54 protein-coding genes (2 of these 54 running past the window's edge) are annotated in these 56,369 nt (G+C 65.4%); 10 read left to right on the top strand and 44 right to left on the bottom strand.

Annotation, left to right across the window (positions count from 1 at the left end; translation table 11 throughout):
• The 10 genes from alaS to ACEQZY_RS19290 all read right to left on the bottom strand — a co-directional run.
• Window positions 1-1,848, bottom strand: partial view of an alanine--tRNA ligase gene (gene alaS, locus ACEQZY_RS19335; RefSeq protein ID WP_370156553.1) — the 5' portion only. Its footprint begins 798 nt before the window's first position; only the first 1,848 of its 2,646 coding nucleotides appear in the window; it begins with the start codon at window positions 1,846-1,848; the stop codon falls past the left edge of the window.
• Between the two features lie 458 nt (window positions 1,849-2,306).
• Window positions 2,307-2,936 carry a class I SAM-dependent methyltransferase gene (locus ACEQZY_RS19330; RefSeq protein ID WP_341703442.1) on the bottom strand — a complete coding sequence of 210 codons (630 nt, stop codon included), beginning with the start codon at window positions 2,934-2,936 and terminating at the stop codon, window positions 2,307-2,309.
• Between the two features lie 201 nt (window positions 2,937-3,137).
• Complete coding sequence (recA, locus tag ACEQZY_RS19325; RefSeq protein WP_341703441.1) at window positions 3,138-4,211, bottom strand: recombinase RecA; 1,074 nt, start codon at window positions 4,209-4,211, stop codon at window positions 3,138-3,140.
• Window positions 4,212-4,568: 357 nt separating this feature from the next.
• Window positions 4,569-6,866, bottom strand: coding sequence for a PAS domain-containing protein (locus ACEQZY_RS19320; RefSeq protein ID WP_370156551.1), 2,298 nt, complete (start codon window positions 6,864-6,866; stop codon window positions 4,569-4,571).
• 3 nt (window positions 6,867-6,869) lie between these two features.
• Window positions 6,870-8,003 (bottom strand): flagellar biosynthesis protein FlhB, encoded by a 1,134-nt coding sequence (gene flhB / locus ACEQZY_RS19315; RefSeq protein WP_370156550.1) that lies wholly within the window; start codon window positions 8,001-8,003, stop codon window positions 6,870-6,872.
• Window positions 8,004-8,015: 12 nt separating this feature from the next.
• Complete coding sequence (locus tag ACEQZY_RS19310) at window positions 8,016-8,780, bottom strand: flagellar biosynthetic protein FliR (RefSeq protein ID WP_341704978.1); 765 nt, start codon at window positions 8,778-8,780, stop codon at window positions 8,016-8,018.
• 11 nt (window positions 8,781-8,791) lie between these two features.
• Complete coding sequence (gene fliQ / locus ACEQZY_RS19305; RefSeq protein WP_341704976.1) at window positions 8,792-9,058, bottom strand: flagellar biosynthesis protein FliQ; 267 nt, start codon at window positions 9,056-9,058, stop codon at window positions 8,792-8,794.
• A 96-nt stretch (window positions 9,059-9,154) separates the two neighbouring features.
• Window positions 9,155-9,457, bottom strand: a complete 303-nt coding sequence (gene fliE / locus ACEQZY_RS19300; protein ID WP_341704975.1) for a flagellar hook-basal body complex protein FliE — start codon at window positions 9,455-9,457, stop codon at window positions 9,155-9,157.
• A 21-nt stretch (window positions 9,458-9,478) separates the two neighbouring features.
• Window positions 9,479-9,889 (bottom strand): flagellar basal body rod protein FlgC, encoded by a 411-nt coding sequence (flgC, locus tag ACEQZY_RS19295; RefSeq protein ID WP_341704974.1) that lies wholly within the window; start codon window positions 9,887-9,889, stop codon window positions 9,479-9,481.
• Between the two features lie 26 nt (window positions 9,890-9,915).
• Window positions 9,916-10,332, bottom strand: coding sequence for a flagellar basal body protein (locus ACEQZY_RS19290; RefSeq protein WP_341704973.1), 417 nt, complete (start codon window positions 10,330-10,332; stop codon window positions 9,916-9,918).
• Window positions 10,333-10,482: 150 nt separating this feature from the next.
• Between ACEQZY_RS19290 and ACEQZY_RS19285 the strand changes: the two genes are divergently transcribed.
• From ACEQZY_RS19285 to fliP, 3 genes are all read left to right on the top strand, one after another.
• Window positions 10,483-10,788 (top strand): EscU/YscU/HrcU family type III secretion system export apparatus switch protein, encoded by a 306-nt coding sequence (locus tag ACEQZY_RS19285; RefSeq protein WP_341704972.1) that lies wholly within the window; start codon window positions 10,483-10,485, stop codon window positions 10,786-10,788.
• 72 nt (window positions 10,789-10,860) lie between these two features.
• Window positions 10,861-11,211: a hypothetical protein gene (locus ACEQZY_RS19280; RefSeq protein WP_341704971.1), complete on the top strand. Its 351-nt coding sequence runs from the start codon at window positions 10,861-10,863 to the stop codon at window positions 11,209-11,211.
• 2 nt (window positions 11,212-11,213) lie between these two features.
• The gene (gene fliP, locus ACEQZY_RS19275; protein ID WP_341704980.1) at window positions 11,214-11,978 is read left to right on the top strand and encodes a flagellar type III secretion system pore protein FliP; all 765 of its coding nucleotides are present in this window, start codon (window positions 11,214-11,216) and stop codon (window positions 11,976-11,978) included.
• A 40-nt stretch (window positions 11,979-12,018) separates the two neighbouring features.
• On the opposite strand, the gene ACEQZY_RS19270 is transcribed toward fliP, so the two are convergent.
• The 7 genes from ACEQZY_RS19270 to ACEQZY_RS19240 all read right to left on the bottom strand — a co-directional run bounded on the left by ACEQZY_RS19270 (window position 12,019) and on the right by ACEQZY_RS19240 (window position 20,611).
• On the bottom strand, window positions 12,019-15,477 hold the full coding sequence (locus ACEQZY_RS19270) for a tetratricopeptide repeat protein (RefSeq protein ID WP_370156548.1): 3,459 nt from the start codon (window positions 15,475-15,477) through the stop codon (window positions 12,019-12,021).
• A gap of 123 nt (window positions 15,478-15,600) precedes the next feature.
• Entirely contained in the window at window positions 15,601-15,996 is a 396-nt protein-coding gene (locus tag ACEQZY_RS19265; RefSeq protein ID WP_370156547.1) for a response regulator, read from the bottom strand.
• A 12-nt stretch (window positions 15,997-16,008) separates the two neighbouring features.
• A complete protein-coding gene (locus ACEQZY_RS19260) occupies window positions 16,009-17,445 on the bottom strand; it encodes a DUF1217 domain-containing protein (RefSeq protein ID WP_370156545.1) in 1,437 nt (478 codons plus the stop codon).
• Between the two features lie 177 nt (window positions 17,446-17,622).
• The gene (locus ACEQZY_RS19255; RefSeq protein ID WP_370156544.1) at window positions 17,623-18,570 is read right to left on the bottom strand and encodes a MotE family protein; all 948 of its coding nucleotides are present in this window, start codon (window positions 18,568-18,570) and stop codon (window positions 17,623-17,625) included.
• Window positions 18,567-19,058: a DUF6468 domain-containing protein gene (locus tag ACEQZY_RS19250; protein WP_370156542.1), complete on the bottom strand. Its 492-nt coding sequence runs from the start codon at window positions 19,056-19,058 to the stop codon at window positions 18,567-18,569. Before ACEQZY_RS19250 ends, ACEQZY_RS19255 begins: the two co-directional genes overlap by 4 nt.
• Entirely contained in the window at window positions 19,058-20,092 is a 1,035-nt protein-coding gene (gene fliM / locus ACEQZY_RS19245) for a flagellar motor switch protein FliM (protein WP_341701915.1), read from the bottom strand. Before fliM ends, ACEQZY_RS19250 begins: the two co-directional genes overlap by 1 nt.
• 15 nt (window positions 20,093-20,107) lie before the next feature.
• A complete protein-coding gene (locus ACEQZY_RS19240; RefSeq protein WP_341701914.1) occupies window positions 20,108-20,611 on the bottom strand; it encodes a flagellar basal body-associated FliL family protein in 504 nt (167 codons plus the stop codon).
• Window positions 20,612-20,845: 234 nt separating this feature from the next.
• Here ACEQZY_RS19240 and flgF point away from each other — a divergent pair, with 234 nt between their 5' ends.
• Genes flgF through flgH form a run of 4 tightly spaced genes read left to right on the top strand, consistent with a single transcriptional unit; the run spans window position 20,846 to window position 23,967 of the window.
• Window positions 20,846-21,568 (top strand): flagellar basal-body rod protein FlgF, encoded by a 723-nt coding sequence (flgF, locus tag ACEQZY_RS19235; RefSeq protein ID WP_341701913.1) that lies wholly within the window; start codon window positions 20,846-20,848, stop codon window positions 21,566-21,568.
• A 23-nt stretch (window positions 21,569-21,591) separates the two neighbouring features.
• On the top strand, window positions 21,592-22,377 hold the full coding sequence (gene flgG, locus ACEQZY_RS19230) for a flagellar basal-body rod protein FlgG (protein WP_341701912.1): 786 nt from the start codon (window positions 21,592-21,594) through the stop codon (window positions 22,375-22,377).
• Between the two features lie 29 nt (window positions 22,378-22,406).
• Window positions 22,407-23,186: a flagellar basal body P-ring formation chaperone FlgA gene (gene flgA, locus ACEQZY_RS19225; RefSeq protein WP_341701911.1), complete on the top strand. Its 780-nt coding sequence runs from the start codon at window positions 22,407-22,409 to the stop codon at window positions 23,184-23,186.
• A 28-nt stretch (window positions 23,187-23,214) separates the two neighbouring features.
• Window positions 23,215-23,967, top strand: coding sequence for a flagellar basal body L-ring protein FlgH (flgH, locus tag ACEQZY_RS19220; RefSeq protein ID WP_370156539.1), 753 nt, complete (start codon window positions 23,215-23,217; stop codon window positions 23,965-23,967).
• 158 nt (window positions 23,968-24,125) lie between these two features.
• Here the strand turns inward: flgH and dksA are convergent, their stop codons facing one another.
• Together dksA and ACEQZY_RS19210 are read right to left on the bottom strand one after the other, a co-directional pair.
• Window positions 24,126-24,545, bottom strand: a complete 420-nt coding sequence (gene dksA / locus ACEQZY_RS19215) for an RNA polymerase-binding protein DksA (RefSeq protein WP_341701909.1) — start codon at window positions 24,543-24,545, stop codon at window positions 24,126-24,128.
• Window positions 24,546-24,691: 146 nt separating this feature from the next.
• Window positions 24,692-25,123 carry a flagellar assembly protein FliX gene (locus tag ACEQZY_RS19210; protein ID WP_341701908.1) on the bottom strand — a complete coding sequence of 144 codons (432 nt, stop codon included), beginning with the start codon at window positions 25,121-25,123 and terminating at the stop codon, window positions 24,692-24,694.
• A 194-nt stretch (window positions 25,124-25,317) separates the two neighbouring features.
• Here ACEQZY_RS19210 and ACEQZY_RS19205 point away from each other — a divergent pair, with 194 nt between their 5' ends.
• Genes ACEQZY_RS19205 through ACEQZY_RS19195 form a run of 3 tightly spaced genes read left to right on the top strand, consistent with a single transcriptional unit; the run spans window position 25,318 to window position 27,525 of the window.
• Window positions 25,318-26,646 carry a flagellar basal body P-ring protein FlgI gene (locus tag ACEQZY_RS19205; RefSeq protein ID WP_341701907.1) on the top strand — a complete coding sequence of 443 codons (1,329 nt, stop codon included), beginning with the start codon at window positions 25,318-25,320 and terminating at the stop codon, window positions 26,644-26,646.
• Between the two features lie 7 nt (window positions 26,647-26,653).
• Window positions 26,654-26,992, top strand: a complete 339-nt coding sequence (locus ACEQZY_RS19200; RefSeq protein WP_341701906.1) for a rod-binding protein — start codon at window positions 26,654-26,656, stop codon at window positions 26,990-26,992.
• Window positions 26,989-27,525 (top strand): hypothetical protein, encoded by a 537-nt coding sequence (locus tag ACEQZY_RS19195; protein ID WP_341701905.1) that lies wholly within the window; start codon window positions 26,989-26,991, stop codon window positions 27,523-27,525. Before ACEQZY_RS19200 ends, ACEQZY_RS19195 begins: the two co-directional genes overlap by 4 nt.
• A 60-nt stretch (window positions 27,526-27,585) precedes the next feature.
• Here the strand turns inward: ACEQZY_RS19195 and ACEQZY_RS19190 are convergent, their stop codons facing one another.
• The 25 genes from ACEQZY_RS19190 to ACEQZY_RS19070 form a co-directional block, all read right to left on the bottom strand.
• The gene (locus ACEQZY_RS19190) at window positions 27,586-28,059 is read right to left on the bottom strand and encodes a PRC-barrel domain-containing protein (protein ID WP_341701904.1); all 474 of its coding nucleotides are present in this window, start codon (window positions 28,057-28,059) and stop codon (window positions 27,586-27,588) included.
• 123 nt (window positions 28,060-28,182) lie between these two features.
• Entirely contained in the window at window positions 28,183-28,632 is a 450-nt protein-coding gene (locus ACEQZY_RS19185; protein WP_341701903.1) for a VOC family protein, read from the bottom strand.
• Between the two features lie 2 nt (window positions 28,633-28,634).
• Complete coding sequence (locus ACEQZY_RS19180) at window positions 28,635-29,660, bottom strand: isopenicillin N synthase family dioxygenase (RefSeq protein WP_370156537.1); 1,026 nt, start codon at window positions 29,658-29,660, stop codon at window positions 28,635-28,637.
• A 78-nt stretch (window positions 29,661-29,738) separates the two neighbouring features.
• The gene (gene cysG, locus ACEQZY_RS19175) at window positions 29,739-31,172 is read right to left on the bottom strand and encodes a siroheme synthase CysG (protein ID WP_341701901.1); all 1,434 of its coding nucleotides are present in this window, start codon (window positions 31,170-31,172) and stop codon (window positions 29,739-29,741) included.
• Entirely contained in the window at window positions 31,162-33,834 is a 2,673-nt protein-coding gene (locus tag ACEQZY_RS19170) for a molybdopterin-dependent oxidoreductase (RefSeq protein WP_370156535.1), read from the bottom strand. Before ACEQZY_RS19170 ends, cysG begins: the two co-directional genes overlap by 11 nt.
• A 10-nt stretch (window positions 33,835-33,844) precedes the next feature.
• A complete protein-coding gene (nirD, locus tag ACEQZY_RS19165) occupies window positions 33,845-34,186 on the bottom strand; it encodes a nitrite reductase small subunit NirD (protein ID WP_370156533.1) in 342 nt (113 codons plus the stop codon).
• Between the two features lie 21 nt (window positions 34,187-34,207).
• The gene (gene nirB, locus ACEQZY_RS19160; RefSeq protein WP_341701899.1) at window positions 34,208-36,655 is read right to left on the bottom strand and encodes a nitrite reductase large subunit NirB; all 2,448 of its coding nucleotides are present in this window, start codon (window positions 36,653-36,655) and stop codon (window positions 34,208-34,210) included.
• Between the two features lie 13 nt (window positions 36,656-36,668).
• Window positions 36,669-37,988, bottom strand: coding sequence for a CmpA/NrtA family ABC transporter substrate-binding protein (locus ACEQZY_RS19155; RefSeq protein WP_370156531.1), 1,320 nt, complete (start codon window positions 37,986-37,988; stop codon window positions 36,669-36,671).
• On the bottom strand, window positions 37,985-39,757 hold the full coding sequence (locus tag ACEQZY_RS19150; RefSeq protein ID WP_370156529.1) for an ABC transporter ATP-binding protein: 1,773 nt from the start codon (window positions 39,755-39,757) through the stop codon (window positions 37,985-37,987). Before ACEQZY_RS19150 ends, ACEQZY_RS19155 begins: the two co-directional genes overlap by 4 nt.
• Window positions 39,717-40,805 (bottom strand): ABC transporter permease, encoded by a 1,089-nt coding sequence (locus tag ACEQZY_RS19145; RefSeq protein ID WP_341701896.1) that lies wholly within the window; start codon window positions 40,803-40,805, stop codon window positions 39,717-39,719. The genes ACEQZY_RS19150 and ACEQZY_RS19145 overlap by 41 nt, the downstream gene beginning before the upstream one ends.
• 73 nt (window positions 40,806-40,878) lie before the next feature.
• Window positions 40,879-42,297: a CmpA/NrtA family ABC transporter substrate-binding protein gene (locus tag ACEQZY_RS19140; RefSeq protein ID WP_341701895.1), complete on the bottom strand. Its 1,419-nt coding sequence runs from the start codon at window positions 42,295-42,297 to the stop codon at window positions 40,879-40,881.
• Between the two features lie 319 nt (window positions 42,298-42,616).
• Entirely contained in the window at window positions 42,617-43,204 is a 588-nt protein-coding gene (locus ACEQZY_RS19135) for an ANTAR domain-containing protein (RefSeq protein WP_341701894.1), read from the bottom strand.
• A 165-nt stretch (window positions 43,205-43,369) separates the two neighbouring features.
• Window positions 43,370-43,942: a DUF4440 domain-containing protein gene (locus ACEQZY_RS19130; protein WP_370156526.1), complete on the bottom strand. Its 573-nt coding sequence runs from the start codon at window positions 43,940-43,942 to the stop codon at window positions 43,370-43,372.
• Between the two features lie 2 nt (window positions 43,943-43,944).
• On the bottom strand, window positions 43,945-45,354 hold the full coding sequence (locus ACEQZY_RS19125) for an FAD-dependent oxidoreductase (RefSeq protein WP_370156524.1): 1,410 nt from the start codon (window positions 45,352-45,354) through the stop codon (window positions 43,945-43,947).
• On the bottom strand, window positions 45,351-45,965 hold the full coding sequence (locus tag ACEQZY_RS19120) for a cysteine hydrolase (RefSeq protein ID WP_341701891.1): 615 nt from the start codon (window positions 45,963-45,965) through the stop codon (window positions 45,351-45,353). The genes ACEQZY_RS19125 and ACEQZY_RS19120 overlap by 4 nt, the downstream gene beginning before the upstream one ends.
• Window positions 45,962-48,037, bottom strand: a complete 2,076-nt coding sequence (locus ACEQZY_RS19115; RefSeq protein ID WP_370156521.1) for a hydantoinase/oxoprolinase family protein — start codon at window positions 48,035-48,037, stop codon at window positions 45,962-45,964. Before ACEQZY_RS19115 ends, ACEQZY_RS19120 begins: the two co-directional genes overlap by 4 nt.
• Window positions 48,034-49,719, bottom strand: a complete 1,686-nt coding sequence (locus ACEQZY_RS19110; protein WP_341701889.1) for a hydantoinase B/oxoprolinase family protein — start codon at window positions 49,717-49,719, stop codon at window positions 48,034-48,036. Before ACEQZY_RS19110 ends, ACEQZY_RS19115 begins: the two co-directional genes overlap by 4 nt.
• Complete coding sequence (locus tag ACEQZY_RS19105) at window positions 49,716-50,597, bottom strand: isocitrate lyase/phosphoenolpyruvate mutase family protein (protein ID WP_341701888.1); 882 nt, start codon at window positions 50,595-50,597, stop codon at window positions 49,716-49,718. Before ACEQZY_RS19105 ends, ACEQZY_RS19110 begins: the two co-directional genes overlap by 4 nt.
• The gene (locus ACEQZY_RS19100) at window positions 50,594-51,112 is read right to left on the bottom strand and encodes a 3-isopropylmalate dehydratase (RefSeq protein ID WP_370156519.1); all 519 of its coding nucleotides are present in this window, start codon (window positions 51,110-51,112) and stop codon (window positions 50,594-50,596) included. Before ACEQZY_RS19100 ends, ACEQZY_RS19105 begins: the two co-directional genes overlap by 4 nt.
• A complete protein-coding gene (locus ACEQZY_RS19095; protein ID WP_370156517.1) occupies window positions 51,109-52,389 on the bottom strand; it encodes a 3-isopropylmalate dehydratase large subunit in 1,281 nt (426 codons plus the stop codon). Before ACEQZY_RS19095 ends, ACEQZY_RS19100 begins: the two co-directional genes overlap by 4 nt.
• 26 nt (window positions 52,390-52,415) lie before the next feature.
• Entirely contained in the window at window positions 52,416-53,132 is a 717-nt protein-coding gene (locus ACEQZY_RS19090; RefSeq protein WP_370156516.1) for an ABC transporter ATP-binding protein, read from the bottom strand.
• Entirely contained in the window at window positions 53,125-53,868 is a 744-nt protein-coding gene (locus tag ACEQZY_RS19085) for an ABC transporter ATP-binding protein (protein ID WP_370156515.1), read from the bottom strand. The genes ACEQZY_RS19090 and ACEQZY_RS19085 overlap by 8 nt, the downstream gene beginning before the upstream one ends.
• The gene (locus ACEQZY_RS19080; protein WP_370156514.1) at window positions 53,861-54,826 is read right to left on the bottom strand and encodes a branched-chain amino acid ABC transporter permease; all 966 of its coding nucleotides are present in this window, start codon (window positions 54,824-54,826) and stop codon (window positions 53,861-53,863) included. The genes ACEQZY_RS19085 and ACEQZY_RS19080 overlap by 8 nt, the downstream gene beginning before the upstream one ends.
• 1 nt (window position 54,827) lies before the next feature.
• On the bottom strand, window positions 54,828-55,700 hold the full coding sequence (locus ACEQZY_RS19075) for a branched-chain amino acid ABC transporter permease (protein WP_341701882.1): 873 nt from the start codon (window positions 55,698-55,700) through the stop codon (window positions 54,828-54,830).
• A gap of 64 nt (window positions 55,701-55,764) precedes the next feature.
• Window positions 55,765-56,369, bottom strand: partial view of an ABC transporter substrate-binding protein gene (locus ACEQZY_RS19070; RefSeq protein WP_370156513.1) — the final stretch only. It continues 631 nt past the right edge of the window; the window shows 605 of its 1,236 coding nt (coding positions 632-1,236); its start codon lies off the right edge, out of view; the stop codon is at window positions 55,765-55,767.

Genomic DNA, 56,369 nt, shown 5'->3' with positions numbered 1-56,369 from the left:
GACCTCGGCCTCGACGGCGGCCGCCTCTGCCGGCGTCAGCGCCTTGGGGTGGCTGATATCGAAGCGGAAGCGGTCGGGCGAGACCAGCGAGCCCTTCTGGGTGACATGGTCGCCGAGCCGGCGGCGCAAAGCCGCATGCAGCAGATGGGTGGCCGAATGATTGGCGCGGATGGCACTGCGCCGGGCATGATCGACCGTCAGGGTCGCCATGTCGCCGGTCTTCAGCGTGCCTTCGGTCACCGTGCCGACATGCACATGCAGCAGGCCCAGCTTCTTCTGGGTATCGGCGACCTGCACCTTGGCGCCGCCGGCGGTGACGATCAGCCCGGTATCGCCGACCTGGCCGCCGGATTCCGCGTAGAACGGCGTCTGGTTCAGCAGTATCGCCACCTCGCTGCCGGCCGCAGCCTGCGCCACCGGCTGGCCGCCGACCACGATGGCGGAGACCACGCCCTCGGCGGCCTCGGTATCGTAGCCGAGGAATTCGGTGGCGCCCGTCTCTTCCTTGATCTCGAACCACACCTTCTCGGTGGCGGCCTCGCCCGACCCGGCCCAGGCCTTGCGCGCCTCGGCCTTCTGCGCGGCCATCGCCGCCTGGAAGCCGTCGAGATTGACGCTGATGCCGCGCGGCCGCAGCGCATCCTGCGTCAGGTCCAGCGGAAAGCCGTAGGTGTCATACAGCCTGAACGCGGTTTCGCCCGGCAGCATGTCGCCCTTCGACATGCCGGCCGTGGCCTCGTCCAGCAGCTTGAGGCCGCGATCCAGCGTCTGCTTGAAGCGGGTCTCCTCCAGCTTCAGCGTCTCGGCGATCAGGCTCTCGGCGCGGCCGAGCTCGGGATAGGCGCGGCCCATGGCCGAAACCAGCGCCGGCACCAGCCGGTACATCAGCGGTTCCCTGCAGCCCATCAGCTGGGCATGGCGCATGGCGCGGCGCATGATCCGCCGCAGCACGTAGCCGCGCCCCTCGTTGGAGGGCAGCACGCCATCGGCGATCAGGAAACAGGACGAGCGCAGGTGATCGGCGATCACCCGGTGGCTGACCTTGTGGTCGCCATCGGCGGCGACATGGGCGATGTCGGCCGAGGCTTCGATCAGCGACCGCATCAGGTCGATGTCATAATTGTCGTGCCTGCCCTGCATCACCGCGGTGATGCGTTCCAGCCCCATGCCGGTATCGATGGACGGCTTGGGCAGCGCAATGCGCTCGTCCTTCGAGACCTGCTCGAACTGCATGAAGACGAGATTCCAGATCTCGATATAGCGGTCGCCGTCGGCTTCCGGGCTGCCGGGCGGGCCGCCCCAGATCTTGTCGCCGTGATCGTAGAAGATTTCCGAGCAGGGGCCGCAGGGGCCGGTATCGCCCATGGCCCAGAAATTGTCCGAGGTGGCGATGCGCACGATGCGGTCCTCGGCCACGCCGATCTTCTTCCAGATATCGAAGGCCTGGTCGTCGTCGTGATAGACGGTCACCCACAGCTTGTCTTTCGGGAGACCGTATTCCTTCGTGATCAGGTTCCAGGCCAGCGGGATCGCATCGTCCTTGAAATAGTCGCCGAACGAGAAGTTGCCCAGCATCTCGAAGAAGGTGTGGTGGCGGGCGGTGTAGCCGACATTGTCGAGGTCGTTATGCTTGCCGCCGGCGCGCACGCATTTCTGCGAGGTGGCCGCCCGGGTATAGGGGCGCTTCTCCTGGCCGGTGAAGACATTCTTGAACTGCACCATGCCGGCATTGGTGAACATCAGGGTGGGGTCGTTGCGCGGCACCAGCGGCGAGGATTCGACCACGCTGTGCCCGTTGCGGGCAAAGTAGTCGAGGAAGGCCTGGCGGATATCGCTGGCGGAGGACATGGACTTCACACCCCTGGTCGGCGGCGCGCGGACAGTCCGTCTGGCTGCCGGCGCGCCGGAAAACGTGTCACGACGATGATCGCGGGCCGGCGGGCTCCGGCGAAGGACTTAATTAGCGTCCCGCTTTTTCCCTGTCCAGCAGCGCGGAATGCCGCATTCCCGGATAAGCCGTTGATCTGCATGGCCGAGGCCGGTGTGGCCGCATCCCGTTGCGAGCCAATTGCAGCCCATTCCGGCCAATTGCGTCCCATTCGATGCCAATTCCGGCCAATCGGACGCCAGTTCGATCCCATTCGCCGCCGGTTCCGGCCGGTCAGCGCCGGGTTTACGCCATGCTGCCGCCGGCCGGCAGCCTGCAATCCGGCAGGCACAGGCTGCGCAATGAGCCGCAGCCTGCCATGAGAACATATATGGTACAAGCGGCCACAATGTCAAGGCCGCGGCGACGGGGCGCCCTGTCAGGCGGCCTTTTTCGCCACGATGAACAATGCAGCCTTCGGGCCCGGCTGCCAGCGGTGATCGATGGCAAAGCCGGCAGCCGTGAGGCTGTCTTCCAGCGCCTGGGCGGTGAAGACGCGCACCAGCGGCAGCAGCCCGAAGCGGCGGCCCAGCGGCGCGACATACCCGATCAGCTTCAGCAGGCCCATATCGCCGAGGCAGGCGGTGGAGGAGACGAAGATGCCGCCCGGCTTCAGCAGCCGGGACACCTTCGCGATCACCGCGTCGCGGTCGGCCACCAGATGCAGGATGTTGAGGCCGAGCACGGCATCGAAGCCGGCCGCGGCGGCATCGAGATCGTCGATGGAAGCCTGCGCGAAGCTGACATTCGTCACGCCCTGGGCCGCCGCCCTGTCACGGGCGATGGCGATCATCGCTGCCGAGAAATCGATGGCCCGGATATGCTTCACGTAAGGGGCATGCAGCAGGGCGGTCGAGCCGGTGCCGCAGCCGAATTCCAGCACGTCCATGTCGGGCCGCAGATAGCCGCGCGTCACCGCCAGCTTCTTCTGGTAGGCCGCCTCGTCGGCGATGGGCGAGCGCGCATAGCGCGCGGCGGTCCGGTCCCAGAAACGGCTGGCATCCGTCATGATCGCTCCGCATCCTGATTATATGGCCGGCCAGCCATGTTCCTGTCGCCGCCCTGACCGGGGCAACCGATACCGGCGGCAGCGCCGGGCCGCAACCGCCCGGCCCGGCCCCAAAAAAAACCCCGGTACCGAGCTCCGGTACCGGGGTTCCCATGGAGGAGAGAACTCATAGGCCACCAGATAGCGGCCCGAGGGGAAAGATCAATCGGCATCCTCCGTTTCGTCGGCTTCCGCACCGGCATCGATGGCGGCGGCGACGATTCCGGCATTGGCCTTGATCGCGGCTTCGATCTTGTCGGCAACTTCCGGATTTTCCTTGAGGAATTGTTTCGCCTGCTCGCGGCCCTGGCCGATCCGCGTGCTGTCGTAGGAGAACCAGGAGCCGGATTTCTCGACCACATTGGCCTTCACGCCCAGGTCGATCAGCTCGCCGGTCTTGGAGATGCCCTCGCCGTACATGATGTCGAAATCGACCACCTTGAACGGGGGCGCCACCTTGTTCTTGACCACCTTCACCCGGGTCTGGTTGCCGACCACCTCGTCGCGCGCCTTGATGGCGCCGATGCGGCGGATGTCGAGGCGGACCGAGGCATAGAATTTGAGCGCGTTGCCGCCGGTGGTGGTTTCCGGGTTACCGAACATCACGCCGATCTTCATGCGGATCTGGTTGATGAAGATCACCATGGTGTTCGACTTGGAGATCGAAGCGGTCAGCTTGCGCAAAGCCTGGCTCATCAGGCGGGCCTGCAGGCCGGGCAGGCTGTCGCCCATCTCGCCTTCCAGTTCCGCCTTCGGCACCAGGGCGGCCACCGAGTCGATCACCAGCACGTCGACGGCGCCCGACCGCACCAGGGTGTCGGCGATCTCAAGCGCCTGCTCGCCGGTATCCGGCTGGGAAATCAGCAATTCGCCGACATTCACGCCGAGCTTGCGGGCATAGGACGGGTCCAGCGCATGCTCGGCGTCGATGAAGGCGCAGGTGCCGCCCTTCTTCTGGGCCTCGGCCACGCAATGCAGGGCGACGGTGGTCTTGCCCGAGCTTTCCGGGCCGTAGACCTCGATGATGCGGCCGCGCGGCAGCCCGCCGATGCCCAGCGCAATGTCGAGCCCGAGCGAGCCGGTCGAGACCGATTCGATCTCGATGCTCTGGCGCGCGCCGAGCTTCATGACGGAACCCTTGCCGAAGGTGCGCTCGATCTGCGAGAGCGCGGCTTCCAGCGCCTTACCCTTGTCCATGCTGTCCTTGTCCACGAGGCGGAGATTGGCGGTCGACATTGCGGCTGCATCCTTTCATGGGGCCGGGGGAATTGCAACGATACGCTGTTCTCCCCTCATATGTTCCCATATCGTTGCCGTTGTCCAGTGAAATCAGCAAAGGGCTGTTTTCCATGGATATTTTTGTATTGTTCCGGCTTCATTCAGGAATATGCCGGCTGTGTTCCGGTTTTCCGGCAGCGCTCCGCCCCCGGCCGAATCCGCCGCCTCCGGCCACAACCGGAAAACGAGAAAATACAGGAATTCCGGCAATTTTCCCGCTATGCCTGCATGCCGCCTGCCGCCCCCGGCCCGCCTTTCAGGCCGGGGGCGGCAGGTATCCGCGGCGGGACGATCAGGGGCCCCAGGCCCCCATCCCTAGGCCCCCATCACTTCCTTCACCTTGCCGGCCAGCTGGCTGAGCGAGAACGGCTTCGGCAGGAAGTTCACATGGGCCGATTGCGCCATGTTGGTGCGCAGGCTGTCTTCGGCATAGCCGGAGATGAACAGGATTTTCAGCAGCGGCCGGCGGCCGCGCAGCTCGGCGGCCAGCGCCGGGCCGTCGAGATTCGGCATCACCACGTCGGAGATCAGCAGCTCGACGCGGTCGAGCTGCTCGGGCGGCAGCGCCAGCGCCTGCTCGCCGGATGCCGCCTCGATCACCGTGTAGCCCTTGTTGCGCAGGGCGCGCGCCGCGAAGCTGCGCACCGCATCCTCGTCCTCGACCAGCAGCACCAGCCCCTGCCCGGTCAGGTCGCGCAGGTCGCCGCGGCCGTCGTCGCGGGCCGCCGCCAGCTCCTCGCTGGTGGGATGATGGCGCGGCAGGTAGATGCGGAAGCTGGCGCCATGCCCCTTCTCGCTGTCGACATGGATGAAGCCGCCGGTCTGCCGGATGATGCCGTAGACGGTGGACAGGCCGAGGCCGGTGCCGGCGCCGACCGCCTTGGTGGTGAAGAAGGGGTCGAAGATCTTGCCCAGATGCTCGGCCGCGATGCCATGCCCGGTATCGGCCACCTCGATGCGCACATAATCGCCCGGCGGCAGCGTTTCCGAGCCCAGTGCCATCGGCCGTTCGGCCTGCCAGTTGGCGGTGCGGATGGCCAGTTCGCCGCCATCGGCCATGGCGTCGCGGGCATTGACCGCGAGATTGATGATGACCTGTTCGAGCTGGCCCTGGTCGACCTTGACCAGGCCGAGATCGCGGCCATGCACCATCTTCAGCGTGATGGTCTCGCCGATCAGCCGGCCGATCAGGTTGCGCAGGTCGGCCAGCACGTCGGTGACGTCGAGCAGCTTGGGCACCAGGGTCTGCTGGCGCGAGAAGGCCAGCAGCTGGCGCACTAGGTTGGCGGCGCGGCTGGCATTCTGCTTGATCTGCATGATGTCGGCGAAGGACTGGTCGCCGGGCTGGTGGCGCTGCAGCAGCAGGTCGCAGAAGCCGATCATCGCCGTCAGCAGGTTGTTGAAGTCATGGGCGATGCCGCCGGCCAGCTGACCGACCGCCTGCATCTTCTGGCTCTGGTGGAACTGGTTCTGCAGGCTGCGCTGGTCAGTGGTGTCGACCAGGTAGACCAGCAGGGTCGACTGGCCGTCCTCGTGGTCGGCCGAGGTGGCGGCGATCATCTCGACATTGCGCTCGCGCGCGCCGGCCAGGCCGATTTCCAGCGGCTTGCCGAAGGTTTCGCCGCGCCGCACCGCGGCCAGATGCCGGGTCAGGGCCAGCGCATCCTCCTCGCGCACGAGATCCGCCAGCCGCCGGCCGAGCCAGTCATCGCCGCCCCACAGGCCGGCAAAGGCGGCATTGGCCTCGCGGATCGTGCCGCCGCCATCCAGCACCAGGATGCCGATCGGCGCCTGGTCGAAGAAGCGGCGGAACCCGGCCTCGACCGGGCGCAGGGTGCCGCGCTGGCGCAGTTCGAGGCCGAGATCGTGCACCACCGCGCTGTAGCGCTGCGGCCGGCCGTCAGGGCCCGGCACCGCCGCCTGGCTGACGCCGACCAGCCGGAAGCCGTCACCGCCGCCCAGCGGCCGCAGCTTCGCCTCGCCGCCTTCCCAGTCCGGCGTCATCGTCTCGCCCTCGCGGGCCTCGGCATGCTGCAGGATCTCGTCGAGCCGGGTGCCGGTGCCGACGATGGCCTCCGGCGTGCTGCCCAGCCAGGCCGCCAGCCGGCTGTTGACGAATTGCAGGCGGCCGTCGGCCGCCACCGAATAGAGGCCGACCGGTGCATTGTCGAGGAAGGCGGCCAGCTCGTCGCGCTGCCGCAGGATCAGGTCGAGGCCGGATTGCCGCGGCGTGATGTCCTCGATGTCCCAGATCATCATGTCCGGCGCCTGCGGCACCGGCAGCACCACCACCTGCAGCCGCAGGCCGCCATCGGCGGCCGGCAGCAGCAGTTCCTCGCGCACCGCGCCGCGGCGCCCCTCGGCGGCCAGCCGCCGCAGCAGGACCGCGCAATCCGCGTCGCGCGCCAGCAGCGACGGCGGCGCCGGCAGCGCCGCGGCGATGCCGACCGGCTCGGCCTCCAGCCGGGCCGCCAGCGCCCGGTAGGCGGCATTGGCCGCCAGCACCATGCCGCTGCCGTCCAGCACCGCGCGGGCAAACGTGCCGGTCTCCGCCAGCAGCCGGGCCTGCGGCTGCCGCGCCGCCGCGAAGAGGCCGGAGAACGGATTGCCCATGGGTCAGCGCGCCCTGCCGGGCGGCGGCTGGATCGTTTCCAGATCCTGGTCCGGATCGGGCTGGTAGGTCGCCTTGATGCCGTCCTTCAGCCGCATGATGTAAGAAATCACGCCGGCCACCGCCCGGTAGAGCTCCAGCGGGATCGGGTCGTCGATCTCGACCTTGTAGAGGGCGCGGGCCAGCGGCGGATTCTCGATGATCGGCACCTTGTTCTCGGTGGCGATCTCGCGGATGCGCTTGGCCAGCAGGTCGGCGCCCTTGGCGACGACGCGGGGCGCATCCATCTTCTCGGCCTCGTATTTCAGGGCAACCGCGAAATGGGTCGGGTTGGTGACCACCACGCTGGCCTCGGGCACGGCGGCCATCATGCGCTTGCGCACCCGCTGCATGCGGATCTGCCGCAGGCGCGCCTTGATCATCGGGTCACCCTCGGATTCCTTGTATTCGTCCTTCAGCTCCTGCTTGGTCATGCGCAGCTGCTTCAGGTAGTTGAAGCGCTGGTACAGGTAGTCGGCGGCGCCGACCACGAACATGATGGCAAGCAGGGCGACGATCAGCTTGGCGACGATCCGCAGGGTCAGCGGGATCATCAGCGTCAGGTCGAGATCGACCAGTGCCTCCAGCGAATCCATCTCCGGCATGATCAGGGCGAACAGGATGATGCCGATCACCGTGATCTTGAGCAGGTTCTTGATGAACTCGACCATGTTCGATGCCGCGAACATGCGCTTGAGGCCGTTCAGCGGATTGAGCTTGGAGAATTTCGGCACGATCCGCTCGACGCTGACCTTGGGCGGATTCTGGATGAAGTTGCCGGCCAGGCTGAACAGCGCGATCAGCCCGAGCACCGGCGACAGGCCGATGCCGACATTCAGGAACAGGTCCATGCCGATCCGGGTCAGGTGGCTGATGTCGATCGGAATTTGGTGCGGCCGCTCGAAGAAGACCCGCGTGCTGCCGACCACCTGGCGCTGCAGCAGGTCGCCCAGCGTCCACAGGGCGATTGCCGAGGCCATGAAGATGAACCAGTGGCCGATTTCCTGCGAGCGGGCGATGTTGCCCTTCTTCTCGGCCTCCTGAATCCGCTTCTCTGTCGGTTCTTCGGTTTTGGAGTCCTGGTCGGCGTCTTCCGCCATCCCCTTCTCCCTTCAGCGCGGTGCGAGGAGCTGGCTGAGCAGCGCCTCGACATGCGTGGTGAATGACAGGCCGATGGCCACCAGCGACAGCCCCAGCAGGATCAGCGACAGCGCGATCAGCGGCGCCTGCATGATGAAGAAGATCTGCAGGGTCGGCATCAGCCGGTTGAGCAGGCCGAGCGCCACGTTGAAGACGATGCCGTAGACGATGAACGGCGCCGACAGCTTGAGGCCGAGCTCGAGGCTGCCGGCCACCATGCGGGTGGCGACCTCGGCGAAATCGCCGAAGGCCGGCGCCTGCAGCGGCGGGAACAGCGTGTAGCTGTCATAGGCGGCCTGCAGGGCCATCAGATGCAGGTCGGTGACGAAGATCAGGGTGATGCCCATGAAGACCAGCGCGCTGCTGACCACCGCCGACTGCGAGCCCTGGTTGGGATCGAAGAAGATCGCCGCGGCCAGGCCCGCCTGCAGGGCGATCACGGTGCCGGCGACATGCAGCGCCGAGATCGCCAGCCGCGCCAGCAGGCCGATCGCCAGGCCGAGGCCGATCTCGGTCAGCATGAAGAAGGCCAGATGCAGCGGCTGCGCCGGCAGCGGCGGCAGGGTCGGTCCCAGCACCGGCACCGAGACGCCGGCCATCAGCAGCGCGATCGACAGCCGGAAACGCGGCGAGATCGAGGTCTCGCCGACGCCGGGCAGCGACATCATCGCCGAGCCGAGGCGGCAGAAAACCAGCAGGAAGGCGTAGACATTGCCGGCGACGATCTCCTGCAGCACCGCGCGCCCCGCTACTGCAGGCCGGCGATGCGCTGGGCCAGATGCTCCATGAAGGTGATCATGGTGGTGATCATGAACGGCATCGTCAGCACCAGGGTGCCGAAGATCGCCAGGATCTTCGGCACGAAAGTCAGGGTCGGCTCCTGCAGCTGGGTCAGCGCCTGGATCAGCGAGATCACCAGGCCGACCGCCAGGCTGACCAGCATCGCCGGGCCCGCCACCTTCAGCAGGGTCCAGATTCCTTCACGCATCACATCCGTGACTTCAACGGCGGTCATCGATTCGCTCCGTGCCGCCAATCATAGCCGATTCACTGCGGCTGCCCAGAGACAAAGCCCGGACGCGCCGCACCGGCGCCGCGAAACCACGCGGCGTCAGATCGGCATGCGCATGATTTCCTGATAGGCGGAAATGACCCGGTCGCGCACCGCGACCACGGTGTCCAGCGCCATCTCGGCACTGGTCACCGCCGTCACCACGTCGGTGACATCGGCCTTGCCGGCCACCGCCTTGGCCGAAACCGCCTCCGACTGGCGGGAGGCATCCACGGTATCCTGCAGTGCCTCGCGCACCATCGCGCCGAAACCGCCGGCCGCCGGCCTGGCCTGGCCGGCTTCGGTGCCGGCTGCCGGCCCGGTCAGGGCCTGCAGCACATTCCCGATTCCGATATTCGCCATGTCCTAGCCTCCTCGCCGCCGTCAGTTGCGCAGCAGGTCGATGGTGCGGTTGATCATCTGCTTGGCAGAATCGACCACGTTCAGGTTCGCCTCGTAGGTCCGCTGCGCCTCGCGCATGTCGGCCATCTCGATCACCGGCTTCACATTTGGCATCTTCACATAGCCGTCGGCATTGGCGGCCGGGTGGCCGGGATCGTATTTCAGCTCGAAATCCGTGCGGTCGGTGCCGGGCGGCCGGGTCGCCACCAGATTGGCGCCGGTGGCGCGGTCCAGTTCCGACCGGAAGGTGATCACCTTGCGGCGGTACGGGTCCTCGCCGGGGGTCTTGCCCAGCGAATCCGCATTGGCGAGATTCTCGGCGATCACCTTCAGACGCTCGCCCTCGGCGCGCATGCCCGAAGCGGCAATCTTCATCGCATTCTTGAGGTCCATATCCGCCTCCTGTGCCGGTATCCGCCTCAGCCGCCGGAACGGCTGCCGAGCGCCTTGCGCAGCAGCCCGACCTGCTTGCGGTACAGGCTGGTCATCAGGTTGTGGTCGGCCTGGGTCTCGGCCACCTTCATCATCTGCTGTTCCAGGCTGACCCCGTTGCCGTCCGGCGCCACTTCATAAGCGTCGCGGCTGCGGGTGCTCGCCCACTGGTCGCCGGCCCGCCCGGCCAGGCCGCCGAGATGACCCGCCTGGGTCACCCGCGGCCGCACCGAGGTTTCCCGACCCTCGACCAACTGCTTGAAACTTATCGCCTTGAGATCCCTGGGTTTATAGCCCGGCGTATCCGCATTGGCGACATTCTCGGCCAGCACGCGCTGGCGTTCGCCCAGCCATTCCATGCGCTGGGTGATCGCTTTCAGCAGCCCGATACGGTCGAGATCCATCCGATCCTCATGCCGCCGCCGGGCGGCAGCCAAGCCTTTACCACTGGCTCGCAGAGTGGCCGCCAGCCGTAAAGAAATAGTTAACCCGCGGGCATGATAGAGTGGCGCGAGACTGCCGCCGCCCCCGGCCCCTGCCCTGGAGAGAGAGATTTGGCCCGCCCGCCCCGCAGCCGCCCCCCGGCCCGCCAGCCCGACCGCCCCCGCGCGGTGGCGCTGCGCTACGACCCGGTGCGCGAGGATGCCCCGCGAGTGGTCGCCAGCGGCCAGGGCCATATCGCCGAGCAGATCGTCCGGATCGCCCTCGATCACGGCGTCACCATCCGGCAGGACGCCGACCTGGTGGAAATCCTGTCCAAGCTCGACATCGATGCCCTGATCCCGGTCGAGGCCTTTGCCGCCGTCGCGGAAATCCTCAGCTATATCTACCGCACCCAGGGCCGCACGCCGTCCGGCTGACGCCGCCCTTCCGGCTTGACCCGACTCGGAGCCGGCCACCACAGTGACCTCCAGCCGCGCGGACAATGTGACATGGACAATATCGATTATTCCCAGATTGCCCTGGCCATCGGCGGCCTGCTGCTCCTGCTCGGCCTGTTCTATTTCGTGATGCGCTTCCTGTCCGGCCAGGGCCGGCTCGGCAAATGGCGTCCGGGCCAGCGGATCGGCGTGGTCGAGATCGCCGCCGTGGACGGCAGCCGCCGGCTGGTCCTGATCCGGCGCGATTCCGTCGAGCATCTGGTGCTGCTGAGCGGCGAAGGCGACCTCGTCATCGAAACCGGCATCCCGGCCGAGGCGGCGGACAGCCAGCCGGCGGCGACCGCCGGCGGCTGGCCGACCCTGCGCATGCCCGGCCGCGACAGCAGCCGGATGCGGGAATGACCATGCACCGGCATCCGTCCCTTCTGCGGCTGCTGCGGCCCGTTCCGGTCGCCGGCATCCTCCTGCTGGCGATGGCGTCGCCGGCGCTGGCGCAGTCGGTGACCATCGATCTCGGCCAGGGCGGCGGCAGCCTCACCGGTCGCGTCATCCAGCTGATCGCCCTGACCACGGTGCTGGCGCTGGCGCCGTCCATCCTGGTGGTGCTGACCAGCTTCATCCGCATCTCGATCGTGCTGTCGATCCTGCGCAGCGCCATCGGCACGCAGACCACGCCACCCAACACCGTCCTCGTCAGCCTGTCCCTGTTCCTGACCTTCTTCATCATGCAGCCGGCACTGGAGCGGGCCTACAATGACGGCATCCAGCCGCTGATCGAGGAGCAGATCGACGAACGCACGGCCTTCGACCGCTCGATCGCCCCGTTCCATGAGTTCATGCGCGGTCAGGTGCGCGAGAAAGACCTGGCGCTGTTTGCCGGCTTCGCCCGCACCCCGCTGCCGGAAACACCGGCAGCAATCCCGCTGCGCATCCTGATCCCCGCCTTCATGATCAGCGAACTGAAGCGCGCCTTCGAAATCGGCTTCCTGCTGTTCATCCCCTTCATCGTGGTCGACATGGTGGTGGCATCGGTGCTGATGTCGATGGGCATGATGATGCTGCCCCCGGTGATCATCTCCCTGCCCTTCAAGCTGATTTTCTTCGTGCTGGTGGATGGCTGGAACCTGGTCTGCGCCGCCCTGGTGCAGAGTTTCCTCGGCAGCCAGTAGCCGGCAGCTCCGCCTGTTCCCCGGCCATGGCCGATCGCGGTCAGTTGATCGCGCTGAGGCCGCCGCGGGCCACGCGTTCGCGGTAGCGGTCCATGAAGGCTTCGTACTGGCCGATCTGGGCAATTGCCGCCGCCAGTTCGCGCGGATCGCCGCTGTCGCGGGTGATCGTGCTGGCCACCGCATTGAAGGTGGCGGCATCCGGCGTATCGCGGAATTTCGGGTCGTACCGGCGGCGCAGGTCGGTCAGCGCCGGCACGTCGTTGCTGAGCGAATAGGCGACGGCCAGCTTGAGCACCTGCCGGCGCTCGTCCGTCGTCAGGGGCGCCGGATCGGCATGCCGGTTGCCCAGCACCTGGCTGACCACGCGCGCGAAGGCAAGCCAGTCCTTGGCACGCCAGTGGATATCCGCCCGCAGTTCCATGGCCGGCGGGCTCTGGTCGGACCCAAGCAGATTGAGGGATTCGGCGAAGCGGTCCAGGTCGGCCAGGGCACGGGCCTCCAGCAGGCGGCGTTCCTGCACCAGTGCCGGCGACAGGTTCGGCGACTGGGTATTCTGTAGCGATTTCAGCGCCGCGTCGGGATTGTGATCGAGCAGATAGACGATGGCCAGCCGTGCCCCCGCCTTCGAGCGCTGCTCGCCGCGCAGACGGTAGGTGATCTGGTGTTCGAGCAGTTCGGCGGCCCGGTTGAGCAGGTCAACCGAGACCAGCCGGTCGGCCAGCTTGTCGATGATCTCGTCGCCCTCGGGGCCGGCCGGTGTCAGCTCCCGGTAATCATAGTAGAGCCCGAGTGCGGTCAGCGGCGGCAGGGCCTGGGCACCGCCATCGAGGAACAGCTTGGAGAATTCATCGCTCATCTGCTTGGTCAGCAGCGGGATTTCCGGCGATTTCGGAAAGTATTTCACCAGTTCCCGGAAGGTCGTGATGCCGGCGCGCAGGTCGCCGACCGAGAATTCCAGTTCGCCCAGGCGGCGCAGCAGGTTGAATTCATAGGGGCCGCCGCGCCAGGCAAAGCGCAGCCGGTCGAGCTGTTCGATGGCCTGTTCGGGCTTGATCAGCTTGCGCGCCAGCAGCAGTTCGGTCTTGGCGGCCTCGGCCAGGGCCCGGGCGCGGCGGTCGCCACTGCCGGAGGCCTGGTCGAACAGGCGGATCGCCTCCTCAGGCTTGTTGGTGGCTTCGGCCAGCAGGCCGCGGACATAATGGCCCTCCGCCGCTTCGCCGCGGCTCATGCTGTCGTCGCCGAGGGCCGCCAGTTCGGCGGTTGCAGCCGTGATGTCGCCGCCCGCCAGCCAGGCCCGCGCCATGCGCAGCCGGATCGGCGTGCGCAGGTCGGGCGGAAATTTCGCCACGGCAGCGCCGGCCAGAGAGAAGGAACGCCGCGCCGACGGCCAGTCATCCCGTTCGGCCGCGAGCATGCCGCGATAGGCCAGAATGTCCGGATCGTCGTCGAAAATCCGCGAATCGAGATCGTTGGATGCCTCGTTCAGGCGCCCGAGCTGCAGGTTGGCGATGCCGCGCAGCGCGCGGTACAGCTTGTCGCGTTCGAGATCCGGGTGCTCGGCCCGCGCCCGCGCCAGAACGCCCAATGCCTCGGGCATCATCTCGTGCGAGGCATAAAAGCCCGCCAGCGCCATGCGCGCCGCCTGGCGCTGGCCGGGCGTTGCCATCGCCAGCCGGTGCAGCAGGTCTTCTTCCTGTTCGAGATAGGTCTCGCCCTCGACCTTGCGCCAGTCCTGGTAACGCAGGATCTCGGTCGAGCCGCTCTGCGGATTGGCGCCGCGCGGCGAGGACAGCGCAAGACCGTTCGGGGTGCCGATCTCGATGCCGCGCGGAAAGCGGCGGATTTCCAGATTGTCGGCCCGGGGTGTGATGGCAAGGCCCTGATAGCTGGGCAGCACCGCCAGCTCGACGAAATCGCGGCGCGCCGGCACGCCGCCATTGGCGCCGGCAAACGGCACGATCGTCAGTATCTCGCCGGTATCCGGGTCCGGCACGGCCAGCGGCGCAGCAGGATCATTGGCCGCGAAGAACAGCTTGGAGCCGCCATCGGCATCGAGCTGCCGGCGCACATCGATCTCGCGCCGCCCATCGTCGCTGCGCGGTGCCTCGTCGCCATTCTGCTCGCTGGCCGCCGCCTCCCGGGTCACCAGCTGGTCCGGCTGGATTGTGTTGATGGCCACCTGCCAGCCGGCATTGCGCCGGGTGAAGCTGGCCGTCGTGCCGCCCGGCACGGCAATCCGCAGCACGGTCAGGCCATCGACCGGCAGCTGTTCGATGCCGTTGATGGCGCCGCCCCAGTCACGGGTGGTGATCGGCCTGAGATCGACGCTGGCCGGCCGGTCGAACACCACCCACATATGGCCGTTGCGCAGGAAGGCCGCCGCCGCCACCGGCCGCGACCAGGGGAAATTGAGCAGCGGGCCGGTGCGGCTGGAATCCACCGCCGGCACCAGCGGCGGCCCCGCGATCGGACCCGCCGGCGGCGCCGGCATGAAGGTGCCCAGCGGCGCCGACTGCACGGCCGTCAGTGGCGCCGGCGCCGGCACGGTTGCCGCGGGCTGGCCGGCCGCCGGCGACGCGGCTGCGGCAGGCGCCCCCGGCGCCGGAGTCCCTGCCGCAGGTGTCCCTGTCACAGCAGTCCCCGGCGCCGGTGCGGCGGGCGGGGCATTCGGCCGCGGGGCAGCCGGCGGCGTGGCGGCTGGCGGCCTCGTGGCAGCCGCGCCGGTTCCGGCCGGCGGCATGGCGGCGGCCGGAGCCGCTGCTGCCGGCGGGGCCGCCCTGTCTGCCATGGCCGGCTTTGCATCCCGTCCGGCAGCCGCCGCGGCAGGCTGTGCCGGCGTGGCGGCCGGCGCGGGCCTGTCTGCGGCAGGCTTTTCGGCTGCAGGTTTCTCAGCTGCGGGCTTGTCTGCCGCGGGTTTGTCTGCTGCGAGCGCGGCGGCTTCGGCCGGCTGGCCGATATCGACCACCACCTTGGAACCGTCCCGCCAGGTCTTCAGGGCGGAACCGTCCGGGATGGCGAAATCGAGACGGCTGGCACCATCCTCGACCCGCGCCGCCAGTTTCGAGACCCAGCGCGGCGGAAACTGCGGCAGCCGGCCCAGATCCAGCGGCACGGCACTGCCAAAGCGGATCGCGGCCTGGCCGTTTTCGGCCCCGGCGGTGTAGTCGACGCGGGTGGGCCAGTCGAAAACCAGCCGCGTGAAGGTCGGGTGTTCTCCGGCCCGCACCCGCACTGCGGACACGGCCGGCACCGATGGCGGCACCACTGACGGCACCGGCGGCTGACCGACCCGGGGCACCGGCGGGATCGGCCGTTCCATCGGCTGGCTGATGCCGGCCGGTGGCGTGTTCACCTGCGGTGCGGTCTGGGCGAGGACGGCCTGGCTCAGGACAGGCGCAGACAACAGGACGAGCAGGCCGGCATGCGCCATGCCGGCGGCAACGGGACGACAGAGGATTCTGCTGGCCCGTGGAATGCGCTGCTTGCGCCTGTCCGTCATGCTCCCTGTCTTCTGTCGCACGGGAATCGCGCTGCTCTGCACATGATTATAGAAGTGTGTCAGGATAACGCGAGAGCGTTAACAGTCTGTTTGCACATCAGGAATGGCTGTTTCACCGGTCTGTCACGGCTGTGCGAGGGCATCGATCCGCCGCTGCAGGCCGGCACGGTCGAATGGTTTCACGAGGTAACCGTCAACCCCGTGGCGCTGGGCGGCCAGCACCTGGTCGGGCCGGCTTTCCGCCGTGACCAGGATGAAGGGCACCCGGGCATAGACCGGATCCACCCGCAGGCTGCGCAGCAGCGCGATGCCGTCCATCGGTTCCATGTTCCAGTCGGAGAGGACGAGGCCGTAGCGGCGCTGGCGCAGCATGGTGAGGGCCGTCACCGCATCGCCGGCCGCATCCACCACCGCAAAGCCGATCCGGCGCAGATGGCTGCAGATGATCGCCTGCATGGTGCGGTGGTCATCAACCACCAGAACGGCCGCCGTCCGGTCGAATTGCGGGCGCGCCGCCATTGCGGCTGCGGCCTAGCCGAACAGGTCGAGCAGGTAGCTCTGGCCGCCCGAGCTGCTCAGGCCGCTGTCCTTGAAGGTCAGGTAGCGCAGCACCAGTTTCTCGACTGCGCCGGCATCGTTTTTCAGTTCGTTGACGTCGACGCGCTTCTCCAGCGCCGTCACCTGGCTGTCCACTTCCTGGTAGGCGAGTTCCTGCGGAATGTTGTTGGCGACGGTAACCACCTCGCGCAGCACGTTGTCGCCCAGCAGCTGGACGGTCTGGCTGACATCCTTGATGCGCCGCTCGAACTCGATGGCGGCACGCACGCCGGGCGCCTGCTCGTCGAGATTCTCCTCGTAGGAAGTCCGCTGGTAATTATCCACGACCTTGTCGGTCTGCAGGCCCAGCTTCAGCTTGATGACGCCGAAGACCTTCACATTCAGGTCCTCGGTCAGCTTCAGGAAGCGCGGATCCTGGAAGCGGTTGGCCAGCGAATTGATGTCGGTGATATCGCTCTCGATGATCTTGCGGATCTTGCCCGGGTACTGCGCCTCGCTTTCCAGGCCGTAGGATTTCAGCAGGAAAGTCAGCAGGCGACTGTCCTTGAACAGGTCGTCCAGCGACTGCACCGATCCGATATTTTCCCTGTAGTAATCGACCTGCTTCTTGATATCCGACCGGCCGATGAACTTCTGGTATTCCTCGCCGTCGTACTCGTAATAGTTGGCAGTGTCCGACGGTGCCGCCTGCTCTTCCAGCAGGGCCTTGGTCAGCGCCCCGGAATACGCCTTGGCATCGGCCGCCGCCGTCCCGAGGTTGCCGACCAGCTTGCCGTAATTCGTGCTGGTGATGTCATCAACCACGACGGCATCGCCGTTGAAGTCGAGGGCAATGCCCTTGATCCGCGCAAGACCGGCCGGCAGCGCGGTCACCACCGTGCCATCATTGGCCAGCTTGCCATCGGCATCGAGGCCGACGGTGTTGCCGTTGACATCCAGCTGGGTGCCGGCCGCGCCGAAATTGTACTTCTTGGCCAGTTCCAGATGCTTCAGGGGCCCCTGGTAGGCGACGGAACCCGGATCGCTGAGATCGCTGGTCAGGATATCGCGCAGGCGCTGCCTGTCGGTGTTGTAGAGATCGCTCAGGCCGTTCGCCGTCGCCAGCACCTTCAGGAAGCGGTCGTCGCTGATGAGCTCGTTGACCGTGGTCGCAGTCTTGACCCGGTTCTGGTAATAGAGCGCATCATTCTCGACGCGGGCATTGCTCTCGCGATACTGCGAATTGCGCACGCGCACAGCCGCGTTGTTGAGCTCCCGCGCAACTTCCTTGGCCTTCGCCGCTGCGGCGTCAGGCTGGTTCTTGGCTTCGTTTTCGGCGGCGAGCTTCTGCAGCTTCTTATACATCGCCAGCGGCGACACTGTCGCCGTGCTGACTCCGCCGCCCAGCAGCACACTCAGATCGATTGCCATCCTTGCACGCCTCCTGCGGCACTGACGGTGGTGCGGCTTCCGGTTCTGGGAAACCGCTTCAGAAATGCAGCCTCATTCTAGCATGGGGGGCGGCCGCCGCAACGGCTCACTTTTCCTGCAGTATCAACGGATTAACGCAAAATTAACCATGCGCCGTGCGCCACCGGCAACCGGCCGTCACCGCGTTGCCGGTTGTGCCGGTGCAGGCGCCGGCGCCTGCCCCGGCGGCGCAGCGGCGGGACCCGCCCCTCTGTCCGCGCCGGCACGCAGGTTGGCCGGAATCTGCTTGCGGGTGGCCAGCCGCACCGTCAGGTCCTGGGCCACCGCCGGCGACATGTCCGCCAGCACCGCGGCCACCTTGGCCTCCTTCATGCGTTCGACCACGTTCAGCAGCACATCCGCGTCCAGCTTCTCGAAAATCCGCGCCGCATCCTTCGACTTCATGTTCTCGTAGACCTTGACCAGGCTCTGCAGGTTCTTCTCCTCCTGCTGGTCATACTGCTGGACGATCTGCTTGATGCTGCCTTCCAGCTTTTTCAGTTCTGCAATCCGCTCGTCGATCCGCTTCTCGGTCGCGGCCAGCAGGCTCTCGCGCAGGTCCAGTTCGCGGGAGCGCTGCTCCAGCACCTCGCGCCGCTGCGCCAGATTGGCCAGCAGTTCGATCTCGGCCTTGGTGAAGGTGGTGGGGTCGCGGTCGGCCAGCGATTTCACGGCCGAGGCGGCCGGAGTCGCGGGGGCCGGAGTCGCGGGGGCCGGCGCCGCAGCGGCGGGGGCCGCGGCGGCGGGGGCCGCGGCGGGCGCTGCAGGCGGCGCGGCCGCCTGGGCCATCTGCTGTCCCTGGGGCTGCTGCCCCGGCCGTGGCGCGACCTGCATCGGCTGGCCGGTTGCCTGCTGCCCGCCTGCCGGCTGGGCCGCCGGCTGCTGGGCACCGGCCGGGGTGACGAACAATTCGCTGCGGCCCTGCCAGAAGGCGCCGATCTTCAGGCCCAGCAGCAATGCCACCGCAAGGATCGTCAGCGGCAGGATGCGGACCCGGCTGCGCAGGGATGGCCGCCCCGGCACAGGGCCGGCCCTGGTACCAGTGCCGATCCCGGCGCTGGCGATATGCGGGCGGGCAGCGCTCATCGCGCCTGCCTCAGGGCCATCAGCAGTTCGCGTTCGGCATCGGAGCGCGGCTCGATCCGGAAATCGCGGCTGCCGGCTTCCGGCGCCGGCCGGCGCATTGCCGCAGCAGGCGCTGCCGGGCGCGGCGCCTCGGGCCGCGGGGCGGCGGCGCGGCTGTCCGAACGACTGCCGCGGTTGCCGGCGGCTTCGCCGGCCAGGCGGTCGGCCAGCCGGTCGGCCGTCTCGATCATGAAGCCGAGTTCGTCGCGCAGCGTGCGGGCCTCCTTCATCCGCTCCTCATGGGCGGCATCGGTGGCGGCCGAGGTGGTCTTCAGTTCGGTCATGCCCTGGCGCGCCCTGGCCAGCGCCTTGTCGAACTCGCCGATCAGGCGGCGCATCTCCTCCTGGTTGGCGCGCAGGTTGCCCAGCCGCCGGTTCAGCACCAGCGAAATCGACAGGGTGACGACCAGCAGGACGGCGACGACGATTTCGACGATCATGGTCAGCATTATTCGGTGCCTCCCAGGTTCTTCAGCGTGCGGCCGATCTTGACGGCAATGTTGTTGCCCATGCGGCCCATGCGGCCCTCGACCATCGGCACGCCGCCGCAGCGCATCATCACCACCGATTCCGGCGTGGCGTTGAACATGATGGTCTTGCCGACCTCCAGGTTCATCACCTGGCCCAGCGTCATCACCTGTTCGTCCAGCACCGCCTCGATTTCAACATCGGTGGACCACAGCTCGGTGGCCAGGTGGTTTTCCCAGATCGAGTCACGGCCGAATTTCTCGCCCATGAACATCTGGAGCAGCAGCTCGCGCACCGGCTCCAGCGTCGCATAGGGCAGCATCAGCTCGAGGCGGCCGCCGCGATCTTCCATGTCGACGCGCAGGCGGGCAAGGATTGCCGCATTGGCCGGGCGGGCGATGGTGGCGAAACGCGGATTGGTCTCGATGCGGTCGTAGGAGAAGTTGACCGGCGCCAGCGGCTCGAAGGCCGCGCGCATGTCGTCGAGCACCACATTGACCATGCGCTCGACGAGGTTGCGCTCGATCGTGGTATAGGGTCGGCCTTCGATGCGCATCGCCGCCGTACCGCGGCGACCGCCCAGCAGCACGTCGACGATCGAGTAGATCAGCGAGCTGTCGACGGTCAGCAGGCCGTAATTGTCCCATTCAACGGCACGGAACACGCTGAGGATGGCCGGCAGCGGGATCGAATTCAGGTAATCGCCGAAACGGATCGAGGTGATGTTGTCGAGCGAGACTTCGACGTTGTCGGACGTGAAGTTGCGCAAGCTGGTCGTCATCAGACGCACGAGGCGGTCGAACACCACCTCCAGCATCGGCAGGCGTTCATAGGAGACCAGCGCGCTGTTGATGATTGCGCGTATGCCGGCCTTGTCCGCATCGTCCTCGACACTGGCGTCGAAGCCAAGCAGGCTGTCGATTTCGTCCTGGTTCAGGATGCGGGTGGAACCGCCCCCGTCATCACCGGCGCCGCCGTCCCATTCCGCGCCGCCGTCTTCCGGATTATCCGCCATGACCGCTTCGCCCCGTCACTGGATCAACATCTCCTTGAACAGCACGTCGTTGATCTTGATCGGCGCCACTGCCTGGTTCACTCGGATCAGCAGCTCTTCCTTCAGCCGGTACAGACCGGCCGAACCGACCAGATCGTCCGGCCGCAATTCGCGGAGATAGATCTGGAAATTGTCGACCACCCGCGGCAGCAGCTCGTTCAGCTTCGGCGTTGCCAGCGGGTCATTATGCTCAAGCGAGACCTTCAGCTTCAGGTAGGAGGCCTGCCGCCCCCCGGAATTCAGGTTCACCAGGATGTCCGGCAGGTCGTAGAAAACCGTCACCTTCGGCAGTTCCGGCTTGACCTCGGCCTCCTCGCTCTTGCCGGCGAACAGGAAGAAATAGGCCGCGCCGCCGCCGCCCAGCAGCAACAGCACCACGACGCCGATGATGATGAACAGGATGGCCCGCTTGCCGCGCTTCTTCTGACCGCCACCCTCTTCGCCGCCCTCTTCGAGCTGGCCCTCGGTTTCGTCACTCATGCCTGCCGCACCTTCCGGACCCCGGTCCACTCTAGACTGCCATTCCTAAGCACCCAGAGTTAACACTTTGTCACCACCCGGCAGAATTTGCCGGGTGGCCGGGGGCCGCACCCGGCAGATCCTGGCCGGGCGGGCCCGTTAATCATATTTTTTGTTCGTTTTCAGCCAAAAAATCACTTGGCACGCGGCCTGCAATACAGTGGCCAGCAACGGCTAACCGCGAGTGTTGGTGCCATGGAGAACGCAACTTATATCGGCCTGTCCCGCCTTTCCACCATGCGGCGCGAGATGGACGTGATCGCCAACAACATGGCGAACATGAACTCGACCGCCTACAAGGGCGAGCGGATGATGTTCGAGGAGTTTCTCAAGGGTCCGGCGACCGGAGAAAAGACCAGCTTCGTCAATGACTTCGGCGTGCTGCGCGATTTCCGGGTCGGCAAGGTCGAGCAGACCGGCAACAGCCTCGATCTCGCCATCACCGGCCCCGGCTATCTCACCGTCGACACCCCCCAGGGCCGCCGCTACACCCGCGACGGCCATCTGCGGATGGATGCCGACCGCCGCCTGGTCACCGCCGGCGGGCACCCCGTGCTCGACAACCGCGGCCAGGTGATCACCTTCCCGGACGGCCAGGGCGTTCCCGGCATCGCGACCGACGGCACCATCAATATCGGCCAGCAGCAGGTCGGCAAGATCGACCTGGTCAGCTTCCCCAGCGAGCAGGAACTGCGCAAGACCGCACAGGGCATGTATGCCACCTCGCAGGATCCGGAGCCGGCGCCGGCCAGCAGCACGATCGTGCAGGGCGCCATCGAGGCGTCGAATGTCGAACCGATCACCGAAATGACGGCCATGATCGAAGTGGTCCGCCAGTACCAGAGCACGCAGAGCCTGCTCGATGCCGAGCATGAGCGCATGCGTACCGCCATTCAGCGGCTTGGCCGCACCACGTAACGGATAAGACGAGGAGATCGCACATGCGTTCGCTCAGCACCGGCGCAACCGGCATGATGGCCCAGCAGCTCAATGTTGAAGTCATCTCGAACAATATCGCCAACATGAGCACCACGGCGTTCAAGCGCCAGCGTGCCGAATTCCAGGACCTGCTGTACCAGAACCTGCGGCGCCCGGGCGTGACCTCGTCCGATGCCAACACGATCGTGCCTTCGGGCATCCAGATCGGCGTCGGCGTGCGGGCCGCCGGCGTCTACCGGATCAACGAGCAGGGCAACCTGACCGCCACCGGCAACGGCTACGACATCGCCATCAGCGGCAAGGGCTATTTCCAGATCACCCTGCCCTCGGGCGAAACCGCCTATACCCGCTCGGGTTCGTTCCAGGTCGACGCCACCGGCACCATCGTCACCGCGGAAGGCTATACCCTGCAGCCGGGCATCACCGTGCCGCAGGGGGCCCTGTCGGTGAATATCGACGCCACCGGCATCGTCGAGGCGCAGATCGCCGGCCAGGCGCAGCCGCAGCAGCTGGGCCAGATCCAGCTGGCCAGCTTCGTCAACGAGGCCGGCCTCGATGCGCAGGGCGACAACCTGTTCCTGGAAACCCCGGCATCCGGCCAGCCGACCGTCGGCAACCCGAATGCGGTCGGTTTCGGCACCCTGCGCCAGGGCTATCTGGAGACCTCCAACGTCAATCCGGTGCAGGAAATCACCAACCTGATCAGCGCCCAGCGCGCCTATGAAATGAATTCCAAGATCATCACGGCATCCGACGAGATGCTGCAGACGGCGAGCCGCCTGCGGTAACCGACGCCCCCGGACAGGAGCAACATGCCATGACCCAGCTGCGCACCGCCCTTCTCACCGGCCTGACCGCCGCCGTGCTCCTGCTGGGCGCCGGCGTCGCCAGCCCCGCCGCGGCACAGAACCAGGTCGCGACCGCCACCACCCCGGCCGCGGGCCTCCGCTTCATCAGCGAACGCGAGATCGCCCGGCGCATTGCCGACCTGATCACCCAGCGCAACGGCGGCCAGCCGGTCGAGGTCAGCTTCCACGGCTATGGCAACGAGATCGAAGTGCCCGCCGGGATGCCCGCCACCCTGCAGGTCGCCGGCTTCTCCTTCGATGCCCGCAGCGGCCGCTTCGTCGCCGACCTGACCGCGCCGGGCCGCCGCGAAACGATGCGGGTGTCCGGCCGCGCCACGGCAATCGAGTCGATCCCGGTCCTGAAAAACCGCATTGCGCCCGGCGATACCATTGCCCGCGGCGACATCGAATGGGTGCAGGTGCCGGCCGGCCGCTATGGCGGCGGCTATATCGACAAGGCAAGCGAGCTGGTCGGTCAGAGCCCGCGGCGCCCGCTGCGCACCGGGGAACCGATCCGCAGCGCGGATATCGGCCGCCCGGAGGCGATTGCCAAGAACACCCTGGTCACCATGATCGCCCAGGGTCCCGGCCTGACCATCACCACCACCGGACGCGCGCTGGATGCCGGCAGCATCGGCGACGTGATCCAGGTGATGAACCTGCAGAGCAAGAAAACCGTGCAGGCCACCATCACCGGCCCGGACCAGGTGCAGGTTCTTACCGCCGCCCACGTGATCGCTGCCAACTGACGCCCTATCCAGAACAAGGATTACGGTCATGATCCGCTTCGCCACCCCGCTCCGCCTCGCCGCCGTCGCCGGCCTCGCCCTGTCGCTCGGCGCCTGCAATTTCAGCCGCCTGGCCGATATCGGCCAGCCGCCGCAGATGAGCAAGATCGACAATCCGACCGAAAAGCGTGACTACCGGCCGGTCAGCCTGCCGATGCCGTCGCCGGAAGTGGCACCGCGCCAGGCCAACTCGCTGTGGCGGCCCGGTGCACGCCAGTTCTTCAAGGACCAGCGCGCCGCCAGGGTCGGCGACATCCTGACGGTCAACGTCAACATCCAGGATCGTGCCTCGGTGCAGAACAACACCAGCACTTCGCGGGACAACAGCGAAGAGGCCGGGCTGTCCAACTTCCTCGGTTTCGAAAGCAGCGCGATCGGCCGCATCTTCAATGGCGCCACGCCGTCGACGCTGGTCAACACCAATGCAGCATCGCAGGTGCAGGGCCAGGGCCAGATCAACCGGCAGGAACAGGTCACCGTCAACGTCGCCGGCATCGTCACCCAGGTGCTGCCGAACGGCAACCTCGTGGTGCAGGGCCGCCAGGAAATCCGAGTCAACAACGAGATCCGGGAATTGCTGGTGCAGGGCATCGTGCGCCCGGAGGACATCACCGCCACCAATACTGTCAACCACACCCAGATGGCGGAGGCCCGGATTTCCTACGGCGGCCGCGGCCAGCTCAGCGATGTCCAGCAGGGCCGCTGGGGACAGCAGATCTACGACATCATCTTCCCGTTCTGAGCGCGCGGAAGCAGTACGCCCTCGCCCGGGAACGGGCACGTCAGAAAGTGCGTCAGGACCGCAGGATGCGGACCGCGGCAGAAGCCAGGGCGAAAAACGCAAAAGGCCGGTCAGAAGACCGGCCTTTTCGTCATTCCGGCAGGATGGCCGGGTTGCGTCTACATGTCGTCGCGATGCGTACGCTCGCGGCGCTCGTGCCGCTCCTGCGCCTCGATCGACAGGGTGGCGATCGGCCGGGCCTCCAGCCGCTTCAGCGAGATCGGCTCGCCGGTCTCCTCGCAATAGCCGTAGGAACCGTCTTCCAGCCGCTTCATCGCCGCATCGATCTTGGCGATCAGCTTGCGCTGGCGGTCGCGGGTGCGCAGTTCCAGTGCGCGATCGGTTTCCACCGAGGCGCGGTCGGCAATATCCGGCTCCTGGGTGGTGTCTTCCTGCAGATGCTGCAGGGTCTGGTTCGATTCCCGCAGAATGTCTTCTTTCCAGGCCAGCAGCTTGCGGCGGAAGTATTCCTTCATGCGCGGGTTCATGAAGGGTTCGTTCTCGGTCGGCCGGTAATTCGCCTTCAACTGGATTCCCATGCAAGACCCTCCAACGGTGCCGCGACGACTCCGGAACCCCCGGTCGCGGCGCGCGGAGTATAAGAATCGGGCCGGTTCCCGGCAAGGACTACTCGCAGGCGATAAGCCTATGATTTCGTGTAAAAATTATGTAACGGGCCGGAAAATCAGAGGCCAAGCTTGGCCAATTCGACCTCGCAGCGCAGCTCGATCTCGGCCATCACCTCGGCCAGCCGGGGGTCTTCCACCGCCATTTTCTCGCTGCGCAGGGTTGCGGCCAGGGTCTGCAGCCGGTCGGCGGGGATGCTGCCCTGCAGCAGGCCGATCCGGATCTCGTCCAGACGTTCCAGCAGGCTCGAACCCCGGCGGAAAGCCCGCTCGCGGTTCTTGCGGCCGCCGCCCTGCTCGTCCACGGCCTGCACGGCGAGCATGGCATCGAGAGCCGCCATCGGCGCCGACTGGCTGACCGGCCCGACCGGCTTCTCGCTGGTCTTCAGCAGGCTGGAGAAGCTGGTATCGCCGGTCGCGCCGGACGAGCCGGCGCGTTTCGGGGCCCCGGGCTTGACGCCGCCGGGACCGTCTATCTTGTTGATGCTCATGGAGGTCTTGGCCCGTTACCCGCGCATGGTGCCTGATAAGGCTGCCTAGGTAAAGCCGGCATTTTTTGCCGCCCGGCAGCTCTCAGGTGTGATGGTTCCTCTTTTATATCAACTGGTTACCATGTGGCACGGAACTCGCATTTATCTTTCCGGAATTTCCCGGCGCTGCCGGGCCGTTTTCAGGGGTAGACGCGATGACGTACCGCAATCTCCGCCAGTCGGTTTCTGGCCTGATCCGCATCCTGGTCCTGCTGCCGGTGCTGGCCGCCCTTGGCCTGGCGCAGCCGGCCCTGGCCGGCTCCCGCATCAAGGATGTCGCCGATTTCGAGGGAATCCGGGACAACCTGCTGGTCGGCTACGGCCTCGTGGTCGGCCTCGATGGCACCGGCGACAGCCTGACCAACGCCCCCTTCACCCGGCAGAGCCTGCAGGCAATGCTGGAGCGCTTCGGCGTCAACATCCGTGATGCCGGCACCTTCCGCACCAACAACATCGCCGCAGTGATGGTCACCGCCACCCTGCCGCCCTTCGCCCGCCAGGGCGCCCGCATCGATGTCAGCGTATCGACCATGGGTGACGCCAAGAGCCTGCAGGGCGGCACCCTGCTGGTGACCCCGCTGCTCGGCGCCGATGGCGAAGTCTACAGCGTGGCACAGGGCGCCGTCGCGATCAGCGGGTTCAAGGCACAGGGCGCCGCAGCCCAGGTCACCCGCGGCGTGCCGACCAGCGGGCGCATCGCCAACGGTGCGATCGTCGAGCGCGAGGTCGGCTTCGAACTTGCTTCCCTGCCGGTGCTGCGCCTCTCGCTGCGCAATCCCGACCTGACCACCGCACGCCGCATCAGCCAGGCGGTATCGACCCTCGCCGGCGTGCCGACCGCGCGCGCACTCGACCCGACCACCGTGCATGTCGACATTCCGCAGCGCTGGCAGAATGACGTGATCGGCTTCATGACCGAAATCGAGCAGCTGCAGATCGAACCTGACCAGATGGCCCGCGTGATCATCGATGAGCGCTCCGGCACCATCGTGATGGGTCCGAATGTCCGCATCGACACGGTGGCGATCGCACAGGGCTCGCTGACGGTGCGGATCACCGAAACGCCGCAGGTCTCGCAGCCGCTGCCCTTCTCGCCCGGCGCTACCGCCGTTCCCGGCCTCGCCGGCACCTCGGCCAGCACCGGCACCGTGCAGGTGCCGCGCATCGGCCCCGACGGCCAGCCGGTCAAGGATGCCGCGGGCAATTTCGTCTTCGACACCATCACCCAGGCCGTGCCGGGCACCGGCACGCCGACCGTGGCCGGCACGGCCGTCGGCGGCGCCCAGACCGTGGTGGTGCCGCGCACCGACATCCAGGTTGACGATCAGGCCGACCGCCGGCTCGGCATCCTGCCTCGCGGCGTGTCGCTGCGCGAACTGGTCGATGGCCTGAACGCGCTGGGCGTCGGCCCCCGCGACATGATCACAATCCTGCAGGCCATCAAGGCCGCCGGCGCCCTGCAGGCCGAAATCCAGGTGATGTGAGCCCGCCATGACCGACGCCACGCTTCTCGCCTCCCCCGCCATCAACAGCTTCGCCATCGAACAGGCGAAAGCCCAGCGCAACCGTCTCGACCGCGCCGGCATGAACGAAGACAAGGCCCGCAAGGCTGCCCAGGATTTCGAAGCCTTCTTCACCTCGCAGATGCTGGGCTTCATGTCGTCGGGCATCAAGACCGACGGCCCCTTCGGCGGCGGTCAGGCGGAAACCACCTGGCGTTCGTTCCTGAACGATCAGTATGGCCGCGAAATCGCAACCAAGGGCCACGGCATCGGCATTGCCGACATGGTCTATTCCCAGATGCTGAAAATGCAGGAGGCCGCCCGATGAACATGCCATCCCGTCCCGCTCCGCAGCCCCAGCGCCCCTCGCGGCATGCCGTTGGCGGCCAGCGGATGATTGACAATCACGGCGCCGGTGCCGTTCCCCCGACCGTTGCGGAGCTGAGCGATCTGGTCGCACAGATGCGCGACCTCATGCTGGAGGAGATCAGTCTGCTCGACCGCCACGTCTATGACGGTTTCGACCGGCTGACCGAACGCAAGCAGGTGATTGCCGGCCTGCTGCGTGAGAAGCAGCAAGTGCTGAAGCAGCATCCGGACAGCCTGCTCGAAACGCCCGAGGGCGAGCGCAAGGCTTTCGAGGCCCTGCTGGCCGACATGAAGGCCGTCGGCAAAAAGAACGAGATGGTGATCCGCGTTGCCCGCGATGCCAACAAGATGCTGCTGGATGCAATCATCCGCGGCGCCACCAAGCAGAGTCAGCTTGGCACCGGCTATGGCCGCAACGGCGCGATGACCTCGCTGACCACCAATTACGGCGCCCGGCAGCCCGTCTCCCTGTTCAGCAACGAAAGCTGCTGACGTCAGGAAAAGCCCCGACCGGTTAGTACCGGCCGGGGCCTTCGGAAAGGACAGCGGCGGTCATTCCGCCGGCGATTCCACCGGCGGCGCCACCCGCTCGCGCTGCCTTTCCTCCGGCGGCCGGTATTCGGGCATTGCCTTCAGCTGCTCCCGGGTGGCCATGGCAACCGCCACCACCTGGCGGCCGCTGTGGCTGAAGTCCAGATCCTGCCAGGGCATCACGACCTTGCGGTCGCCGACACCGAGAAACCCGCCGACCGAAACGACAACGCTGCGGATATCGCCGCGTTTCGTGACCAGCACCTGGTCGACGGAGCCGATCCGCTCATTGGCCGTGTTGACCACATCGGCGCCGATCAGCTGTCCGCTGGGAAGCACCGGCCCGGCCACTGCCGGGCCGGAATCCGGCATGCGGTCCGGCATGCCGATACCACCCGGAACGGCGGCCGGCGGTGCCTTGTCCTGTGCCGCGGCAAGACCCGGTGCGGCGAGCGCGAGCGAAAGCGCGGAGGCAATGAGATATGCGCGTGTCATGGCTGTACTCCGTGGCTGTCTCAGACGACCGCCCTAGCGGCGGCCCGTCTGATATGGGGAGTCTGCCGTCGCCCTGCCGCGTCCTGGCCGGGACAAGCCCGCGACAATCCTGTGACCCTGCGGCTAGAGCGGACGCTGTTCCGGCGACAGGTCGGCGAAGGGAGTGCGGGTGCCGATGCGGTGGTTGACCCGGAAGACATTACCCTCGGGATCGGCCAGAACCGCCTGCCATGCATTGTAATACGTGTGATATGGCGGTTTCAGGATCGCACCGCCCAGCCGCCGGCAGCGATCCGCCGCGGCCGTCACATCCGCCTCGCTGCCGAGTTCGGCGGTGAAATAGCAGCCCAGCGGCAGCGGCGCCGACGCCGGCCGGTGCGCCGCCAGCCCGAGCAGGTCATAGGCCGGTTCCGCATTGAACCCGAGCTCGACGCCGCCGGCATCGAGGCAGCGGTAGATCGGCGAGCGGTGCGCCACCTTTTCCTCAAAGCCGAACAGCGCCGAATAGAACGCGGCCTGCGCGACAATGTCGCGGGAAAACAGGTTGATATAGGCCAGCCGCACTGCCGTCATCTTCAGCCCGCCTTGCGCCCGTAGGACCGGTTGAACATGTCCATCATATGCTCGCCGGCCGTACAGGCGGCATAGCGCGGCGGCGCATCCGGACCGCTGCAGCCGGGCAGGCACTCGATCCGGGCATGGTGGTCGGGCGTATAGAAGAACGGCACCGAATAGCGGTCGCCGGCGCGGCCATCCGCGCGCCGGTTCAGCACACGATGCATGTTCGACCGGTAGCGGTCGTTGGTCCAGCGCTGGATCAGGTCGCCGAGATTGACAACGAAGGTACCGGCCACCGGCGGCGCCGTGATCCATTCACCGGCGGTGTTCATCACCTCCAGCCCGCCGGCCGCATCCTGCGCCAGCAGGGTCAGGCCGCCCCAGTCGGTATGGGCACCGGCTCCGAGCTGGTTGCCCTGCGCCGTTGCCGGATGCGGCGGGTAATGCAGCAGCCGCATCACCGCCTCCGGGCGGCGGTACATCGGCACGAAAAAACCGGGCGCGAGGTCCAGCGAGCGGGCCAGCAGCCGCAGCAGGCGGTCGCCCAGATCGCGCAATGCCGCGTAGTAGGCCTGCATCTGGCGGCGAAAACCGGATGCGTCGAAATCCGCTGCTGCCGCGGGCCACTGGTTGCCGCCATAGCCGCGGATTCCGGCCACCACATAGGGATCGTCGTCGGGCAGATCCGCCGTGTAGTAATAGCCCTCCTTCAGGTCCGGCGGTGAATCCGCATCCAGCGTCTGCCCCGCCATCGGCTCATAGCCCGCGAAGCTGCGCGAATTGTTCATGTGCAATGCCATTTTTGCAGGCAGCGGCAGGGCAAAAAACCGGCGCGCCCAGTCGAACTGGCCGGCGATCAGGGCAGGATCGACGTCATGGCCGGCCACGTAGAAAAAGCCCGTGTCGCGGCAGGCCTTGTGAATCTCCCAGGCCACGGCCCTGCAGGCCGCATCGGTATTGTCGCCGCCATCTGTGCCGAAGCTGGAAGAAATATCGATGACCGGCACCTGTCTGGCCGGCGCCGGTGGTGTGTAGAGCACCATGGTGAACCCGTGCGTCTGTACCGGCCTGGCGCCGGCCCCTGCCGCTGCATATGCAGGTTCGGTGCCAGCCGCCCCCGCTCAGGCGCTGCGGCGCTGTCGGTCCGCCCTGTTGTCCGCCTGCTGTTTCACCGCAGAAAAGCACCGGCCGATGCCGAGCAGAACCGGCGCTGCGCCATCCCGGAAAGGCGACTGCCGGGCCAGATCGCCCAGACTGCCGCACCAGCGCTGCTCGTCGCGGCGCGATACCGCTGCCATCGCCACCACCGGTGTGGTATCCGCCAGCCCCTCCGCCATCAGCCGCCCGGCGATGTCCGGTGCGGTGCGACCACCCATATAGAAGATGGCCGTGGTTTCCGGGTCGGCCAGGCCGCGCCAGTCGAGGTCCTGCGGCAGTTGTCCGTCGCGGGCATGGCCGGTGACGAAGCGTACCGAATGGGCATGGTCGCGATGGGTCAGCGACACGCCAAGCTGTGCCGCAGCCGCGATGCCCGCGGTGATCCCGGGCACCACATCGACCGGGATGCCGGCCGCTTCGAGGCAGGCAATCTCCTCGCCGGCACGGCCGAAAATCATCGGATCGCCGGCCTTCAGCCGCACCACGCGCCTGCCCTGCCGCGCCAGCCGCACCATCAGGGCATTGATCTCCTCCTGCCGGCAGCTGGCGCGCCGGCCGCGCTTGCCGACCACCATGCGTTTCGCCTCGCGGCGTGCCAGCTCCAGCACCTCGTCGGAAACCAGATCATCGAACAGGATCACGTCGGCCGCCTGCAGCGCGCGCATCGCCCGCAGGGTCAGCAGGTCACCGGCACCGGGTCCGGCACCGACCAGCGTGACATGGCCGCAAGCCGGCTGCGCGGATATGCCGGCGCCGGCCAGCGCCAGCAGCTCCGCCTCGCCGCCGGCAACACCGGAAAACGCTGCCTCGGCCATGCGTTCCCAGACTGCACGCCTGGCCGCTGCATCGGGCAGCAGGCCGGCAAGCCGATGTCGCAGCCGGCGAGCTGCAGCGGCCCAGCCGGCCAGGCCCTCAGGCAGCAGGGTCTCGATGCGGCGGCGGATCGCCTGGGCCAGAACGGGCGCGGCACCGCTGGTGGAGATGCCGATCACCACCGGCGAGCGGTTGACGATGGACCCGAACTGCATATCGCTGAAAGCCGGCCTGTCGATCACCGCTGCCGGGATGCCGGCTGCGCGGGCGGCGCCATGAAACCGCGCCGCCTCTTCCTCGGTGGCACAATCGGCGACCGCCAGCCGGCAACCGGAAAAATCCCCGGACTGCCAGTCGCGCGGAATGATCCGGATCGCCGGAACCTGCGCCACAAGCCCGGCCATGGCGTCGCCCGGAGCCGGGGCGCAGACCAGCACCCGTGCGCCCGCTGCCGCCAGCAACTCGGCTTTCCAGGCCGCGGCATCGCTGCCGCCGGCAACCAGCACCGCCTGATCCGACAGGTCGAGGAAGACCGGCAGGCGGCTCAGCGGCCGGATGCGCGGTGCCTGGGCTTCAGCTGGCATTCTGGACACGGACACCATCGATCACCTTCCCGATCTCGCTGCGACAGGATCCGCAATTGGTGCCGGCCTGCAGCAGGCCGCCGACCTCATCCACGGTGAGGCAGCCACCCTGCGTGACCGCCGCCACGATCTGGTTGAGCCCCACCGAAAAACAGCTGCAGATAATGGCGCCGCGATCTGCCCGCCCGGCGCCGGCGCGACCGGCCAGCAGCCGCAGCCGTTCCTGCGGATCAGCAAAGGCCTGGCCGATCTGCTCGCTCAGCCAGCCGCGCGCCGCCTCCACCGGATCCGGCGACACGAACAGGGCGGCGACCAGACGGCCATCACGGAATACCGCAAACCGGTGCCGGCTGGCCGCCGCATCATGATAGGCAAGCACCTCGTGGCCGGATTCAGCCGGCAGGCCGCAAAGCTCGCCGATGAAGGCCTCCCAGCTGGCCGGCGTTTCGGTATCGGCCAGTTCCAGTCGCCAGCCACCGGCCACCGGCGCAATCGCCCAGTAGCCGGCGCCGATCTCCGCTGGCCGCGCCGTCAGGACGGCGAAGCCATACCAGGCTGCGCCGAACGGCCGGACCCGGACCGGCGTATGCTTCAGTTCCGGCTGGCCGGAAACCGGATCCGCATGGGGATTGACCACCGCATCGATCCGCGCCCGGGCGGCATAGCGGTCCGTCCAGTGCATCGGCACGAACACGCAGCCCGGCCGCTGGGCATCCGTCACCAATGCGCGCACAATGGCACGACCATACCGGCTTTCGACAATAGCAAGGCCGGCCGGCCCGATCCCGCAGGCCACCGCATCATCCGGGTGCAGTTCGATGAACGGCTCGCCGATATGGCTCATCAGCCGCGGCGTCTTGGCGGTGCGGGTCATAGTATGCCACTGGTCGCGCACCCGCCCGGTATTCAGGACCAGCGGATAATCTTCGGCCGTCACGGCCTCGGCCGGCGGCCGGTACGCCGTCGGCACGAACCGTGCCCGGCGATCTGCGGTAAAGAAGCCGCCATCGGCAAAGAACCGGGTCTCGCCACCTGATGCGGCACCGGCAGGCGACGGCCACTGGAATGGTGCCAGTCCGTCATAGGCTGCGGCATCCATGCCAGCATGGCGGGAGATGTCGAAATCCCGGCGGCCGTCATTGCTGATCCCGGACAGGGCCGCATATTCGGCAAAGATCGCCGCCGGGCCATCATAGGCAAAGGCCTGCGCCCAGCCCATGCGGCGTCCCACCTCGGCAAAGATCCACCAGTCTGGGCGTGCATCGCCGGGGCGTGGCAGGAAGGCGCGCTGGCGCGATATCCGCCGCTCGGAATTGGTCACCGTCCCGTCCTTTTCGCCCCAGGCCGCCGCCGGCAGCAGCACATGGGCGCAGGCCGTGGTATCCGTGTGGCGGGCCACATCCGAGACCACCACGAAAGGACAGGCCGACAATGCCGCCCGCACACCATCGGCATCAGGCAGGCTGTCGACCGGATTGGTGCCGGCGATCCACAGGGCCTTGATCCGGCCGGCCCGCACCGCGGCGAACAGGTCAACCGCCTTCAGGCCGGGGCGCTGCGCCATAACCGGCGACTGCCAGAAATCCTGCACGATGCGCCGGTGTTCCGGATTTTCGATCTCCATATGGCAAGCCAGCTGGTTGGCCAGTCCGCCGACCTCGCGCCCCCCCATCGCATTGGGCTGCCCGGTCACAGAGAACGGCCCCATGCCGGGCCGGCCGATCCGGCCTGTAAAGAGATGGCAGTTGATGATGCTGTTGACCTTGTCGGTGCCGGCACTCGACTGGTTCACGCCCTGGGAGTAGACGGTCACCGTCTTTCCGGTCCGGCAGAACAGGTCGTAGAACCTGCGCAGCTGCACCACGGGTAGGCCTGTCGCGATGGACGTGGCCTCGGTATCGTCGGCACCCGCCGCAACCACGGCCTCCTGAATTCCGGTGGTGTGGTGCTGGATGAACGCCGTGTCGCCCGCACCTGCCGCCGCCAGATAGGCCAGCAGCCCGTTGAACAGGGCCACATCACTGCCCGGCTTCAGTGCCAGATGCAGGTCGGCCGCCCGGGCCGTCATGGTCCGCCGTGGATCAATGACGACGAGCTTCATCTCCGGGCGCGCCTCGCGGGCGGCCATCAGCCGCTGGAACAGCACGGGATGGCACCAGGCGAGATTGGAGCCCGTCAGGACGACCAGGTCGGCCAGCTCGAGGTCTTCATACAGCCCGGGCACGGTGTCGCTGCCGAAGGCGCGGCGATGGCCGGCCACCGAGGAAGCCATGCAGAGCCGGGAATTGGTATCGATATTGGCTGCGCCAATGAACCCCTTCATCAGCTTGTTGGCGACATAATAATCCTCGGTCAGCAGCTGTCCGGACACGTAGAATGCCACGGCGTCGGGCCCGTGACGTCGCACCGTTTCGCGGAAGCGATCCGCCACGAGGTCCAGGGCGGTATCCCAGGCGACCCGCCGGCCATTGACCAGCGGATGCAGCAGCCGATCATCCAGCGCCAGGGTTTCGGCCAGGGCCGAACCCTTGGAACACAGGCGCCCACGATTGGCCGGATGATCCGGATCACCGGCTACGGCAACACTGCCATCCGCCTCCTGCCGCGCCACGATCCCGCAGCCAACGCCACAATAGGGGCAGGTCGTGCGTGTTTCCGCCATGGCCCGCCCGTCAGGCAGCCCGGACCGCGAGCCCGGGCCATGACAGCAGGATACGGCCATCCTGCTGCCTTATGGCTATGCTGCGCGTGCAGCCCTGGTCGGCGCCCTGTGCTTCGCCGGTTTTCAGGCTGATCATCCAGTTATGCAGGGGGCAGGTCACGAACTCGCCCTGCACAATACCCTGCGACAGCGGTCCGCCCTTGTGCGGACATTTATCGTCCAGTGCGAAGACCTGATCGTCCACGGTGCGGAAAATGGCGATATCGCCGCGCGCCGTCTTCACCACCCGGGCGCCTCGCCTCGGGATGTCTTCCAGCAAGCCAATATCCAGCCAGTCGTCATCCATTTTCATTCCACCCCTGCCTTACACCCGTCACTCTGCCGCATTGGCCAGACGCAGATCGGCCAGCGGCCTGAATTCATGCGCGAAAGCGCCCTGCACACGCTCGGCCCAGGGATCGATCTGCGCAAATTTCTGGGCGTGGACGAACCGGCCATACAGCGTGCGCCGACGTTCGGCATCCTCAACGATCTGCTTTTTCACGCTGTCGAGACCGACGCGATGCAGCCATTTATGGATGCGGTCGAGGTAATGGGCCTGCTCGCGATAGAGCTGCATCAGCGCACCGGTATATTCCAGAACTTCTTCCTCGGTCTCCAGCTTGCACAGCAGGATGGTGGCTTTCACCTCCATGCCCGCGGCGCCGGCGATATGGAATTCGTAGCCGGAATCGATGCAGACGATTCCGATATCCTTGATCGTGGCTTCGGCGCAGTTGCGCGGGCAGCCGGAAACGCCAAGCTTCACCTTGTGCGGCGTCCAGCTTCCCCAGGTGAATTTTTCCAGCTTGATGCCCAGGCCGGTCGAATCCTGCGTGCCGAAGCGGCACCACTCCGTGCCGACGCAGGTCTTCACGGTGCGCAGGCCCTTGGCATAGGCATGCCCGGAGACCATACCGGCGGCATTGAGGTCGGCCCAGACGCCGGGCAGGTCTTCCTTCTTCACGCCCAGCAGGTCGATACGCTGGCCGCCGGTCACTTTCACGGTGGGGATATTGAACTTATCGGCCACATCGGCAATCGCGCGCAGTTCGGCGGCGGTCGTGACTCCGCCCCACATGCGCGGCACCACCGAATAGGTACCATCCTTCTGGATATTGGCATGCACGCGCTCGTTGATGAAACGCGACTGGTTGTCGTCGGCATACTCGCCCGGCCAGGTCGCCAGCAGATAGTAATTCAGCGCCGGCCGGCATTTGCTGCATCCGCACGAAGTCTTCCATTCCAGCTCCTGCATCACCGCCGGAATCGACTTCAGCTCCTTGGCCACGATCAGGCGACGGATATCGTCATGCCCGAGATCTGTACAGCCGCAGGCCGCCTTGTTCGCTTTCGGCGCGTAAGAATCGCCCAGCGTCAGTCCGATCAGTTTCTCGACCAGGCCCGTGCAGGAGCCGCAGGAGGCCGAAGCCTTGGTGACGGCCCGCACTTCTTCCAGGGTCGTCAGGCCCTTCGCCGTGATTGCGCCAGTGATCTTGCTTTTGCACACGCCGTTGCAGCCGCAGATCTCTGCCTCATCCGGCAAGGCTGCAACGGCCGCCATAGGGTCCAGCGGGGCACCTCCCGCATAGCCCTGGCCGAAAATCAGAGTCTCGCGCATATCCGCGATATCGGCATTGTCGCGCAGAAGCTGGAAGAACCAGGCGCCGTCCTCCACATCACCGTAGAGCACGGTGCCGATGACCCTGTTGTCCTTCAGCACCAGCCGTTTGTAGACACCCCGCGTCGCATCGCGCAGCACGATCTCTTCGCGATCCTTGGCCTCGGCAAAATCACCCGCTGAAAACAGGTTTATGCCTGTCACTTTTAGTTTCGTCGCGGTCACCGAGCCGTTATAGGCCGCGGGTTCGTCGGCGAGTGTCCGCGCCAGAACACCGGCCATCTCATACAGTGGCGCCACCAGGCCATAGGTTGCGCCACGATGCTCCACGCATTCGCCCAGCGAGAAGATATCCGGGTCGGAGGTGCGCATCTGGTCATCGACCACGATGCCGCGGTTGACCGTGAGGCCGGCCTCCTTCGCCAGCTGCGCATTCGGCCGGATACCGACCGCCATCACCACCAGCGAAGCCGGGATGACGGTGCCGTCTTCCAGTTGCACGCCCTCGACCCTGCCGTTTCCGACGATGGCCTTGGTGTTGGCACCGGTCAGCACCTTGATGCCGCGGTCTTCGATGGCCTTCTTGAGCAGATAACCGGCTGCGGCATCGAGCTGACGCTCCATCAGCGTCGGCATCAGATGTACGACGGTGACTTCCATACCCTGCTCGGCAAGGCCGGCGGCGGCTTCCAGGCCAAGCAGGCCGCCGCCAATCACCACAGCATTACCGCGGCCTTTGGCGGCGAGGATCATGGCGTCGACGTCGTCAAGATCGCGATAGCTGAGCACGCCGGGCAGATTGTGACCGGGCACCGGGATGATGAACGGCACCGAGCCGGTGGCAATCACCAGCCTGTCGTATTTTTCCACCAGGCCGTTATCGGTGGTGATGGTCCTGGCCACCCGGTCGATGCCGGTGACCCGGGTACCCTTGTGCAGGGTGATGCCATGATCGATATACCAGCCGTCGCCATGAATGACGATCTGCTCGTAGCTCTTCTCGCCGGACAGGACCGGGGACAGCATGATGCGGTCGTAATTTACCCGCGGCTCGGCATTGAAAATGGTGATGCTATAGCGATCCGGCGCAACTTCCAGCAGATGCTCCAGCATCCGACCCGGCGCCATGCCATTCCCGACGATCAGCAGTCGTTCGGTCATCACAGCCTCCTCGTTATTGGTTGGCACTGGGGCGTCGGCCAGCCAGCTTACCCGTGTCATCCCCGGCAGCCGGTCTCGCGGCCGGTGCCATGACACGGGCGGAAGACACATAGCTGCCATCGCAAAACAGATCGGCACCCATGGGGATCGGTGCGCTGGCCTGGCCCAGCAGCCAGGGCCCGGCATGCAAACCTTCCGGCTTACGGTCTATCAGTGGGAAAGGATGATCCAGCGCAGCCGCGGCCTCGCGGTAAATATCCGTACGGTAAACAGCATCAGCCACGGCACCGATATCGGTATCGCTGTCGATCAGTTGCCAGCGCCGCATCTCGCTGAGATACCATTCCGCCTGGCTGCGCCAGGGAAAATTTGCACTGTAACGACTGAAGACGTGGAAGTCGGGCAATGCTTCCGGGCCGGCATCCATGCTGTAGCGGATGGCACCAAGCATACCGGGGCGCAGCGCCGCAGCCGCCGCACTGCCGATATATTCCGGCCGCGCCATCAGCGCGACGCCTTCCAGCCGGTTCTCCGGTCGATCAAGCCAGGCCGCAGCCTCGATCAGCGCCATCACCAGGTTGCGGTGCGTAACCGGATTCTGGTCGGACCAGTCGCGATTGACGCCAAGAACCTTCTCGATCCGGTTATTCCAGATTTCATAGCCGGAAATCAGGATACGGCCAACACCGCCCAGCACTGCCAGGGAATTCCATGGCTCACCGACACAGAAACCGTCGACTTCTCCAGCCGCCATGCGCTCGACCATCTGCGGCGGCGGGACGATTGCAAGATTGACGTCACGCTCCGGATCAATCCCGGCAGACGCCAGCCAGTAGCGTAACTGCAGCTGGTGCGACGAGAACTGGAACACGGTGGCGAAGGTCAATGGCGGCCGCCCCACCTTGCGATCGGCATTGATCAGACGGCGCAGGACATTCGCCGCTTCACCGCGATTGCTGCCCAAGGTCGGCTCCAGCTCAAGCAGCCGGCTCCACAGCGATGCAGAAACGGTTATGGCATTGCCATTCAGCGCCAGTGTCATTGCCGTAACCTGGGGTTTTTTCCAGCCGCCGGCCCCCAGGGTGGCTGCCAGTGGCATCGGCGCCAGCATGTGCGCGGCATCCAGGGCACCAAGCGCCACCTTGTCGCGCAAATTGGCCCAGGATGGCTCGCGCACCAAGCTGACATCCAGCCCATGGCGCTCAAAGAATCCCTTCTCTAGCGCGACGATCAGCGGCGTACAGTCGGACAGCGGGATAAAGCCGATCCGCAGATTGCACGTCTCCGCCGTCTTTCCACGGCGAGGTTTGCCAGGGGATTTCTCTCTGGTCATGCCGCTTTCCCCGTGGTCACGGCAGTCCCACTGGCAGCTTTTGCCGCCTGGCCATGGGCACCGCCTTCATACTCTTCAAGGAATCCCAGCAACTCCGACCGATACTCGTAGTATTTCGGATGCTCCAGCAGTGCCTTCCGGGTCCGCGGACGCGGAATGTCTACCGTCATGATGTTGCCGATCCGGGCATTCGGGCCGTTGGTCATCATGACCACGCGGTCGGCCAGAAGGATCGCCTCGTCGACATCATGGGTAACGCAGATTGCGGTGACCCGGGTCTGCTTCCAGACCTCCATCAGCACTTCCTGCAGGCTCCAGCGTGTCAGGCTGTCCAGCATGCCAAAAGGTTCATCCAGCAGGAGCAACTTCGGCGACAGCGCGAAAGCTCTGGCGATTCCGACCCGCTGGCGCATACCGTTGGACATCGCTGCGGCCGGTTTGTCCATGGCATCGGCCAGACCGACCCGGGTGAGGTAATACTCGATGATGTCGCGTCGTTCGGCTGCGCTGGCTTTCGGATAAACGCGATCGACCCCCAGCGCCACGTTGTCGCGCGCCGTCAGCCAGGGCATCAGCGATGGCGCCTGGAAAACCACGGCTCGTTCCGGCCCGGCACCATAAACCTCTTTGCCATCTAGAATGATACCACCGCCGGAAATCTCACTGAGGCCGGCAATCATGGAAAGAACTGTCGACTTGCCGCAGCCGGAATGTCCGATCAGTGAAATGAACTCGCCCTTTCGCAGCTTCAGATCGAAATTCTCGACTACGGTCAGCGGCCCCTTTGGAGTCGGGTAAACTTTGCTGACCTGCGAGAAATCGACATAGCGGTCCTGGATTCCAGAAGCGGCGGCCGCACGATATGCCCTCGGCGGCCTTGATTCGAAAACAACAGGACTGATCGCAGGCAGTGTGCGGCCATCATCGCTGGCTGCCTCACGCTCGGCAGCCATATCCATCAGATAACCCGTGACTTCATGCCGCAGCGCCTTGAAGTGCGGATCGCTGTTCACCGCCGTGCGGTCGCGCGGACGCGGGATATCGACACGGAACTCGCGGCCCAGCCTGGCATTGGGGCCGGGCGTTAACGGAATGATACGGTCGGCCAGCAGGATCGCCTCGTCCACGTCATTGGTGATCAGCACCACGGTCTTGCGGTCCTGCTCCCAGATCGCCTCGATCTCGTCCTGCAGCTTGGCCCTGGTCAGGGCATCGAGCGCCGAGAGCGGTTCGTCGAGCAGCAGGATATCCGGGTTCATGGCAAGAGCGCGGGCCACAGAAACCCGCTGGCGCATGCCGCCGGACAGTTCGGCCGGCCGGCGGTCAATGGCATGCCCCAGACCCACCATGTCGATATAGCGGCGGGTGCATGCAGTGCGCTCGACCTTGCTCATTTTCGGATAAACCGCATCCACAGCCAGGGCAACATTGCCCTGTACAGTCAGCCACGGCATCAGCGAATAACTCTGGAACACAAGGCCGCGATCCGGCCCGGGCTCCGTCACCGGCCTGCCCCTGACCAGGATTTCGCCGGCATCAGGTCTGATCAGGCCGGCGAGCAGCGACATGAGGGTTGTCTTGCCAGAACCGGAAAACCCGACGATGGCGATAAATTCACCTTCCTTTACCGACAGGCTGATATCACTCAGCACCTCACTGCGTACGGCGCCTTCGCCATAGCCCTTGCTGACATTCTTCAACTCAAGAAACGTCATGATTCGCCCCCGCTCAGCGCGATGTCGAATAAGTGAAGGCGGCCTGCAGTGCATACATCAGTCGATCAAGCAGGAAGCCGATGATGCCGATGGTCAGAACCGCAACAATGATGCGGGCCAGAGACGAAGAGGACCCATTCTGGAATTCATCCCAGACGAACTTGCCGAGCCCCGGATTCTGGGCCAGCATCTCAGCAGCGATCAACACCATCCAACCCACGCCAAGTGACAGCCGGAGGCCGGTAAAGATCAGTGGCAGCGCCGATGGGAGCACCAGACGACTGACCGTCTTCCAGGTCGGAAGCCGCAGCACCCGACTCACATTCATCAGATCCTTGTCAACCGAGATCACGCCCAGCGTGGTATTGATCAGCGTTGGCCACAGCGAGCACAGAGTGACGGTAATTGCCGAGATCACCAGAGATTTCGGGAAAACATCCATCGGATCGACGTACAGAGCCGACACGATCATGGTGACGATCGGCAACCAGGCCAGCGGAGAAACCGGCTTGAAGATCTGGATCAGCGGATTAACCGCACCGTTCACCGAACGCGACAGGCCGCACATGATGCCGACCGGAACCGCGACCAGCGTTGCGATCAGGAAACCAAGCGCCACGGTCTTCAGGCTGGTGAGAATCTGGTCGAAATAGGTTGGCTTTCCGGTATAGCCGCGCTGCTTGATCCGGTCATTCTGGCCTGCGGCGGCAAACTGCCTGTTGCGTTCGTCCTGCCGGGCGTAAAAGGCGGCCTCCTTTTCCCGTTCGGCAACATGGTCATTATACAGGTTTACCGTCTGCTCCCATACCTGTGCCGGACCAGGTATGGCCCCCAGCGAGGTATTTACCTGCGGCGCCAGCCAAGCCCAGAGGGCAAGGAAAGACGCAATGCCGACCAGTGGAATCAGCAGGACCTGACGCAGTTCGCGCAACTGATGCCGGGGATTGTCTCCTGCAGCAATCTTGAACAGCGGCACCAGCCAGCCGACGCCAAGAACATTGAGGTAGGCCGCCGCCTGGTTGATGCGACTGAACAGCCTTTCCTGCCGTCGACGCCGGGCTTCTGCTGCCGTAACGCCTGCGTATTCGCTTGCCGTGCTCATGCTCTGCTCCACTGCCCCATCGGGATTGCTGCGATCGGAAGCGGGCTGCCGCATATTGCGGCAGCCCCCGGATTCAGCCGCCGGTAACGTTGGTGCCATCGACGATCTGCTTGCCTTTGAGGCCGATCGTCAGGCTCTCGATGTAGGCATTCGGCTTGCGCCCGTCATAGGTTACGCCGTCGATGAATTCGGCGGTCGGCGCGCGATAACCGTCACTGTCCCACGGGAACTCCGCCTTCTTGGCCTTGCCTTCATCGACTAGCAGTTTTGCCGCTTTCAGGTAGACATCCGGGCGGTAAACACTTTTCGCCGCCGCGGCGTACCAGTCGTCGGACTTGTGCTCGGTAATTTGCCCCCAGCGACGCATCTGGGTGAGATACCAGACGGCATCCGAGTAATACGGATAGGTGGCAAAGTAGCGGAAGAAAACGTTGAAGTCCGGCACCGGCCGCTTGTCTCCCTTCTCGTACTCGAAGGTACCGGTCATGGAATTGGCGATCACCTCCGCGTCGGCGCCGACATACTCCGGCTTGGCCAGTATCTTCACGGCTTCCATACGGTTGGCGTTGTTGTTTTCGTCCAGCCACATGGCAGCCCGAATCAGCGCCTTGGTCACGGCCAGGGTTGTGTTCGGGTTCTTCTCGGCGAATTCGGCGGTGATACCGAAGACCTTCTCGGGATTGTTCTTCCATATCTCGTAGTCGGTTATGACCGGCACGCCGATGCCCTTGAACACGGCCTGCTGATTCCAGGGTTCGCCGACGCAATAGCCGTGGATGGTGCCAGCCTGCAGAGTTGCCGGCATCTGCGGAGGCGGCGTCACCGACAGCAGGGCGTCGCCCTTGATCTGACCGGTGACATCGGTCTTCGAGTAGAAGCCCGGATGGATACCGCCCGAAGCCAGCCAGTAGCGCAGCTCGTAGTTATGGGTGGAAACCGGGAAAACCATGCCCATGTTGAAGGGCCGGCCCTCCGCTTTGAATTTGTCAACCACCGGCTTGAGTGCACTGGCTTTGATCGGATGAACCGGCTTTCCATCGGGACCCTTCTGGATGTGCGGCTTCATCATCTCCCAGACTTCATTGGAAACGGTGATGCCGTTGCCATTCAGGTCCATGGAGAACGGTGTCACGATATGCGCCTTGGTACCGAATCCGATGGTTGCTGCCAGCGGCTGGCCGGCCAGCATATGGGCGCCATCGAGTTCGCCGGTAATCACACGATCGAGCAGAACCTTCCAGTTCGCCTGTGGCTCCAGCGTGACGTAAAGCCCCTCATCCTCGAAAAAGCCCTTCTCCTTGGCGATAGCAAGCGGGGCCATGTCGGTCAGCTTGATAAAGCCGAATTTCAGCTCATCCTTTTCGACCTTCAACAATTCGGCCTTTGCCATGCCGGTCTGCAAGCACAGCGCGGCCAGAAATCCAAACCCAATGGCCCTGCCGATCACGTGACGCCGGCCGACCCCGGCCATCCTTGTTGCCTTCGCACCCATGTTTCACCCTCCGTCCCTGTCCGGCCGACGTTGCGGCCATAAAAAAAGCGCCCGGCAATGGAGGTCTCGGGTGAGACCGCATTGCGGGACGCCATTGTCCGTTTCCATGACCGCCGCACGACTTCGCCTGGGGAGGCTGGACCGGGCCGTCGATCAAACACACTGCGCCGTTGCAGCGTGGGTTCGGCCTATTCCCAAGCAGAAACCATGCCAGAGCCCTCCGGCCATATATTTCAAATGGCTAGATCACTAGATCAGGTTGCGGCCCGGGCATCCGATGCCGCATTGCACAAGAACAAGGCAATGCTGAATAAAATTTCTACTTCTTCTTCAGCACATCGGCGAAGGCGATCAGGGCCTCGGCGACGTCGACGAGGCGCTGCTGGCGATCCATCGCCAGCTTGCGAAGGGCCGCATAGGCCTCGTCCTCGGTCAAACTGCGTTCCCGCATCAGCAGACCCTTGGCCCGGTCGATCAGCTTGCGTTCGGCGAGCGTTGCCTTGGTCTTTTTCAGCTCGTCGCGCAGTGCCTGGAATTCCCGGAATCGTGCGATAGCGACATCAAGGACCGGCTTGACGCGCTTGGCATTCAGGCCGTCGATGACATAGGCCGAAACGCCGGCCTGCATGGCCTGCTCGATCATGCCCTCATCGGACTGGTCGACAAACATGACGACCGGGCGTGGCTGATCTGCATTGATCTGCCGCATACTGTCGATCATGTCGCGACTGGGCGATTCCATGTCGACAATGATCACATCTGGCCCGATTTCCTGCACCCGCCGTGCACTGAGATCGATCGGTGCCAGATTGGCAATCGGATCATAGCCTTCGGCTCGCAGCGCATCGGACAGCAGCCCGGCTCGCTCCGGATTTTCGTCAACCAGAAGGATACGCAACCCGGCCACAAGCGGCTCCGATCAGGATCAACATCGACTCCTGCCGGCTCAAGCAAGAGGCATACCGTGCCGGAAATAGCAGACCGCGGGGCGAGACCGCAAGCGACCGCTCCGGCCGGGGGCCGGGTGCTATACTGGTCGGCTGGCCACAGAACCGCAGCAGCAGCCGGCAATTCAACGATTTAAAAGGGTGTCCTGAAAAGTCGCCAAGTCATTCCAGACCGCCTGGCCGTGCAGTTGGCCGCCGCGCACAATGAAGCGGTCAATGAAGCGGATCCCGCTGAAAGGACGACCATCCGGCCATTCGCCCGCCAGCATACCGCTGCAATAAACGACGGCTTCGGACATGCCGGGCACCGTGTCAAACTGGTCATACGATTTGACAATCCTGCGATACCGCGGCTTCGACCACTCGACCATATCTTCCAGTCGTGAAAATCGTGCCCCTCCCGGAAACACCATGGAAAAGCCCGGTGCCAGCATGGCGCCGGCCACCGCCAGATCGCGCCGCTCCATGGCAGCAAGGAAATCCCGCACGATCTGCTCCGGCGCAGCCGGCGGTGGCTGGGGCCGCTTACGCTGGTTCCCGCGACGGTAATTGCCTGCGCTCACTTCCTCGATCACGGCGGTGATGCCATCCGGCACCGCTTCCAGCACTGTCCGGGTGACCGCGCTGTAGCCTTCCAGAAGCCGATCGCGTACCGCTTCATCATACCCTTCGATCAGGGTTACGCGGATCACCGGCATGGTCAGCCTCCCTGCTGCTGCGCCAGCGCCGCTGCGCCGGCCCCCGCCTTCGCTCCCAGCACCACAGCCGCCAGCAGACCATTGCCGGACAGGTAGCCATCACGGCCGGCGCCGGATATCCCGCAGGCCGCCCCGCCGCCAGCAAACAGGTTCGGCAGCACGGTGCCATTTACCCGCAGAACCCGTGCACCGGTATCGACCGCAAGGCCGCCCTGGGTATGGAACAATGCGCCGGTCACCTTAACCGCATGAAATGGCGCCGTCAGTGCAGGCCTGCTGCCAAAGTCGCGACCGAACCGGTCCTGCCCCGGGCGGCTGGCAAGTGCCACAACCTCTGAGACGGTCTCTTCCAGCGCCGCGGCCGGCAGACGGCACAATCTGGCAAGTGCCCCGACGCTGTCCGCCGATTTCACGGCACCGGCCTGTACGGCCTCGCGGTAATCCTCGAATTGCAAGCCAAGTTCATGCAGGCGAGAGTCATAGATGTTCCAGGCCACGCCGTCCGGCTGCGCAATCACCCGCATGGCTTGCTCGGAATAGCCGTCATGCTCGCTGGAAAACCGCCGCCCCCCGCTGTTTACCTGGATGCCGCCTTCCATCATCAGGGCCCAGGAGATCAGGATGGCATGCGGCATCGCCAGCGAACCATGCCCCTGATAGGCACCCAGCTGGCGGGTCGCCGCGCCAAGCTGCTCCCCCCAGATCAGGGCATCGCCGCGATTTCCGGTATGGCCGTGATAATGGGCGCCGGCAATTTCCGGAATATGGCGACGTACCAGTTCAGCATTGCCGCCGAAACCCGAACAGGCCAGCACCAGTGCTTCGCAGCCAATTTTCTCGGAACTGCCATCCGGCCGCATAATTTCAACGCCATGCACCCGGCCATCCGGATCGGCAAACAACGTCGTCACCGTCGCGTCAACGACAATATCAGCACCGGCCGCCGCGGTCGCAGCCAACAGGCCCGCGACGAGATCGGTGCCGCTGCGTGAGACCGGCGCATGCATGCGCGGCCGGCTGTGTCCCGGATAGAGAAAACCCTCGACCAGGATCAGCGGCACCCGATGGCGTTGCACCAGCCAGTCCACTGCAGGCCCGGAAGCCTCAGCGATGGCCGCAACCATCGCCGGATCGTTCTCTCCATGGGCCTTGGCCTGGATATCGGCGGCCATAATGGCCGGACTGTCTTCGATCCCCCGCGCCTTCTGCAGGGCCGTACCCGCCGCCGGGATCATGCCCGATGACATGGCCGTCGAGCCGCTCGGCGATGGATCACGCTCCAGCACCATGACCTCGACGCCGGCATCTCGCGCGGCCAGCGCCGCCGTCAGGCCGCAGGCGCCGCCGCCGATCACCAGAACCGGCACGGACAGTGGGAAACCCTCTCCGGCCGCCGGCAGCACGCGGCTCATGCCGCGCGCACCAGTGATGCCGCCTCGCTGCAGGTCATGGCACGGCTCACCGTGCCGAGCGATGCGATGCTTGAGTCATGCGCTGCCTGAGAAAAGGCCGCGCAGCCGTCGGTCAGCAGGATCGTGTGGAAATCACGGACATGGGCATCGCGCAGCGTGCTGGCCACTCCGCCATTGGTCACGATCCCGGCAATCAGCAGGGTTTCGATGCCGACCTTGCGCAGCACGAATTCGAGCCGGCTCATGTAGAAGGCAGAATAAGCCACCTTCTCCACCGTGAAATCTGCCGGTGCCAGATCATCGATCAGGCTGTGGCCCCACTCGCCAGGTTGAAAGTCGCCCTTGCGCAGGAACGGACGCAACTGTTTCAGATGCGGACTGATCAGGGGCTCGCCGCCGCGACCCGGCACCAGGGTAAACTGGGTGGAGACGAACCAGCCGCCGGCTGCGCGTACCGCCTCGGCCGCCATCCTTACATTGGCCACCAGTCCGGTCGCGCCCGGCAGGACGGCCTTGCCGCGGGCATAAGCGCCGTCCGCATGCAGGAAATCGTTCTGCAGGTCGACGGTCAGCAGCGCAGTGCGCCGCATGTCCAGGGTGGCACCGGTCATGCCGCTTTCCGCCGCACAATCAGGTTGCCGAACCTGTCCGCCTCGCCCTCCAGGTCCGGCTCGATCAGGATCGTCGTGTCGGGTTGCTCAAGGATCGCCGGACCGGGCACCACGGCGCCCAGCGGCAGGTCCAGCCGGCGGTAGATGCCGGCTTCGTGCCAGGCGCCGTCGACCCAGACCTGCCGCGTGGTCCGTTTCGCCGCCTCGACCGAGCCGCCGGCCGGCGGCGCCAGCAGGGCAAGGTCGAACTTGCGGCGCCGGCCGATGGCCGCCACCCGCAGGTTCAGGATTCGGATGCCGATCGATTCGAGAACGCGACCGAAGGTGGCCGCATAAGCCGCCTCGAAGGCCGCACGGATCGCCGTCTGGCTCAGGCGTACAGAGCCGTTGGCGAAATCGCCGGACAGCGGCACTGCCACGGTATGGGTCTGCCCGAGATAGGACATGTCGAGTTCGACGCTGACCTCGCGGCTCTCGAAAGCGATCTCGGCCTTGTCCAGCAGGGTAATCCCGGCCTGGGCGGCCTCGGCAATTGCAGCATCCAGCGCCGCCGCGTCAAGGTCGTCGAGCGTACGGTTCACCGTGCGCACGAAATCATGTCGCATGTCGGCAATCACGCAACCAAGCGCCGAGGTCACGCCGGGGAAACGCGGCACCAGCGCCGAAGCGAGACCGACCTCCTTGATCAGGGCACCAACATGCAGGGCGCCACCGCCGCCGAAAGGCATCGCCGAGAAATCACGCGGATTGTGGCCGCGCTCGATCGAGACCAGCCGGATCGCGCCGGCCATGCGCGAATTGGCGACCCGGATGATGGCTTCCGCTGCCGCCATAACATCGAGGCCAAGCGGCTCGGCGATATGCCGGTGGATCGCATCCCTCGCCGCTTCGACATCCAGCCGCTGCAGTTTGCCGCCGATCGGCCGGTCGGCATCAATGCGGCCCATCACCACATTGGCATCGGTCACCGTCGGCCGGTCGTTGCCGAGGCCGTAAGCGACCGGCCCCGGATTGGAACCGGCGCTTTCGGGTCCGATCTGCAGGATACCGCCGCGGTCGATCCAGGCGATCGAGCCACCGCCAGCACCGATGGTGGTGATCTCGATCATGGGGGCGCGCACCACCATGCCGAAATCGATCGAAGTCTGTGCACTCATGGCCGGTTCGCCATCGGCGATCAGCGAGACATCGAAGCTGGTGCCCCCCATGTCACAGGTAATGACATTCGGGAACCCGGCCGCGCCCGCAATATGCTGACAGGCCATGACCCCGGCCGCCGGGCCGGACAGGGCCGTACGCACTGGACGGCTGGCAGCACTGTCGACACTCATGACGCCGCCATTGGACTGCACAATCAGCAGCTGACCACCGAATCCGTCACCCTGGAGGCGGTCTTCCAGCTTGCGCAGGTAACTGCCCACCGGCGGCTGTAGATAGGCATTCAGCGCCGCCGTTGAGGTGCGTTCGAACTCGCGGATTTCCGGCAGGATGTCGGACGAAGCCGTGACATACGCATTCGGCCAGACTTCCTTCACCGCAGCGAGTGCCGCCCGCTCATTGTCGGCGTTGGCATAGGCATTGATAAAAACGATGGCAACGGCCTCGGCGCCGCGGGTCAGAAGCTCGCGGGCGGCGGCCCTGACTTCGTCGGTGTCGACGGCGGTATGGATTGCGCCATCGGCCAGCACACGCTCGGTCACTTCCAATCGCAGGTCGCGCGGCACCACCGGCACGAAGCGGCCCCAAAGGCCCCAGGTCGAGGGGCGGTCGCGACGGCGCATCTCCAGAACATCGCGGAAGCCGCGCGTGGTGATAATGCCGGTACGCGCGCCTTTACGTTCGAGCAGGGCGTTAGTGCCGACCGTGGTACCGTGCACGACGGTGGCAATCTGCTTTGGCTCGGTGCGGCTGCGCAGCCCCTCGATGAAGCCGGTGGCCTGGTCGCCGCGGGTGGACGGCACCTTGGCGATGTCGATCTTCCCCTGCGCCTCGTCGAGGAAAAAGACGTCGGTGAACGTACCGCCGACGTCGACGCCGACAGCGTAGCGCGGAATGGTGGTCTGGTCGGTCATTCCGCCGCCTCCCGGATCGTGCGACCGTAGTCGCGCACGGCCCCTTCCCTGCTGACATAACCGAGGCGGATATCCTCGGCGATCTGTGCGTCGCTACGCTCGGCCGCCGGGCCGTAGCCGCCGCCGCCGGGGGTCTCCAGCCGCAGGCGCTCGCCTCTCTTCAGCTTGATGTCATGGGCCTTGGACACCATCACGGGCTCCACCAGCTGGCCAGCCCGCGGATACAGGAAGCGGTTGCGCAACGCCGCCTTGCCGCCGAGCACTCCGGCCGGAGCATATTTGCCACGTTCGCCGAACAGGAACACGTCAGCCTCTTCCTCCAGCAATTCGATTTCGTAGACGGCACCGAGGCCGCCGCGTTGCCGGCCGGCGCCACCACTGTCGGTTCGCAATGCCCACTGGGTGAACATGACCGGATAGGCCGCCTCGAGGATTTCCAGCGGGGGGATGGTGGCCATGGAGATCGGTGCATTGCCGTGGTTGAGACCGTCGCCCTCCGGATGGCCGCCATGGCCACCGCCAAAAAAACTGAACATCACCCAGCGGCGACCGTCGCGCCGATGACCGGCCAGAGACAGCGCGTTGATCGTACCATAGGCGCAGCCATTGACGCGGTCGGGCGCAATCTGCGCGAAGGCCTGGAAGACCACATCGATCAGCCGCAGGATGGTTTCGGTGTAGCCGCCGACCGGCTTCGGCGCCCGCACGCTGATCAGGCTGCCTTCCGGAATCTCGAAGCGGATCGGCTCCATCACGCCAGAATTCGCCGGTACGTCCGGGAAGATATGCTTGATCGCCACATAGCAGGCCGCCACCGCCGTCGAGCGGGCGATGTTCAGCGGCCCGGCGCAGGCCGCCGACGTGCGGCTGAAATCCAGGGTCAGGCTGTCGCCGGCAATCACCACTTCCAGGCCGATACGCAGGGGTTCGTCGCGGATGCCGTCATTGTCGAGGAAATCCTCGGCGGCGTAGCGGCCGTCAGGCAGTTCGCGCAGCAGGCTGCGGAACTGCAGTGCGGCACGCTGCTTCAGTTCGGTCAGGGCCTCGAGCACCGTGGCATCGCCGTATTCGTCAAGCAGCGCATGCAGGCGTTTCGCGCCGAGATCTAGTGCATTCACCTGGCCATTCAGGTCACCGTACAGGCTGTCTGGCAAGCGGCTGTTCGCCCGCAGGATGGCGATCACGTCCGGGCGCAGCTCGCCAGCGGCATAGAGCTTGACCGGCGGTATCACCATGCCTTCCTGAAAGCATTCGGTGGCGACCGGATTATAATTGCCTGGCACATTGCCGCCGACATCATGCCAGTGGCCAACAGAGGCAAGGTAACAGAAAACGGCGCCGTCACGGAAAAACGGTCGCACCAGCTTGAAGTCGCTCAGATGCGTGCCACCGTCATAGGGATCGTTGAAGATATAGACGTCGCCATCGGCCAGGCCGCCATCGCGCGCCGCCTTATCGATTACCGCCTTGACCGCAAAGGCCATGGCGCCGACGAAGATCGGCAGGCCGGACTTGCCCTGCACAAGGGTTTCGCCGGTGGCTGCATGATAGAGGCCGTGGCTGGCGTCATGGGCTTCGGCGATGATCGGATTGAAGGCCGAGCGGAACAGGGTGGCGTCCATCTCGTCGGCGACCTGTTCGAGCCGGCCCTTGAGCACGGCAAGGGTGATGGGATCGATCATGCCGACCTCTCGAAGTTGGCTGGATCATAGGCCCGACCCTGTTCCAGCAGCTCCGGTGTGCCGATCAGGGCGTTCAGCGCGGTGAAATCCAGCATACGGTCGCGGAACGGTGTGGTGGTTCCATGCTGCTTCAGCGAGGCAAAATAGTCGGCCATGCAGCGGGCGAGCGCCCGCGTCAGGCCGCCGGGAAATATCGCCATGCGAAAGCCGATCTGCCCCAGTTCATCGGCCGACAGGATCGGCGTCTTGCCGCCTTCCACCATGTTGGCAAGCAGCGGCACACGGTTGCCGAAGCGGCTGGTCACCGCCAGCATTTCGTCGCGATTGCGCGGCGCCTCGACGAACAGCACGTCGCAGCCGGCTTCCACATACTGGGTGGCCCGGTCCAGCGCGGCGTCGAAACCCTCCACGGCGATGGCATCCGTGCGCGCAACGATCAGGGTTTCGGCCGAATGCCGCGCATCGAGCGCTGCGTGAATCTTTCCCACCATCTCGGCAGCCGGAACCAGCGATTTTCCGTCGAGATGGCCGCAGCGCTTCGGGCTCGCCTGGTCCTCAAGCTGGATTGCGGCGGCGCCGTTGCGCTCGAACAGGCGGGTCGTGCGCTGTACGTTGAGCGCATTGCCGAATCCGGTATCGGCATCAACGATCACCGGCGTATCAATCCGCTCGCGGATCGCACCCAGCGTATCGGCCACTTCCGTCATCGAGACGAGACCGATATCGGACCGGCCGAAACGGGTATAGGCGATACTGGCGCCGGACAGATATACCGCCTCGAACCCGGCCTGTGCCGCCACCAGCCCGCTCAGGCCATCGAAAATGCCCGGAGCGACGAGGATGTCGCTACGGTTCAGGCGCTCGCGCAACCCACTCATCTGCGCGCCTCCCTTACTTGTTGTGAACGCAGTTTATTTTCGAGATGCGGCAGCAGCCCGCCCTCAGCCACCATCTGCAGAAGATGGGCCGGCAGCGGCTCGCAGGCAAACGTCTTCCCGGTTTCCGTCCGTGCCGAGGCCATCGCCGGGTCCAGGGTCAGCTGAGCACCCGCCGGAATCTCCTGGGCCGCCGGACAGACGAGGACGAGCAGACCGAGATTGAGGGCATTGCGGTAGAAGATGCCGGCGAAGGTCGGCGCCAGCACGGCGGCAACGCCCAGTTCCCGCAGGGCCATCACGGCCTGCTCGCGTGACGAGCCCATACCGAAATTGCGACCGCCGACGACGATGTCGCCCGGCCGGACCTCGCGAGCAAACCGAGGCTCCACGGCTTCCAGGCAATGGCGGGCCAGCTCGGCCATCGGACTTTTCATATAGAGGCCCGGCGCCAGGACGTCCGTGTCGATATTGTCGCCGAATTTCCAGACCCGGCCGGTGAAGGGCGTCATGCTCATGCCGCACCGCCCCCGGCCAGCATGTCACGTGGATCGCGGATCTCGCCGGCCACCGCCGCCGCCGCCACCGTATAGGGCGAACCGAGATAGACCTTCGACGTGGCGGCACCCATGCGGCCCCTGAAGTTGCGGGCGGTCGACGCGATGCAGGTCTCGCCTTCGGCGAGCACGCCGGCGCCGTAACCGGCACAGGCGCCGCAGCCCGACGGCATCAGGATGGCGCCCGCCTCGGTCAGGATGGCGAGGGTGCCGTCGGCAGCAGCCTCGGCCGTGGTCCGGGTCGAGGCCGGCGCGATCAGAAGCCGCGTGCCGCCCGCCACCTTGCGGCCCTTTAGGACGGCCGCCGCCATGCGCAGGTCGTTGATCTTGGCGCCGGTGCAGGCGCCGATATAGGCCTGATCGATCCGGGTGCCGCGATGCTCGGTAGCCGGTGCGCTGTTGGCCGGACTGTGCGGCGCCGCCACCATGGGCGCGAGTGCAGCCGCGTCGAAATCATGCCGCTCGGCCACGTCTGCCGCCGGATCGGCCTGCCAGCCTTCGCCGCCGATTGTGTCATCCGGCACGCCGACGCTGCGCAGATAGGCCGCAGTGACTGCATCCGGTGCGATAAGGCCGGCCTGCGCGCCCAGTTCGGCCGCCATGTTGCTGAGCGTCATACGCTCCTGCATCGGCAGGGCGGCGATGGTGTCGCCGGCATACTGGATCGCCTGATACCGGCCGCCATCCATGCCGAGCCGGGCACACATGGCGAGGATCATGTCCTTGGCGGCCAGCCCCGGTCCCAGCCGGCCCGACCAGTGCAGCAGGATGGTTTCAGGCACCCGCAGCCAGATCTCGCCGGTGACCAGAACACCACACATCTCGGTGGCACCAACGCCGAACATGTAGGCGCCGAAAGCACCGCCGGTGGGCGAATGGCTGTCGCCACCGACCACAAACATGCCGGGCCTCAGATGGCCGCGTTCGGGCAGAACGACATGGCAGATGCCCTGCATATCGTGAAACCGGGATATACCGGCCGCCTTCACCCATTTGCGGGTGAGATCGAGAATGCCGGCACTCTCGGCGTCCACGGCCGGCACATAATGATCGGAGATCACGACCACACGGTCCGGGTTCCAGATCTTCGCCTGCAGCCGTTCCAGCATCGGTGCAACGCGACGCGGCCCGCCAGAATCGTGCATCATCGCGAGATCGACCTTGCAGGTGACCACCTCGCCCGGCCGCACGAAGTCGCGGCCGGCCGCGCGGGCGACCAGCTTCTCAGCAAGGGTCATGGGCTGTATCGCAGGCTGAGCCATGATCACATCCCCAGATACGAGGCTTTCAGCCCCGGATCGTTCAGCAGATCGGCCGCTGCACCGGCCAGCGCAATCTCGCCATGTTCCAGCACGAAGGCACGATGGGCAATCGACAGGGACTGCATGACATTCTGCTCGACCAGCAGGATCGCCAGCCCCTCGCCATTCAGCCGCCGGATCAGACCGAACATCTCCTCGACCAGCAGTGGCGACAGGCCGAGCGACGGTTCGTCGAGGATCAGCAGTTCCGGTTCACCCATCAGGCCGCGGCCAATGGCCAGCATCTGCTGCTCTCCGCCGGACAGGGTTCCGGCCAGCTGCGTCGTCCGCTCCGCCAGACGTGGAAAGATGCCAAACACCCGTTCAATATTGGCGGCGCGTCGGGCGCAGCCGCGGCGGTAACTGCCGAGTTCCAGATTCTCCAGCACGCTGAGGTTGGGGAATATCCGGCGGCCCTCCGGCACATGGACTAGGCCGGCAGCAACGATCCGATCCGGGCTACAGCCGGTGATATCCCGGCCCAGGAACCGGATCGCGCCGCCAAATGGCCGGTAGACGCCGGACAGATTGTTATTCAGGGTTGACTTGCCAGCGCCATTGGCACCCAGCAGAGCGACAATCTCGCCATGTCCGACAGTCAGGTCGATGCCGCGCAGCACCTCGACACCGTCATAACCGGCGCGCAACTCCGTCACCTCAAGCAGCATGTCGTCAGCCATGGACTGCCTCCGCTGACGGCACACCGGCTGCACCACGCCCCAGATAGGCCTCGATTACCTGACTGTTTGCGGCAATCTCAGCAGGACTGCCTTCCGCAATCAGTGCGCCGTTGTTCAGCACCCAAGCATGCTCGGACAGGTTCATGACTGCCCGCATCACATGCTCGATCAGCAGAATGGTGACACCGCTGTCGCGGATATCACGGATCACCGGAATGATCTCGTCGATCTCGGTAGGATTTAGGCCGGCCATCACCTCATCAAGCAGTAACAGCGCGGGCTCGGTCGCCAGTGCCTTGGCCAGTTCCAGTCGCTTGCGACCGGCAACGGTCAGCGAAGCCGCCGGTCGGTCCAGAAAGCCCACCAGCCCGACGCGACGCGCGACGGCATCTGCACGATCCAGCGCCGCCCTGCGACCGGCGTGGCGCAGATGGGCACCCACAGCGATATTCTCGCGCACCGTCAGCCCGGCAAAGGGCTGCACGATCTGAAAGGTCCGGGCAATGCCAAGCAAGCAAATATCTTCCGGTGCCATCCCGGTGATTCGCTGGTTCTTGAAACGTATTTCTCCCTCATCGGGACGATAGAAGCCGGATATCTGCGCAAACAGAGTGGTCTTGCCGGCACCATTGGGGCCGATCAACGCGCTGATACTGCCAGATACAAGATGAAGGGATACGGCATTGGTGGTGATCAGGCCGCCGAACCGCTTGGAGAGATTCTCGACGTCAAGCACCCGCGCCCCCTTTCAGAAGCCGGCGCAGACCGACGCGACCAAGGCCAAACAGGCCGTTCGGCAGGAACAGCACCATCACCACCAGCAGGACGCCATACAACACAAGATTGAGGCCCGGCGCTTCGCCAAACACCAGCCGACCGATCTCGGCAATAGCGTGAAGTGCAAACGCGCCCAGGAGCGGCCCGAACACAGTACCCAGACCGCCGATGATTGGCACCAGCAGAGCCTCCACGGAGATGCCGGGGCCATAAGCAATGTTGGGGTCAATATACAGGAACAGCTGCACATAGATCGCGCCAGCGACACCCGCAAACGCACCGGAGAAAACAATCGCTGCAAGTTTGACGCGGAACGGCGCAACGCCCAATGCCCGGGCAGCATCCTCGTTCTCGCGCACTGCCATCAGCCGGGCACCGAAGCGGGAATTCTCCAGCCACCAGGTCACCAGAAGCGCGACAACCACCAACCCCAGCAGCAGCCAGAAAAAGCCGGCACGATCCTGGAACTGCAGATGATCGAAGCCTGGCCTCAGCGGCACCAGCAGGCCGGAACCCGCGCCAGTGAGGTCAGAACTGTTGGCAAGAATACGGAATACTTCAGCGAAAGCGAGCGATACCAACGCAAAATACGAGCCACGCAATCCATAGCGAAATACGAGGTAGCCGGTGCCGGCCCCGACGATGCCGCCCGCCGCTGCCGCCAATGCCAGGCCAATCCACGCATTCATACCAAGATGGATCTGCAGCATCGCCGTGCAGTATGCACCGCTGCCGAAAAACAGCGCATGACCGAAGGAGAACTGCCCACCGTAACCGCCGAGCAGGTTCCAGGCCTGACCAAGGAAAGCATAGAACAGGACCAGGGTGAGCCACGTCAGCCAGAAATCAGAGCTGACCAGAACCGGCACAACGGCGGCGAGGATGGCGAACCCGGCGATGCCGGCAAGACTGCGCATGTCACACCCTCTGGCCGAGCAGTCCGGTTGGCCGGAACAACAGAACGATGATGAAGATCAGGAAAATACCGAGTTGGCCGAGGCTCTCACCGAAAAATAAACCGCCTAGGCTTTCTGTCACGCCGATGATCAGGCCACCAATCAGCGCGCCGACAAAACTGCCCATGCCACCCAGAACCACAACGGTGAAAGCGACCAGCACGAAGGCATGGCCGACCTGGGGGCTGACATAGAAGCTCGGCAGCAGCAGGCAGGCAGCAACACCGAGGCAAGCGCAGCCAATGCCAAACGACATAGCAAAGATATGTTCGACATTGATGCCGACCAGACGTGCCCCATGCCGCTCTTTGGCTAGCGCACGGATAGCACGACCAAGATCGGTTCTGGCCATCAGAGACCACAGCAGGACCGCCACGACCAGAGCGCCAATGAAGGCCACCACTTTCGGTACCGGGATAAATGCGACGCCGAAGTCTATGATGTCAAAGGAGTAAGGCGTCTCGATGGTGCGCGTGTCAGAACGCCAAAGATACAGCGCCAGATTCTCGATGATCACCGACAGGCCCAGCGTCACCAGCAGGATGTTCTCGTCCTTGCCGTGGCTGGCCTTGCCGATCACGAAGCGCTGCAGCCCGTAGCCGATACCGAACAGGGCCGGTACCACCACCGGCAGGGCCAGGTAAGGGTCGAGACCGAACAGGCTGTGCAGAAAGAATACGCCATACAGCGCCAACATCAGAAGGCTGCCATGGGCAAAGTTGATGATGTGCAGGACGCCATAGATCAGGGTGAGGCCCAGCGCCACAAGGGCGTAGATCGCCCCGATGGTCAGGCCGTTCAGGATCGCTGGCAGGAGGATCGACAACTCAAGCATCACGCGGCTGCTCGGAAAGAGGAAAATCCGGGCGGGACCAGCCGGTCCCGCCCGGCAACATGGCTCAGGCCTTCGGCGCCGGGAAGACCGGCTTGGCATTGGCGAAGTCCTTCGGGAAGATCACTTTGATGTCCCCGCCCTGAATCTGGGTGTTGACCGGTGCTGCACCGACATTCTGGCCATTGACGAACTTGGTCGGCCCGTAGGGCATGAAGGTGTTGGACCAGCCCGACACCTCGAGGGCGTGAGTGATCGCTGCCCGGTCGGTCGATGCGGCACGTTCCACGGCGTCGGCCAGCAGACGGATGCACTCGTAATCGAGGAACACCTCGTAAGAGAAGAAAGCCTTTTCGGCTTCGACCTTCTTCTTCAGTTCCAGCGCCACCGGATTACGCGGATCGAACCAGTGGTTGCAATCCATGATGTACTCGGCCGCCTCGGGGAATTCCTTGACAAACCGGTACTGCGACGCGGCACCACCGAGGATCGAGTAGATCGCCTTCGGCCGCACCTTCTGCTGACGCAGGGTGCGGGCCAGCAGCACGAACTCATTGTAATAGTTGGACGGGATCAGGATGTCCGGGTTACGCGCCTTGATCTTCAGCACGATGTTGTTGAAGTCGCGGGTCGGATTGGCATGTGGAATGGTCTCGAGAATCTCGAAGCCCT

It is taken from the genome of Ferrovibrio sp. (assembly GCF_964218355.1).
Taxonomy (GTDB): Bacteria; Pseudomonadota; Alphaproteobacteria; order Ferrovibrionales; family Ferrovibrionaceae; genus Ferrovibrio.
This window is presented reverse-complemented; position numbering and strand designations above follow the sequence as displayed.

Excerpts from the sequence above, each read along its gene's own strand:
- ACEQZY_RS19330 (WP_341703442.1), bottom strand. The coding sequence starts at position 2,936 with ATGACGGATGCCAGCCGTTTCTGGGACCGGACCGCCGCGCGCTATGCG.
- recA (WP_341703441.1), bottom strand. The coding sequence starts at position 4,211 with ATGTCGACCGCCAATCTCCGCCTCGTGGACAAGGACAGCATGGACAAG.
- ACEQZY_RS19320 (WP_370156551.1), bottom strand. The coding sequence starts at position 6,866 with ATGGGCAATCCGTTCTCCGGCCTCTTCGCGGCGGCGCGGCAGCCGCAG.
- flhB (WP_370156550.1), bottom strand. The coding sequence starts at position 8,003 with ATGGCGGAAGACGCCGACCAGGACTCCAAAACCGAAGAACCGACAGAG.
- fliQ (WP_341704976.1), bottom strand. The coding sequence starts at position 9,058 with ATGACCGCCGTTGAAGTCACGGATGTGATGCGTGAAGGAATCTGGACC.
- fliE (WP_341704975.1), bottom strand. The coding sequence starts at position 9,457 with ATGGCGAATATCGGAATCGGGAATGTGCTGCAGGCCCTGACCGGGCCG.
- flgC (WP_341704974.1), bottom strand. The coding sequence starts at position 9,889 with ATGGACCTCAAGAATGCGATGAAGATTGCCGCTTCGGGCATGCGCGCC.
- ACEQZY_RS19290 (WP_341704973.1), bottom strand. The coding sequence starts at position 10,332 with ATGGATCTCGACCGTATCGGGCTGCTGAAAGCGATCACCCAGCGCATG.
- ACEQZY_RS19280 (WP_341704971.1), top strand. The coding sequence starts at position 10,861 with ATGGACAATATCGATTATTCCCAGATTGCCCTGGCCATCGGCGGCCTG.
- fliP (WP_341704980.1), top strand. The coding sequence starts at position 11,214 with ATGCACCGGCATCCGTCCCTTCTGCGGCTGCTGCGGCCCGTTCCGGTC.
- ACEQZY_RS19270 (WP_370156548.1), bottom strand. The coding sequence starts at position 15,477 with ATGACGGACAGGCGCAAGCAGCGCATTCCACGGGCCAGCAGAATCCTC.
- ACEQZY_RS19265 (WP_370156547.1), bottom strand. The coding sequence starts at position 15,996 with ATGGCGGCGCGCCCGCAATTCGACCGGACGGCGGCCGTTCTGGTGGTT.
- ACEQZY_RS19260 (WP_370156545.1), bottom strand. The coding sequence starts at position 17,445 with ATGGCAATCGATCTGAGTGTGCTGCTGGGCGGCGGAGTCAGCACGGCG.
- ACEQZY_RS19255 (WP_370156544.1), bottom strand. The coding sequence starts at position 18,570 with ATGAGCGCTGCCCGCCCGCATATCGCCAGCGCCGGGATCGGCACTGGT.
- ACEQZY_RS19250 (WP_370156542.1), bottom strand. The coding sequence starts at position 19,058 with ATGCTGACCATGATCGTCGAAATCGTCGTCGCCGTCCTGCTGGTCGTC.
- fliM (WP_341701915.1), bottom strand. The coding sequence starts at position 20,092 with ATGGCGGATAATCCGGAAGACGGCGGCGCGGAATGGGACGGCGGCGCC.
- ACEQZY_RS19240 (WP_341701914.1), bottom strand. The coding sequence starts at position 20,611 with ATGAGTGACGAAACCGAGGGCCAGCTCGAAGAGGGCGGCGAAGAGGGT.
- flgF (WP_341701913.1), top strand. The coding sequence starts at position 20,846 with ATGGAGAACGCAACTTATATCGGCCTGTCCCGCCTTTCCACCATGCGG.
- flgG (WP_341701912.1), top strand. The coding sequence starts at position 21,592 with ATGCGTTCGCTCAGCACCGGCGCAACCGGCATGATGGCCCAGCAGCTC.
- flgA (WP_341701911.1), top strand. The coding sequence starts at position 22,407 with ATGACCCAGCTGCGCACCGCCCTTCTCACCGGCCTGACCGCCGCCGTG.
- flgH (WP_370156539.1), top strand. The coding sequence starts at position 23,215 with ATGATCCGCTTCGCCACCCCGCTCCGCCTCGCCGCCGTCGCCGGCCTC.
- dksA (WP_341701909.1), bottom strand. The coding sequence starts at position 24,545 with ATGGGAATCCAGTTGAAGGCGAATTACCGGCCGACCGAGAACGAACCC.
- ACEQZY_RS19210 (WP_341701908.1), bottom strand. The coding sequence starts at position 25,123 with ATGAGCATCAACAAGATAGACGGTCCCGGCGGCGTCAAGCCCGGGGCC.
- ACEQZY_RS19205 (WP_341701907.1), top strand. The coding sequence starts at position 25,318 with ATGACGTACCGCAATCTCCGCCAGTCGGTTTCTGGCCTGATCCGCATC.
- ACEQZY_RS19200 (WP_341701906.1), top strand. The coding sequence starts at position 26,654 with ATGACCGACGCCACGCTTCTCGCCTCCCCCGCCATCAACAGCTTCGCC.
- ACEQZY_RS19195 (WP_341701905.1), top strand. The coding sequence starts at position 26,989 with ATGAACATGCCATCCCGTCCCGCTCCGCAGCCCCAGCGCCCCTCGCGG.
- ACEQZY_RS19190 (WP_341701904.1), bottom strand. The coding sequence starts at position 28,059 with ATGACACGCGCATATCTCATTGCCTCCGCGCTTTCGCTCGCGCTCGCC.
- ACEQZY_RS19185 (WP_341701903.1), bottom strand. The coding sequence starts at position 28,632 with ATGACGGCAGTGCGGCTGGCCTATATCAACCTGTTTTCCCGCGACATT.
- ACEQZY_RS19180 (WP_370156537.1), bottom strand. The coding sequence starts at position 29,660 with ATGGTGCTCTACACACCACCGGCGCCGGCCAGACAGGTGCCGGTCATC.
- cysG (WP_341701901.1), bottom strand. The coding sequence starts at position 31,172 with ATGCCAGCTGAAGCCCAGGCACCGCGCATCCGGCCGCTGAGCCGCCTG.
- ACEQZY_RS19170 (WP_370156535.1), bottom strand. The coding sequence starts at position 33,834 with ATGGCGGAAACACGCACGACCTGCCCCTATTGTGGCGTTGGCTGCGGG.
- nirD (WP_370156533.1), bottom strand. The coding sequence starts at position 34,186 with ATGAAAATGGATGACGACTGGCTGGATATTGGCTTGCTGGAAGACATC.
- nirB (WP_341701899.1), bottom strand. The coding sequence starts at position 36,655 with ATGACCGAACGACTGCTGATCGTCGGGAATGGCATGGCGCCGGGTCGG.
- ACEQZY_RS19155 (WP_370156531.1), bottom strand. The coding sequence starts at position 37,988 with ATGACCAGAGAGAAATCCCCTGGCAAACCTCGCCGTGGAAAGACGGCG.
- ACEQZY_RS19150 (WP_370156529.1), bottom strand. The coding sequence starts at position 39,757 with ATGCACTGCAGGCCGCCTTCACTTATTCGACATCGCGCTGAGCGGGGG.
- ACEQZY_RS19145 (WP_341701896.1), bottom strand. The coding sequence starts at position 40,805 with ATGAGCACGGCAAGCGAATACGCAGGCGTTACGGCAGCAGAAGCCCGG.
- ACEQZY_RS19140 (WP_341701895.1), bottom strand. The coding sequence starts at position 42,297 with ATGGGTGCGAAGGCAACAAGGATGGCCGGGGTCGGCCGGCGTCACGTG.
- ACEQZY_RS19130 (WP_370156526.1), bottom strand. The coding sequence starts at position 43,942 with ATGCCGGTGATCCGCGTAACCCTGATCGAAGGGTATGATGAAGCGGTA.
- ACEQZY_RS19125 (WP_370156524.1), bottom strand. The coding sequence starts at position 45,354 with ATGAGCCGCGTGCTGCCGGCGGCCGGAGAGGGTTTCCCACTGTCCGTG.
- ACEQZY_RS19120 (WP_341701891.1), bottom strand. The coding sequence starts at position 45,965 with ATGACCGGTGCCACCCTGGACATGCGGCGCACTGCGCTGCTGACCGTC.
- ACEQZY_RS19115 (WP_370156521.1), bottom strand. The coding sequence starts at position 48,037 with ATGACCGACCAGACCACCATTCCGCGCTACGCTGTCGGCGTCGACGTC.
- ACEQZY_RS19110 (WP_341701889.1), bottom strand. The coding sequence starts at position 49,719 with ATGATCGATCCCATCACCCTTGCCGTGCTCAAGGGCCGGCTCGAACAG.
- ACEQZY_RS19105 (WP_341701888.1), bottom strand. The coding sequence starts at position 50,597 with ATGAGTGGGTTGCGCGAGCGCCTGAACCGTAGCGACATCCTCGTCGCT.
- ACEQZY_RS19100 (WP_370156519.1), bottom strand. The coding sequence starts at position 51,112 with ATGAGCATGACGCCCTTCACCGGCCGGGTCTGGAAATTCGGCGACAAT.
- ACEQZY_RS19095 (WP_370156517.1), bottom strand. The coding sequence starts at position 52,389 with ATGACCCTTGCTGAGAAGCTGGTCGCCCGCGCGGCCGGCCGCGACTTC.
- ACEQZY_RS19090 (WP_370156516.1), bottom strand. The coding sequence starts at position 53,132 with ATGGCTGACGACATGCTGCTTGAGGTGACGGAGTTGCGCGCCGGTTAT.
- ACEQZY_RS19080 (WP_370156514.1), bottom strand. The coding sequence starts at position 54,826 with ATGCGCAGTCTTGCCGGCATCGCCGGGTTCGCCATCCTCGCCGCCGTT.
- ACEQZY_RS19075 (WP_341701882.1), bottom strand. The coding sequence starts at position 55,700 with ATGCTTGAGTTGTCGATCCTCCTGCCAGCGATCCTGAACGGCCTGACC.